Origin of the sequence: Bradyrhizobium sp. Ce-3, assembly GCF_022835695.1 — a bacterium.
Taxonomy (GTDB): domain Bacteria; phylum Pseudomonadota; class Alphaproteobacteria; order Rhizobiales; family Xanthobacteraceae; genus Bradyrhizobium.
Genome location: NZ_BQUV01000002.1, coordinates 888,314 through 945,984 on the forward strand (window position 1 = coordinate 888,314; position 57,671 = coordinate 945,984).

Sequence of the window (57,671 nt, forward strand, 5' to 3'; positions counted from 1 at the left end):
TGCGGCATCATCGCGATGAAGGGATATTTGACGCTGAGGCGGCTGAGGTCCGCGATCCGCACCGAGGTGCCGCCGAACATGCCGTCGAGCTTCTGGATGTCCTGGTGCGGCAGCTTCAGGAAGCCGTCGATCAGACCGAGCTCGTCCATCACCTGCAAGGTCGAGGGATGCACGGTGTCGCCGCGGAAGTCGCGGAAGAAGTCGGCGTGCTTCTCCAGCACCACGACATCGACGCCCGCGCGCCCGAGCAGATAGCCGAGCATCATGCCGGCCGGCCCGCCACCGACCACGCAGCAGCGCACCTTCATCTGACGCGTCGTCGGTCCTGCCGGATTGCCTGCATCCATGATGCCGCCCTCGCCGCTGCTTCGCCCCTCAGGCTCCGACTGTAACGCAGACCGGACGACAAGGATGCAAACTATCGCCTGAACGTCTTGATTTCCGACACGCTGCCGTCGCGATAGGTCAGCTCGACCGAGACCGATTTGGTCTGCGGCGCGAGCTTCAGATATGGCTGCGCGTCGGACGGGATCGCACTCGGATCGCGCTGATTGCAGGGCGGCATCTTCAACACCTTGTCGGGCACAGCGGTGTCGATGCCGATCCGCACCTCGCGGATCGCGCAGCGATACGACATCAGATGCGTATAGTAGACCAGCAGCCCGTTGAACTCGCGGAACGACAGCCAGCTCGTCGCGGTCATGTCGAGGATCTTGCGCTGGTCGCGGATCAGCGCAGCGTCCGGATCGAACTTGATCGGGAACGGCCCCTGCATCTCGCCCTGGCTATCGACATAGCGCAGCTGGATGGTGGCCGCCGGCGCGTCGGCCGGCAGTTCGATCGACGGATTGGGCATCCGCTTGCGCGTGCGCGGATCGAGCGTGTCCATGAATCCGGTCTCGCGGAAATCGCCGCTGTCGCCGATCCGCCAGGATATGCCGAGCGTCGGATCGGCGATCGAGAACACGACGGTCCAGCCGCCATTGTGCCGCGAGAAGCTCGCGATCGGCGCGTTGATCGAATCCTCCTTCGGCAGCTTCGGCACCGAGACCGGCGGCAGCGCCGCAACCTGCTGCGCCGGCGCGGATGGCCTGGCCGCCTCGGCCTGCCCTTTGGCGATCCCGTTCAGGAAGACGTCGTCGACCATCTGGTCGAAATAAACCGGGATCTGCTTGTGCTTCACGGTGTCCGCCATCTCGCTGACCAGGCGCCGCGTGCGCTGCGCGACCTGCACAAGGTTTTCGCCGGGCTGCAGCAGCTCCTTGGCAAAGGTCCGCGTGAACACCGAATTGGGATTGGCATCGTCGTTCGAGAGCCGGTCGAGTGCGGTCTGGCGCGGCCCCGCCGAAAACACCGAGAACACGCCCTCGGGCAGCTGCGTCATCGGTGCCAGGCCGCCGCCGCCGGCAACCGCGCGCGTGCCGGCGCGTTCGAACGGATTGTTGCGGCAGGCGTCGAACACCAGGATCGAGGTACGCGCCTTCTTGTTCTGCAGCCGCTCGATGATGCGGTCGGCGAGAACCGAGGCGTCGCGCACCAGCTCCTCCTGCCCTTCGGTCGCTGCCGGCACGTCGGTCGGCAGCAGGAAGTTCTGGCCTGCGATCTCGAAGCCGTGACCGGCATAGAAGAAGAACGCGGTATCGCCGGGTTCCACGGCGCGATCGAACGCGAGCAGCGTCTCGGAGAACGCCTGCCGGTTCAGATTCTCGGCCACCATGACGTTGAAGCCGAGCTGCTTCAGCGTGTCGCCCATGGTGCGGGCATCGTTGACCGCCTTCTGCAGCTTGGGGACGTTCCTGTAATCATTGTTGCCGATCACCAGCGCGACGCGCTTTTCGGCCTGGGCGGGGGCCGCCGATGCGACGAATGCAACCGCCAACAGGGTCGCGGAAAGTCTCGAAAGCCAGCTCTTCATCCCAATTCCCGCCTGCACGATACGTGCGCCGCTCGTGCGACCGCCGCCTAATAGTCGGATCAGCCATTGGGCCGGTTCAAGGCCGACGCCGGGCGGGCGTCGCGACCGGCCGCCTCTGGCGCCCTCCGGGCCACCATGGGGCGTCCCATCCGCCTTAGGTCAAGTTTCTTTTTACGGCCCGCGTGATAGATTCCGGCTTCCATCCGGCGCGAGCTCTCCGCACGTCGCAAGGGCTTTCCAGGGGCTTTCCCGTGTACACATGGTCCACTGAGCAGGTCGATCCCCGGGATCGCTTCGACTATTGGCGCGAGGTGCGCGCCAAGGGCCTGTTCGGCGTAACCGCGGAACTCGATCCCGAGCATCGCCGTGACTTCTTCGGCGAGTTTTCGCTGCGCCAGCTCGGCGATGCCGGACTGGTCGAGCTGCGCGCCTCGCCCTACCGCGTCGAGCGGCGCGCCGGCGACATCGCCGATGCGGCCAGCGACAGCATCTGCGTCTACCAGCAGCTCGGCGGCGGCGGCTGGTTCGGCGGCGCACGGCTCGATGAGTTCGCGGTGCGCGACGGGATGTTCGCGACCAGCTATTCCGACCTGCCCTATCGCACCGTCCCGCTGCACGATGACGGCTTTCATCTGCGCATCATCAAGATCCCGGTGGGGAACCTGGTGCCGCCGGGCGCCGAGCTCGGCGAACTCGTCGCAAGGCCCGTGCAGGATGAGGCCGCGCTGCGACCCTTGCTGGAGTCCTGCTTCCGCGACCTCGTCGAAGACAAGGATGCAACCGCGGCCGCCGATACGGCTCCGATGGTGCAGGCGCTTGCCCATATCGCGCTGATCGAGCGCGGTATCATGCGGCCAAAGAGCCGGCTCGCGCAGCAGGCGCTGCGCACCGCCCATTTGTCGCTGGCCCGCCGCCTGATCCGGCGCCACCTCTCGAACGCGGCGCTGACGCCGGCCCTGATTGCCGGCCTGCTCGGCATCTCGGTCCGTCACCTGCACATCCTGTTCGAGGAAACCGAGAACAGCTTCTCGGAGACCGTCACCGCGCTCCGGCTCGCGCAAAGCCGCCGCCTGCTCCGCGAGCGGCCCGGGCAGACCATCGCCGAGGTCGCCTTTGCCTGCGGCTTCGAGAGCCTCGCGACGTTCTACCGCCTGTTCAATGCGTCCGAATCGATGACACCGGGCGATTACCGGGCGCGCGTGGCCTGAGCGCCGATCCGGACCGGCCGGCACACCGGGCTGTTGCGGGTTGCTAAACCGCCTTGATACCCGTAATCGGGATTCCCGGCGTCGCCCGCCGCTCCCTTGTCGTCCTCGGAATCCGGATGTCGAAGAAGATGATCAAGCCCGGACCTGACCTGCTGACGCAGGTCAACCAGGCCTTTCTCGACTACGGCTATGGCGGTCTGTCGATGGTCGGGCTGGCCAAGGCCTGCGGCTTCACGCAGCGCGCGCTGTATTACTATTTCAGCAACAAGGAAGAGGCGTTTCGCGCGGTCATCGGCTGGCGCCACGTCGAGGACGTCGCACTTGCGCTGGAGGCCGGCCGGTCCGTGCGGGCCAAGGGTGGCGGCGCGCTGGATATCTTCGCGACCATCCTCGACGTCCGCTACGGCGAGACGCGGCGGCGCCTGACGCGCTCGCCGCACACCGTCGAACTCAATGCCGAGGCCTTCAAGCGCTGCCGCGACCTGATGATCAAATCCGCCATCTCATTCCAGGCTGACCTGGAGACACTGGTGATCGATTTGCAGAGCGCGCGGCTCCTGAAGCTCACTGGCGCGTTCACGCCGGCGCAGATCGCGCAGGCGCTCGCCGACGGCGCACGTGCCGTCAACCAGGCGCTGCCGCCGATCGCCCGCGACGACTTCGCGGCCCGCTACCGCCAGATGTGCGCGATGGTGCTGTACGGCTGTGCCGTGATGCCGAAGCGGAAGTAATCCGCGGGGCGGCGCGCGGCCGCCGCCGATCGGCAAAACTCCCCTGACTGTCGACCATCACCGACCGGCCGGACCATTTCGCCGGCCGTGGACAAGTTCTGGCGCATGTAACCTATTTCATATTTTACATGACTATGTGAAATATACGATATCGCATCGCAAAGCCCTTTGGAGAGGTCTCGAATGGCTGACATGGGACAAACGGACGACCCGGCCGATCGTGGCGCGATTGCGCGTTCTCTGAACCGAAGTGATCAGCCTGCGCGCATTGAGAAGATAATTTCCGGCGATTTCGCCAGAACCGCGCTGGCGCTTCGCCCCGGCTCGGCACAGCCAATTTCCTTACTGGCGAGGCGCGCTCTGATGCGGAGCGAAGGGTCATGCACGATGCGCGGTAAGCAGGAGGATCACAGCCCGGAGACGCCATCCACAGGCCCGGCGCGCGCTCCTGCCGCTGCTGCCATGGACCTGCACGTCGATCAGGCACACGCCCTGGAGCTCGTGCGTGCGAGCTCCGCGGCGCCAAGCAATCGCGGCTGGGCACCGTTGCTCGAAGCCTGCCTTGCCGACTTCAAGGAGGCGACCGAAGCCGGTGATACCGCGTGCATTCCTGCGCTGGTTAAGATCGTGGCCGACCTTGCGCTGATCGAGCGCGGCGCGATCCGGCCCGGCAGCCGCCGTGCCCAGCAGGCGCTGCGCGTCGGCCGGCTCAGCCTCGCGCGCCGTCTGATCACGCGCCATCTCGCGAAGCCGGCGTTGTCGCCCGGCATGGTCGCCGAGATGCTCGGCGTCTCGGTCCGCTACCTGCACGTTCTGTTCGAAGCGACCGGGGCGAGCTTTTCGCAGACCGTCACCGCCGAGCGCCTGAGCGAGAGCCGCAGGCTGCTCTGCGAGAAGCCGCCGCGGCCGATCGCCGATGTTGCCCTGTCCTGCGGGTTCGGCAGCCTGGCGACCTTCTACCGGATCTTCAGCGCATCCGAGGGCCTGACGCCCGGCGAGTACCGGGCCGCGGGGCACTAGCGCCTGGCCGCGGCCTCGCCGCGGCCCGAAGCGGTCCGCGCAGCATGGTGCCGGGCGGCCACACCTGAAACGCATTTTTTCAGCAGCCGCGTTTTGGATCGACGGTATGCGCGGACTGAGAAGACACCGCACGACCGTTGCGCCAGAAACAACCAGTTACAAAGGCATGTGGGGGCATGGTCATGACGGACGGCGGCAGGCCGGGGATATGGCGCGGCGCGCTGCTGGGATCGGCGTCGTTGATCGCGCTGAGCTCCACGGCCGAGGCCGCGGTCTACTGCACGGGCGTCGGCACCGCCAACGTGGTCTGTGACGCCGCCCATCCGTCGGACGGCGGGCTCAACACCAGTTTCAGCGGCGATCTCACCGTGAACGTCAACGCCGGCGCCGGGATCAACTCCCGCGGCGCGGTCGTAAGCGCCGGCGGCAGCATCACGTTCAATCACAACGATCCCGGCGGTATCACATCTTCCCTGTACGATGGCATCCAGCTCCTCGGCGGCCAAGCCCCGATCACCTACACCGGATCGGCCGACGTCACCGCCAATTGGTATGGGATCCACGTCTCGGCCAGCGGTCCGGTCTCGATCACGCAGACCGCCGGCACAATCACGGCCGGCACCGGAATCGATGTCGTGAGCGCCGGACCAGGGGGGAGCGTCAACATCAACACAGTTGGCAGCCAAATCACGGCTCGAGGCGGCATCGGCATCTACGTCCTGACCGGCGGCAGCCAATCCGACGTCACGATCGCGACAGGCGCAGTGAGCGGCGACACAACCCAAACAGGCGGCGGGATTTACGTCCGCATGGGACAGAACATCCAAAATGCGCGCAATCTTTCCGTCACGACCAACGGCGCGGTTGTCGGCGGAATGTATCTCCAGACCGGCGGCATCGGGACCGTCGACCTCACCACCAATGCGAGCGTCACGGGCGGCATCGTCCTCCAGGCCAACAATTCCGCCAACACCAACGCGTTCACGGTGAAGCTCAATCAGGATGTCAGCGGCTCCGTCAGTCTGCAGAACTACGGTACCGGCACCACCACCGTGCGGACGCACGGCATCACGGGCGGGACGCTTTCCGTGTCCACCGGCGCCGGCGGTACCAACAACAGCCTCGTCGTGGACGGCAATATTGCCAAGGGAAATGGCCCCGACTTCGTCTATTACGGCGCCCTGGCGTCCGTCGGCTTTTCCGGCGCCGGCACCAACACCGCGACCTTCAATGGCAATATTTCCGGAACCTTCGACACCAGGACCTTCACCTCCCCTTCGGCCGGTGGCAGCGTCGCCGGCCTTTCCGCCGGATTGGGAAGCACTTCCAGCAACGGCTCGGCGGCGCTGAACGTCAACGGATCGATCACGGTCACCGGCATGACGCCGTCCGGCAAAGTCGCAAATGTGACCGGAGCGTCCCTGGGAGCCTCCGGCGTGGTCCCGGTCGACTTCAATCTGCACGGCGCAGTGACGGCAACGTCGATCAGCGACACCGCGTCGAACGTCGTCGGCATCAGCGTCGGACAATACAATCTGGCCGCGGCGCGGCTGACCGTCGACGGTGCCGTGACGGCCACCGCGATCGGCGCCGGCAGCACGGCCACCGGAATCAGCGCCTCGAGCACCAGCTTCGCTCCGACCAACGTCAATACTGGCACCATGACCGTTCGCGCCAATGGCGACGTCACCGCCACCTCCGACGGCGCCGCGACCGGCGTCATGCTGACCCGCGGCGACACCAGACGCGCTGCCGACATCGCCGGGCTCGGCGGCATCGACCTCATCACCAAGGGGACCGTGAGCGCCACCTCGGCGAGCGCGGCGGCGATCGGCATCAGCGGCGTTATGGTCAATGGGGCCGACAATTCCGCGACGCTGGCGCTGCGCGCCGAAGGCGACGTGATTGCGAACGGCAAGGCCGCCGGCAGCTACGGCATCCTCGCCCAACGCGACGGTCTCGGCGACATCAGGATCGATGCGCTGGCCGGCGTGCAGAGCACCGGCATCGGCATCTCGGCCTCGCGTTCGACCCCCGGCAACATCTTCATCACGACAGGCACCTTCGTCACCGGCACCACCGGCATCGTGACGTCGGGCGGCACCACCACGCTCGTCGCCAACGGCACCATCACCGGCACCGGCGGCACCGCCGTGCAGTTCGGCGGCACCAACGATTTGCTGCAAGTGCAGTCCGGCGCCGTGTTCAACGGCAACATCGTCGGCAGCGGGACCAGTATCGTGCAGTTCGGCGGCACGACCGCGGGGAGCTTCGACCTGTCGAAACTCGGCACCGGCTTCGCCAATTTTGGAGTTCTTGCCGGCTCGAACTGGAGCTTCACCGGCAACAATTCGAGCTTTGCCGGGACGGTGAACGTCGACAGCACGTTCATCCTCAACGGCGCGATGCCGAACGCCAGCGTCACCGTCGGCCCGAACGGCACGCTCGGCGGCAACGGCACCATCGGCAACACGGTGATCAGCGGCACGCTGTCGCCCGGCAATTCGCCGGGGACGATCACGATGGCGAGCTTGACGATGACGGCGGCCGCGACCTATCTGGTGCAGGTCACCAACACGATCGGCGACAAGGTGAACGTGACCGGTGCCGCCAACGTCGCCGGCAGCGTCGTCGTCGATCCGCTCGAACGGATCACGAAGAAGACCACCTACACCATCGTCAATGCGGGAACGCTGAGCGGCACCTTCGGCTCGGCGAGCCTGCTGCTCGCCAACAACCTGGCCCGCAATCCGGTGCTGAGCTATGTCGGCAACGATGTGCTGCTGTCGCTCGATCCCGGCCTGCTCTCGCCGATCCTGCCGGCCAATTCCAGCGTCAATCACAGGAACGTCGCGGGCGCGATCGACAACAGCCTGCTCGGCGGCGCCAACCTTTCCAACGCGTTCAGCGCGATCTTCAAGCAGTCGAGCGACAATCTCCTCAACGGCCTGACCCAGCTTTCCGGCGAGACCGCCGCCGGATCGCAGCAGACCACGTTCAATGCCATGAACCAGTTCATGGGCACGATGCTCGATCCGTTCGTCGACGGCCGCGGCGCGATGGCGCTGCCGGCCGGCACCACGGCCTACGCCGACGACAATTCGCTGGCCTATGCCGCCCGGCAATCGACCAGCGATGCCTATGCCGCGATCTATCGCAAGGCGCCGGTCGCCGAAAGCTATGATCCACGCTGGAGCGTGTGGGCAGCAGCCTATGGTGGGTCGCAGACCACAGACGGCAACGCTGCGCTCGGCTCGAACAACACCACCAGCCAGGTGTTCGGCACCGCCATTGGGGCCGACTATCGCTTCTCGCCGAACACGATTGCCGGCTTCGCGCTCGCCGGCGGCGGCACCAATTTCGGCGTCGCCAACAGCGGCGGCGGCCGCTCCGACCTGTTCCAGGCCGGCGCCTTCATCAGGCACAAGATCGGCGCGGCGTATCTCGCCGGCGCGCTGGCCTATGGCTGGCAGGATGTCACGACGGACCGCACCGTGACGGTCGGTGGCCTCGACCGCCTGCGCGCCGAGTTCAACGCCAACGCCTGGTCGGGCCGCGCTGAAGGCGGCTATCGCCTCATTGCGCCGTGGATCGGCGGCGTCGGCCTGACACCCTATGCCGCCGCCCAGTTCACGACATTCCAGCTGCCGGGTTACGCCGAACAGGCCATCGTCGGCGCCAACACCTTTGCGCTGGCCTACAACGCCAGGAGCGTCACCGACAGCCGCGGCGAGCTCGGCCTGCGCGCCGACAAATCCTTTGCGCTGTCAGATGCGGTGCTGACGCTGCGCGGCCGCGCCGCCTGGGCCCATGATTTCAATCCGGACCGCAGCATCGCCGCGACGTTCCAGACCCTGCCCGGCGCGAGCTTCGTTGTCAGCGGCGCGGCGCAGGCCTCCGACTCCGCCCTCACCACCGCCTCGGCCGAACTGAAATGGACCGCCGGCTGGTCGATGCTCGCAAGCTTCGAGGGCGAATTCTCGAGCGTGACCCGCTCCTACGCCGGCAAGGGCGTGGTCCGTCATGCCTGGTAGGGTCCGTCCCGCGGCGGGGGCGGCGCTCAGAATCTGAGCGAAGAGCGGCTCGAACGCCCCCTTGCCCAGGCCTCGCCGTCAGATGCCGGGACAGCGCTTCATTTGACCGCCAAATGACGGAAATGACGGTTATTTTGGCGAAAACATTAAGCTTTTTCGGCCATTCAGCCGGTTCCAAGATTGACTTTACCGGGTTCGCCCCTATGTTGCGGGCAACGCGGCCCTCGGATCGAAACGCGATTCGTCAGGTTTGCCGTCCGTCAGCGTTAGTCAGAGCCCCCGAGCTTTATAGAAAAGCGAGCCGTTTCGGGGCCGAACGCGACAGCCTTTTACCTGCGATGCCGAACGGCGGTTTCGACCAGAGGCTCAATGTCTTTTTCCAATCTAGGCCTGTCCGATAAGGTCCTCGCCGCAGTTGCGGCCACCGGTTACACCACCCCCACTCCCATCCAGGAACAGGCAATCCCGCACGTCCTCGCCCGGCGCGACGTCCTCGGCATTGCCCAGACCGGCACCGGCAAGACCGCTGCCTTCGTTCTCCCGATGCTCACCCTGCTCGAGAAGGGCCGCGCCCGGGCACGGATGCCGCGCACCCTGATCCTCGAGCCGACCCGCGAGTTGGCCGCGCAGGTGAAGGAGCAGTTCGACAAATACGGCGCCGGCCAGAAGCTCAACGTCGCCCTCCTGATCGGCGGCGTCTCGTTCGGCGACCAGGACTCCAAGCTGATGCGCGGCGTCGACGTCCTGATCGCAACGCCCGGCCGCCTGCTCGACCACACCGAACGCGGCGGACTCCTGCTCACCGGCGTCGAGTTGCTGGTGATCGACGAAGCCGACCGCATGCTCGATATGGGCTTCATTCCCGACATCGAACGCATCTGCAAGCTCGTCCCGTTCACGCGGCAGACCCTGTTCTTCACCGCGACGATGCCGCCGGAAATCAGCCGCATCACCGAGGCATTCCTGCACAATCCGGCCCGGATCGAAGTTTCCAAGCCCGCGACCACCGCCGTCACCGTGACCCAATTGCAGGTCCCGGCCGGTCGCGAAGCGCACGACAAGCGCGAGATTCTGCGCCGCCTGCTGCGCGACGCCAAGGATCTCAACAACGCGATTATCTTCTGCAATCGCAAGCGCGAAGTCGCCGTCCTTCACAAGTCACTCCAGAAGCACGGCTTCAGTGTCGGCGCCCTGCACGGCGATATGGATCAATCCGCGCGCACAGCCGCGCTGGATCAATTCCGCAAGGGTGAGATTCCGCTGCTCGTTGCCTCCGACGTCGCGGCCCGCGGCCTCGACATTCCCGCGGTGAGCCACGTCTTCAATTTCGATGTGCCGCACCATCCCGATGACTACGTCCACCGCATCGGCCGCACCGGCCGCGCCGGTCGTACCGGGACTGCGATCTCGATCGTCACCTCGCTCGACAACAAATCGATGGCCGCGATCGAGAAGCTGATCGGCCAGCCGATCCCGCGCGCCGAGGGCGACTACACCGTTCAAAGCGAAGCCTCAGACGAGGACGGCGCGCCGCGCCGCGCGCGTGGCCGCGAGGGTTCGCGCGATGGTGCCCGCGGCGGCCGCAAGCCGCGACGTGAGCGCGAGCCCCGTCACGGTGAGCGCGAAGCACGTCACGGTGAGCGCGAAGCACGTCACGGTGAGCGCGAGGCGCGTCACGGTGAACGCGAGGCGCGCCACGACCAGGAGCCCCGCCAGGAGCGCGCCGCCAGGCCGGAGCGCGAGCCGCGCCAGGGCCGCAATCCGGCCCCGAAGGCCGCCCCGTCGCACGTGCCCTCGATCGGGCGTGCCGAGCCGCGGCGGCCGCAGCGCGAGGCGGACCACGAGCCCGCCGATCACTCGCATTTGCCCGCCTTCCTGCTGCGACCCGTGCGCGCACGCGCATAAGGACCCGCCCTGAAGCCGCCGCGCCTGCGGCGGTTATCCGGTCCAGCTGCACCGCCGCAAGCGACCGACGCACGCGCTGATGCTTCGCGTTTGAAGCAAATCAGCGCGGATTTCGCAGCGCGACGGCGAGCAAGCGAAGAACTTCCGAAAGCCGCATCGATCCGCGAACGGAATCGGGCCCGCTCGGCGTCAGCCGCGGCGAAATCTCCGTAGTTCCACTGTTTACCTTGCCTTCATTCTCGTCCCGTACCCTCGCGCCAATAATTTAGTCATTGCTGCCGGGCATGACCGGCATCGCGTGCATTGAGGACGTGACAGTGGTCAAGCTGCTGGACGAACACGAACGTACGTTGGCGTTTGCCGAAGTCGCGCTTGGTCAGATCCGCTCGCTTCGCCAGACCGCCGTCCCCCGCAACTATGAGATCTGGTACGTCTACGCGACCGGATACAACGCACCGCTCAACAAGGTCATCAACGAGACGCTGGCACGCAGCGGCAAGCTCTCGGAATCCGATCTCGAGCAGATCTACGAAACCTATCTCTCGCACATCAAGACGTCGGACCGCATCGACAAGGTCGGCGCGCGCGTCATCGGCGAGATCGACGCCGTGATGCGGCTGATCACCGATGCGCTCGGCGTGTCCACGACCTACGACGCGAGCCTGGTCGGCGCCAGCAACAAGCTCGCCAGCGCCACCACCCACGAACACATCAAGACCATCGTCGAGGGGCTGGCCAAATCGACCCGCGAGATGCGCGAGACCAACCAGGCCTTGGAGAACCGGCTCGCACTGTCGAAGTCGGAGATCAGCGATTTGCAGCACAGCCTCGAGGCGATCCGCGCCGAGAGCCTGACCGATCCGCTGACCGGCCTCGGCAACCGCAAATATTTCGACCGCTCGATCGACATGGCGGTGCAGACTGCGCTCGCCAGCGGCGAGCCGCTGTCGATGCTGATGTTCGACATCGATCACTTCAAGTCGTTCAACGATTCCTACGGTCACCTCACCGGCGACCAAGTGCTGCGGCTGGTGGCGCAATCGCTGAAGCAGACCATCAAGGGCCAGGACATCACCGCCCGCTACGGCGGCGAGGAATTCGCTGTCGTGCTGCCCAACACCGCGCTGCGCCAGGCGCTGACGGTCGCCGACCACATCCGCCGCGCCGTGATGGCCAAGGAGCTGAAGAAGAAGTCGACCGGCGAGATCCTCGGCCGGGTCACGATCTCGGTGGGCGTCTCCATGCTGAAGCCGGCCGACGACACCGATTCGCTGATCGAGCGCGCCGACGCCTGCCTCTATGCCGCCAAGCGCTCCGGCCGCAACCGCGTGATCTGCGAAGCCGATCCGGAATACAGCGCCGAGACCCAGACCCGGGTGGCGTGAACCCTCACGTCACGAGGATCGCTTCCTTGCCGATCGCTTCTTCTTGGCCGACGGCTTCTTCGCAGCCGCCTTCCTCACCGCGGCCTTCTTGGCCGCTGCCTTCTTGGCAATAGCGTTCTTCGCTGGCGCCTTCGTCTTCCTCGGCCGCTTGCGCAGCGCGGCGCGCTGGGCGGCGCCGAGCGCCAGGCGGGCCCAGACCGCAAGCTCCTCGGCATCGTCGAACAGCCGCGCCGGCAGCTGCCAGTACGAGTTCACCGTGACGGTCCTCTCCCGCGTCGTGTACTGGAACGGCTTGCAGCCTTCCGCCTCGAACTGCGCGATGGTCTCCTCATCGGCGCGGAAGTAGAGCCCGGCCCGCAACGCGAGCGCGAAATTGGTGCCGTCAGCCGAGATGCCGTAGCCGGAGAACATCCGCCGCAGCGTGACCGGGCCGAAATCGGCGAACAGATCCGTCAGGAATTCGCGGTCCATGTGCCCACCCTCGTTCCGGCACGACCGGACACGCCCGCCGCAGCCTCTAGGCTGCGCAGTATGCTCGACGAACACGTCGAGACGCAACGATGGTGGGTATCTGACCCAGACGCGCGAGCGCTCGCCCGCCAGGGGCGGCAGCGATCAGACCGTGGCCGGCTTGAGTTGCACCGATTCGCCGCAACCGCAGGCGGAGACCTGGTTCGGGTTGTTGAACACGAACTGGGCCTGCATCCTGTCGGCCACGTAGTCCATCTCGGTGCCGAGCAGGAACAGCACGGCCTTCGGATCGACCAGGATCTTGACGCCCTTGTCCTCGACCACTTCGTCGGTCGGGCGGATCTCGTGGGCGTATTCGACGGTGTAGGATTGTCCGGCGCAGCCGCCGTTCTTGATGCCGACGCGCAGCCCGACGATCTCGGAATCGGCGCGCTTGGTCAGTTCGGTGATCCGCTCCGCCGCCGCATCGGTCAGTCTCATGACCTGCGGGCGCGGCCGCTTCGGCTTGGCTGGGGTCGGTGAAGCTTGCGTCATGTCACTCATGTGGTCAGTCCCAGCGGCAAATCAATTGCCCGTCTCGAGCCTAAGTCGAATCCCCTAACGCATCACCACATATTGAGGACGAGGCGCGCCTCGTCCGACATCCGGTCCGGCGTCCAGGCCGGATCCCAGACCAGATTGACGTTGACGACGCCGACGCCGGGAACGCTGGCAACCGCATTCTCCACCATCTGCGGCAACTCGCCGGCAGCCGGGCAGTTCGGCGTGGTCAGCGTCATCAGGATGTCGACCGAGCGATCATCCTTGAGATCGACCTTGTAGATCAGGCCAAGCTCGTAGATGTCGGCCGGGATTTCCGGGTCGAACACCGTCTTCAGCGCCGCGACGATCTCGCCGCTCATGCGCTCGGTCTCCTCCGCCGGCAGTGCCGAGGTGGTTTCCATGGAGGCCGTCTTGACTTCGGCTGTATCGGTCATGCGAACAATTCCCGCGCCTTGATCAGCGCCTGCGCCAGATGGTCGACTTCTTCCCTTGTATTATACATCCCGAAGGATGCGCGGCAGGTGGCCGTCACGTTGAACCGCTCTAAAAGCGGCATCACGCAATGGGTGCCGGCGCGCACCGCGATGCCTTGACGGTCGATCACGGTCGCCACGTCGTGCGGATGCGCGCCCTTCATCTCGAAGGAGATCACCGGGCCCTTGTTGCGGGCGGTTCCGATCAAGCGGAGCGAATTGATCTCGCGCAGGCGATCCTGCGCATAAGTGAGCAGGTCGTGCTCATGCGCGGCGATGCGCTCCTTGCCGATCGAATTGACGTAGTCGATGGCAGCCCCAAGCCCGATCGCCTCGACGATCGGCGGCGTCCCGGCCTCGAACTTGTGCGGCGGATCGCCATAGGTGACCCAGTCCTTGGCCACCTCACGGATCATCTCGCCGCCGCCGTTGAAAGGCCGCATCGCGACCAGATGCTCGTGCTTGGCATAGAGCGCGCCGATCCCGGTCGGCCCGTACACCTTGTGACCAGTGAAGGCATAGAAATCGCAATCGAGGTCCTGGACATCGACCGGCAGATGCACCGCGCCCTGCGCGCCGTCGACCAGCACCGGAATGCCGCGGGCATGCGCCAGGCGGATCACCTCCTTGACGGGAACCAGCGTGCCGAGCGCGTTCGACATCTGGGTGATCGCGACGATCTTGGTACGCGGGGTCAGGAGCTTCTCGAACTCCTCGATCAGGAAGTTGCCTTCATCATCGACCGGCGCCCACTTGATCACGGCACCCTGGCGCTCCCTGAGGAAATGCCACGGCACGATGTTGGAGTGGTGCTCCATGATCGAGAGGACGATCTCGTCACCCTCCTTGATGTTCTCTCCGCCCCAGGACGATGCGACGAGGTTGATCGCCTCGGTGACGTTGCGGGTGAAGACGATCTCTTCGTTGCGGCGCGCATTGATGAACTGCGCGACCTTGCCGCGGGCGCCCTCATAGGCTTCGGTCGCAGCGTTGGCGAGATAATGCAGGCCGCGATGCACGTTGGCGTATTCGGACTTGTAGGCCTCGGTCATGCGGTCGAGCACCGCATTCGGCTTCTGCGCCGAGGCCGCGTTGTCGAGATAGACCAGCGGCTTGCCGTAGATCTGCATGGCGAGCGCCGGGAAATCCTGCCGCACCAGCGCGACGTCGTAAGAACCGTTGGCGACCGCCTTGTGCATGCTCACGCCCTCGCCTGTAGCCAGCGCTGGGCGGTGGCAATTGCGACCTCGCGCAGCGGATCGCTGGCGATGCTCTCGATCGCCTCACCGACGAAGGCCTGGATCAGCAGCGCCTGCGCTTCCTTCTCGGGCAGTCCGCGGGCGCGCATGTAGAACAGCAGGCTCTCGTCGAGCGCGCCGGTGGTCGCACCGTGACCGCAGGTGACGTCGTCGGCGAAGATTTCCAGCTCCGGCTTGTTGTCGGCTTCCGCATCGTCGGACAACAGCAGCGCCCGGGTCATCATCTTGGCGTCGGTCTTCTGGGCGTCCGGACGAACGATGATGCGGCCCTGGAACACGGAATGGGCGCGGTCGTCGACGACGGCGCGGAAGATCTCGCGGCTCGCGCAATGCGGCACCGCGTGATCCATGAACAGCGTGGTGTCGGCGTGCTGCTTGCCGTTGATCAGGTTGACGCCATTGGTCTCGACCTTCGAGCCTTCGCCGCTGCAGGTCACCGTCAGCTGATAGCGGCTGACATGGCCGCCGGAGGTCAGGCCGAAGGTGTTGAAATGGGCGTGCGCGCCAAGCGACACGGTCGCCGAGGAAATGTTGAAAGCATCGACGCTGTCTTCGACCAGACGGACATGATCGAGCCGCGCATTGTCGCCGATCGCGACAATCAGCCCGTCATGGGTCTGGTAAGCCTTGGCGTCCTCGCCGGCGAGATAGCTCTCGACCAGGGTCGCGCCGGTATCGCGGCCGAGCCGCAGCAGCGAACGGGTGAACATCGAGGCCGGCGCCGTGCCGGACGCGACGTGGACGATGTGCAGCGGTTCCGTCAGCACGGTGCCGTCGGCGATCTCGATGACGACGCCATCGGTCGCCATCGCGCCGTTCAGCGCGATCATCGGATTGGAGACGTCGGTAGCAATGACCTGCGCCGACAGCGCGCTATCGCCGGCGTCAAGCACCTCGCGCAGCGGGCGGATGCTCAGCCCCTTGTCGAGCTTGCCGAGATCGGACAGATCAGGGGCAAAGGCGCCATCGACCAGCACCAGGCGGCGCACGCCGTCGATCGCGCGCAGCTTGACGGCAGCGGCGGCGCGCCCCAGCGCTGCGGCGTCCGGCGCAGGCGCCAGCGGCAGCACTTCGCGCATCAGCGCCCGCAGGTCGGTGTATTTCCAGTCCTCGATCCGGCGGTGCGGCAGGCCAAGGCGCTCATAGGCCTCGAACGCCTCGCGGCGCTGCTCGGCGATCTTGCCCTTGCCCGGCAGACGGTCGCGCGCGACGGCGAATGCATCGCCCAGCGCGCGCCCGGTCTCGGTCTTTGCAACAACGTTCATCTGAGAACCCGTATCTGTCAGGCAGCGTCTTCGAACTGCGCGTAACCGGACTCTTCCAGCTCCAGCGCCAGTTCCTTGCCGCCGCTCTTCACCACCCGGCCCTTCGACATCACGTGCACGACGTCGGGCACGATGTAGTTGAGCAGCCGCTGATAGTGGGTGATCACGACCATCGCGCGCTCCGGCGAGCGCAGCGCGTTGACGCCGTCGGCCGCGATCCGCAGCGCGTCGATGTCGAGGCCGGAATCCATTTCGTCGAGGATGCAGACGGCCGGCTCGAACAGCGCCATCTGCAGGATCTCGTTGCGCTTCTTCTCACCGCCGGAGAAGCCGACATTGACGCCGCGCTTCAGCATGTCCTGCGGGATGTTGAGCGACTTGGCGACCTCACGAACCTTCTTGAGGAAGGCCGGCGACGAGATCTCGTCCTCGCCGCGCGCCTTGCGCTGGGCGTTGAGCGCCGCATGCAGGAAGTTCCAGGTGGTGACGCCGGGAATCTCGACCGGGTACTGGAACGCCAGGAACACGCCCTTGGCGGCGCGCTCGTTGGGCGCCATCTCCAGCAGGTCCTCGCCCTTGAACAGGATCTGGCCGCCGGTGACTTCATAGCCAGGCTTGCCGGCGATGACGTGGGACAGCGTCGACTTGCCGGAGCCGTTCGGCCCCATGATCGCGTGCACCTCGCCCGGGTTCACCGTGAGCGACAGCCCGTGGAGGATCTCGCGCTCCTCGACACGAACCTGCAGATCTTTCACTTCAAGCAGAGACATCTGATTTTTCCTGAGCATCATCCCGGGGCGCGGCGGCCGCGCCCTCAAACGGGATGGATTAGCCAACCGAACCTTCAAGGCTGATCGAGATCAGCTTCTGCGCTTCCACCGCGAACTCCATCGGCAGTTGCTGCAGCACGTCCTTCACGAAGCCGTTGACGACGAGGCCGACGGCTTCTTCCTGCGAGAGCCCGCGCTGGATGCAGTAGAACAGCACGTCCTCGGAAATCTTCGACGTCGTCGCTTCATGTTCGAACGTCGCCGAGGAGTTCTTGGCCTCGACATAGGGCACGGTGTGCGCGCCGCATTTGTCGCCGATCAGGAGCGAGTCGCAGGCGGTGTAGTTGCGCGCGCCGGTCGCCTTGCGATGGGCGCTGACCAGGCCGCGATAGGTATTCTGCGATCTGCCGGCGGCGATGCCCTTGGAGATGATCCGGCTCGACGTGTTCTTGCCGAGGTGGATCATCTTGGTGCCGCTATCGACTTGCTGGAAGCCGTTCGAGATCGCGATCGAATAGAATTCCCCACTGGAATTGTCGCCGCGCAGGATGCAGCTCGGATATTTCCAGGTGATCGCCGAACCGGTCTCGACCTGGGTCCAGGAGATCTTGGAATTCCGGCCGCGGCAGTCGCCACGCTTGGTGACGAAATTGTAGATGCCGCCCTTGCCCTCGGAATTGCCGGGGTACCAGTTCTGCACCGTCGAATATTTGATCTCGGCGTCATCGAGCGTGACGAGCTCGACCACCGCGGCGTGCAACTGGTTCTCGTCGCGCTGCGGCGCGGTGCAGCCTTCGAGGTAGGAGACGTAGGAGCCCTTGTCGGCGATGATCAGCGTGCGCTCGAACTGGCCGGTGTTGCGCTCGTTGATGCGGAAATAGGTCGACAGCTCCATCGGGCAGCGCACGCCCGGCGGCACGTAGACGAACGAGCCGTCGGAGAACACCGCCGAGTTCAGCGTCGCAAAATAGTTGTCCGAGGTCGGCACCACGGTGCCGAGATATTTCTGCACCAGCTCGGGATGCTCGCGGATCGCCTCGGAGATCGGCATGAAGATCACGCCGGCCGCCTTCAGCTCCTTCTGGAAGGTGGTCGCGACCGAGACCGAATCGAACACGGCGTCGACCGCGATCTTGCGGCTCGGTGTCTGCGGGCCGCCGGGCGGCGGCTCGACGCCCTCGAGGATCGCAACCTCGCGCAGGGGAATGCCGAGCTTCTCGTAGGTCTTGAGGATTTCCGGATCGATCTCGTCGATCGAGGACAGCGTCTTCTTCGGCTTCGGCGCCGCGTAGTAGTAGATGTCCTGATAGTCGATCTTCGGATAGTCGACGCGCGCCCAGGTCGGCTCGGTCATGGTCAGCCAGCGGCGATACGCCTCCAGGCGCCATTCCAGCATCCAGGCCGGCTCGTTCTTCTTTGCCGAGATGAAGCGGACGGTATCTTCCGACAGTCCCTTCGGGGCCTTGTCGGACTCGATCTGCGTCTCAAACCCATATCGATACTGGTCGACGTCGATGCGCCGGACGCGCTCGACCGTCTCTTGTACAGCAGGCATTCAATCCTCCGCTCGCGGTTTCAAGGACCGCGGTGGATCTTCAAGTTCCGAAAATCTCTTACGATGCTTTGAAGACGAAATCCGCTTAGAACAGTTCAAGCTGTGTTTCGTCGTTCCCCCTTAACTAAGGTATCGGCGAGCTTTCGCCAAGCCTTGAGGGCCAAATCCACGTCTGTCTCCGTGGTAGACCAGCCAAGACTGAGCCGCACCGCTCCCTGGGACACGTCTGAACGGTATCCCATTGCCTCCAAGACGTGGGACGGCTGGACCTTGCCCGATGAGCAGGCGGAACCGGAGGACACAGCGACCCCCGCCAGGTCGAATCCGATGACCGCCGTTTCGGCCTTCATACCCGGCGCCGCGAACAAGACGGTATTTGGCAACCGTTTCACGTCGTCAGAGAACACCAACACATCGGGTGTCTGCCGCAGCCCATGCTCGAGCCGGTCGCGCAGCCCCCTGACGCGGGCGGCATCGGCCTTCAGCGCCGCCATCGCGACCTTCGCGGCCGCACCAAAGCCTGCGATGCCCGCGACGTTCTCGGTCCCTGCCCGCCGCCCGAGCTCCTGCCCGCCGCCGCGCAGGGACGCCTCAAGCCCTTCGACGCCTTCGGCCAGCACCAGCGCACCCGCACCCTTGGGCCCGCCGACCTTGTGCGCCGACAGCGTCATGAGGTCGGCCTGCGTCGACGACAGATCGAACGGGATCTTGCCGAACGCCTGGATTGCATCGACATGCAGCAGGCCATGGGCCGCGTGAACGATCGCGGCGACGTCGGCCACCGGCTGAATCGCGCCGGTCTCGTTGTTCGCCAGCATCACCGAGACCAGCGCAGGCGGACCATCCGCCAGCAGCGCACGCAGATGGTCGAGATCGATCACGCCGGCGCGCGTGACATGGATCGCCGACGACGCGTCGGCCGCGAACCGGCCGCCTGCGAGTACGGACGCATGTTCGATCGCCGACACCAACAGCCGCTGCACCGGCGCGCCCGCTGCGCGGCGCAGCCCCGGCGTCAAGGCGAGCGCATTGGCTTCGGTGCCGCCGGAGAGAAACACGACGTCCTGCGGCCGGCCGCCGACCGCCTTCGCCACCGCATTGCGGGCATCCTCGACCAGCCGGCGCGCCCGCCGGCCCTCGCTGTGCACCGAGGACGGGTTGCCGCTCAGTTCCCACGCAGCCGTCATCGCCGCCTTCGCCTCCTGGCGGAGCGGCGTGGTGGCATTCCAGTCGAGATAGACGCGATCGGCCATCGAGCTTGTCCGCCGCAATCACCGTGCTTGCGGTCCTTCGCTTGCGACATAACGACAGTCGGGCATCGAGACCAGATCAGAGTTGGCGGCGCGCGGGATTTTTCACGCGCACCCGAGCCCTCGCCTGTGTTGCCAGGCAAGACATCCACCTGTGCGCGCCGCGCGTGCGATAGCAATATGACAAAGCAAAACTTCAGGTAGCCGACGAGCAATTCGGCGGGTTGATCCGGATCGCCGCCGACGCGCAGGCGATGCGTTCGTCAGAGGGCCGATTAGCCTCTGCCAAGCGGCACAATTTCCTTGATTTTTGCCCCTTGCGTCATGCTAGAAGGCCCAACAGCGTGCCGCCCGGCGGTGCCTGCGCCGATTTCATCATGAGCCGCCCTGCTCGCGCCCGTCGCTGAAGATGGCTCCAACCGGTTGATTGATCGACGTCAATCAAGGGAACGCGTCAATCAAAGGAACACAATGCCTGAAGTGATTTTCACCGGCCCCGCTGGCCGTCTCGAAGGCCGCTATCACCCGGCCAAGCAGAAGAACGCGCCGATTGCGATGATCCTGCATCCGCATCCGCAGTTCCACGGCACGATGAATCATCAGATCGTCTACCAGTGCTACTACGCATTCGCGCATCGCGGTTTCTCGGTGCTGCGCTTCAACTTCCGTGGCGTCGGCCGCAGCCAGGGCTCTTTCGATCACGGCACCGGCGAATTGTCCGACGCGGCGAGCGCACTCGACTGGGCGCAGGCGATCAATCCGGAAGCGCGCGCCTGCTGGGTCGCCGGCTTCTCGTTCGGCGCCTGGATCGGCATGCAGCTTCTGATGCGCCGGCCCGAGGTCGAGGGCTTCATCTCGATCGCGCCGCCCGCCAATCTCTACGACTTCTCGTTCCTCGCGCCCTGCCCGTCGTCGGGCCTGATCGTGCATGGCGACAAGGATGCCGTGGTCCCGCCCAAGGACGTCAACACGCTGGTCGAGAAGCTGAAGACGCAGAAGGGCATCGTGATCGACCAGCAGGTCATCCCCGGCGCCAACCATTTCTTCGACGGCAAGCTCGAGCCGCTGATGGAGACGGTGACCGGCTATCTCGACATGCGTCTCGCCAACGTGCGCTGAGGAAATCCTGTAGCCCGGATGGAGCGAAGCGAAATCCGGGACAGCTCTCACCGCGGATAAGGACCCCGGATTGCGCTTCGCTCCATCCGGGCTACGGATTTACTCCGGTGCGAACTTCAGCGCCGCAATCCCGATCAGCACCAACGCGATTCCGGCAACCTTCATCGGGTTCAACGCCTCGTTGAACAGCAGCACGCCCATCGCGAGCGTGCCGGCCGCGCCGATGCCGGTCCACACCGTGTAGGCGACACCGACGCCGAGCACCTGCAACGCACGCCCGAGCAGGAACACGAACGCGGCGAGCAGCAGCAGCGAGACCAGCGTCCAGCCGAGCCGCGTGTAGCCCTCGGCGTATTTCATCGAGATCGCCCAGCCGACATCCAGCAGGCCGGCGACGACGAGCGCGATCCAGGCAAGCGAGTGCGACATGGCTTACGCCGCAAGCTTCAGCATGTGTGCGCGATGGTTGACGAGGAATGCGTGCAGCAGCGCGGGATAATCAGCTGAAACCGCGCTGCGCACGCTCGGCCGCTGGGCCAGCGCACTGCGCCAGGCGCGCAGTTTTGGCGTATGCGTAAACACCGCGAGATCGGTCAGCTGGTCGAACAGGTCGAAGTAGCGGAAAACCGGCGCGAACACCGCATCGACCAGGCTGAACTTGTCGCCCGCGAAGTATGGACCGGCGCCGAGCGCCGCCTCGACGCGCGCGAATTTTGCCGCGACCGCCTGCCGCTTGCTCTCATGGGTCGCCGCATCGGTTGCGGTCTCGAGCCCCCAGAGGTCGCCGAGAATGGCCGAGCCGAACTCCATCCAGGCACGATGCTCGGCGCGCGTCAGCGCATTCTCCGGATGCAGCTTTGCGCCCGCTTGCGTCTCCTCGATGTACTCGCAGATCACATTGCTCTCGAACAACGCGACCTCCTTGCCATCGTCACGCGTCACCACCAGCACCGGTACCTTGCCGAGCGGCGAGATCTTCAGGAACCAGTCCGGCTTGTTGGCGAGATCGATGTCGATCCGCTCGAACGGCACGCCCTTCTCGCGCAGCGCGATGACCGCGCGTTGCACATAGGGACAGAGCTTGTGGCTGATCAGTTTCAGGGCGGCCATGACGAACCTCGCGTTCAATGCAACTGCATCGAATTAAATGCAGAGGCATGAACTGTCAAGGTAGATGCATTTGCATCTAAATCACGGTCGCGCGATGATGCCCCCGGTCATCGGGATCGGCACCCCCGTGGTGGCGGGATAGCTCAGCGGCAGGCCCTTGAGGCCGCGGGCGGCGAGGAAGCCGAACGCCTGGGCCTCGATCGCATCGGCCGCCCAGCCCAGCGCTTCGGCGGGCTCGACGGTTGCCGGCGCCAGGCGATCACGCAGCACCCGCAGCATCGTCAGGTTGGAGGCGCCGCCGCCGCAGATGATCCAGCTCTTCGGCCGCTTCGGCAGCAGCGGCACGATGCGGGCGATCGCCGCGGCGGTGAACGCGGTCAGGGTCGCGGCCCCATCGGCCGGCGCCACGGCACCAAGCTTGAGGCTGGCGAAGTCGTTGCGGTCGAGCGATTTCGGCGGCGGAGCCGAGAAGAACGGCAGCTTGAGCGCGTGCGCGATCCAGGCCTCGTCGGGCCTGCCCTGCGCGGCGAACCGTCCCTCGGTGTCGAACGGCTGATGCATGTGGCGGAACATGAAGTCGTCGAGCAGCGCATTGCCCGGCCCGGTGTCGCAGGCGATCAGCGTATCCGTGCCGTCGATATAGGTGATGTTGGAGACGCCGCCGATATTGACCACGACGATCGGCCCCTCGCGGTTGAGCGATTGTGCCAGCGCACGGTGGTAGACCGGCACGAACGGTGCGCCCTGCCCGCCGGCCTCGACGTCGGCGGCGCGGAAATCGTGCATCACCGGAATGTGGATCACCTTGGCCAGCGCCTGGGCATCGCCGATCTGCACCGTCAGCTTCCGCTCCGGGCGGTGCAGCACGGTCTGGCCATGGAACCCGACGATGTCGATCTCCTGGGCGGAGATCCGGTGCTGCGCCGTGAAATTGGCGACCGCCTCGGCATGGGCCGAGGTGACGGCCTGCTCGGCCTGCCGCAAGATCCCCGGCCGGGCGTCGCGCCGCGTCAGATGAACCGCCTCGGTCAGCGCCTGGCGCAGCAGGCTGCGCTCGCCTTCCGTGTAAGGTCGATAGCCCGACGGTCCGAAGGCCTTGATCTGGCGGCCGTCGGTCTCGATCAATGCCACGTCGACCCCGTCGAGCGAGGTACCGCTCATCAGACCGAGTGCCGTTAACATCATGCTGGAAGCGCCCCAGCCGGGAACCCCCGGCTTGTCTCAAACAAGTACATCCTATAATGCCACTGCGCGTCCGCTCGCGGCAGCCTCGAGCCTCAAGGTTCCGCAAATAGATGCAAAAACCGTAAAACAAGAATGATCTGGCCAGCCGACAAATGACTGCATTTAAATCGGATTTCCTGAACACTCTACAGGAACGCGGCTTCGTCCACCAGTGCTCCGATTTCGAGGGGCTCGACGCGCTTGCCGCGAAGGGCGAGGCCACCGCCTATGTCGGCTATGACTGCACCGCGCCGTCGCTGCACATCGGCAACTTCCTCACCATGATGATGCTGTACTGGCTGCAGCAGAGCGGCAACAAGCCGATCACGCTGATGGGCGGCGGCACCACGATGGTGGGCGACCCCTCCGGCAAGGACGAGACGCGCGCGATGCGCACGGTCGCGGAGATCGAAGCCAACAAGGCCTCGATCCGCGGCGTGTTCGCCAAGGTGCTGCGCTATGGCGACGGGCACTCCGACGCCATCATGCTCGACAACGCCGAGTGGCTGACCAAGCTGAACTGGATCGAGATGCTGCGCGACATCGGCCGGCACTTCTCGGTCAACCGCATGCTGACGATGGACTCGGTGCGGCTCCGGCTCGAGCGCGAGCAGGAGATGAGCTTCATCGAGTTCAACTACATGGTCTGCCAGGCCTACGACTTCGTAGAGCTGTCGCGCCGCACCGGCTGCCGGCTGCAGATGGGCGGTTCCGACCAGTGGGGCAACATCGTCAACGGCGTCGATCTCGGCCGCCGCATGGGCACGCCGCAACTGTTCGCGCTGACCACGCCGCTGCTCACCACCGCCTCCGGCGACAAGATGGGCAAGACCGCGAAGGGCGCGGTGTGGCTCAACGCCGACCAGTTCTCGCCGTACGATTTTTGGCAATACTGGCGCAACGTCGAGGACGCCGACGTCGTCAAGTTCCTCAAGCTGTTCACCATCCTGCCGATCAGCGAGATCAGCAAGCTCGCCGCGCTCGGCGGCAGCGAGATCAACGAAGCCAAGAAGGTGCTCGCGACCGAGGCGACCGCCCTGCTCCATGGCCGCGATGCCGCCAACGAGGCGGCAGAGACCGCGCGCCGCACCTTCGAGGAAGGCGCGCTGGCCGAAACCTTGCCGACGGTGGAAATTCCGCGCGGCGAATTTGAAGCCGGGGTCGGCGTGCTGGCCGCCTTCGTCAAGGCCGAGCTCGTCGCCTCCAACGGCGAGGCGCGCCGGCAGATCAAGGGCGGCGGACTGCGCGTCAACGATGCCGCCGTCACCGACGAGAAGATGCTGCTGACACCGGCCAACCTGACGCCGGAAGGCGTGGTCAAGCTGTCGCTCGGCAAGAAGCGCCACGTCCTGCTGAAGCCTGCATAGGCGCATTCGCATTTGTCGGTTGTGGGGAGCGCCCAAAGCGCGCTCCCTGCTTTGCACATGGACCAGGCCACGTCTCCGAACCACACGCTGGCAACGCCGGAAAAACAGTCGCGCGTCGCGCTGAACGTGCTCGCGCTCTGCTTCGTGCTGTCGGTGCTCGGCCGCGGCCTCAGTGACAGCTTCACGGTGTTCCTGAAACCGATCTCGGAGAATTTCGGCTGGGACCGTGCCTCCGTCGTGTCGGTCTACTCGCTGACCTGGCTCGCCAGCGGCCTCACCGCGCCCCTGGTCGGACGCCTGTTTGACCGCTCCGGTCCGCGCCTGGTCTATGCGCTCGGCCTGTCGCTGCTCGGCTGCGCGTTCCTGATCGCCTCGCGCGCGCAAGCGCTCTGGCAGTTCCAGCTCAGCGTCGGCCTCTGCGTCGGTTTCGGCACCGCGCTGATCGGCAATGTCTCGAACTCGATCCTGCTCGGCCGCTGGTTCGGCCCAAAGCTGCCGACGGCGATGGCCGTGATGTATTCGGCGACCGGCGCCGGCCTGCTCCTGGTGCTGCCGCTGTCGCAGGTGCTGATCGACCGGATCGGCTGGCGCGAGGCCTATCAGGTGTTCGGCGTCAGTGCGCTCTGCCTGCTGGTTCCGCTCGTCTTGCTGCCGTGGCGTCTGCTCGCCGGCGGATCGCCACACATCGTCAGGAAGGCAGAGGCCAGCCTGGCCGAAGAAGGCTGGACGTTGCTTGCCGCGATGCGCCACCACGCCTTCTGGGCATTGTTCTCCACGTTCTTCTTCACGGCGGTCGCGATGTATGCGCTGACCGCGCAGATCGTCGCCTATCTGATCGACGTCGGCTTCCCGCCGCTGCAGGCCGCCACCGCCTGGGGCTTCTCCGGTGTCGCGCTGTTCGTCGGCATGCTCGGCGTGTCCACGCTCGACGGCATCATCGGCCGTAGGCCTAGCGTGCTGTTCAGCTACGGCGTCTCGATCCTCGGCATCATCCTGCTCTGGCTGTTGCAATGGTATCCGAACTACTGGCTGCTGACCGGCTTCATCGTCTGCTTCGGCAGCATGATCGGCTCGCGCGGCCCCTTGATCACCGCGACCGCGCTGAAGATCTTCCGCGGCGAGCGCGTCGGCACGATCTACGGCACCATCATGATCGGCAGCGGCCTCGGCTCCGGCCTCGGCTCATGGGGCGGCGGTCTGCTGCATGACTGGACCCACAGTTACAATCCGCTGATCGCCTTCGCGCTGGTCAACGTGGTGCTCGGCATGATTCCGTTCCTGGTGGTGCCGGCGCTGCGGCGCTAGCTGGGGCGCATTGAGGCGGGATTTGTCCAGGTTCGGGTTGCGCTGACGCGAGCAGCTCCCCCTAAAATTGCACACTCCGCTGCGGTGCAGTACCATACGCCAAAACAGGCTGTGCAATGTCCCGACTGGTCGACCGGATCTACGAATGCGCCTTTGTACCCGACCTGTGGCCGGAGATTTTGGCGAAATTGGTGCACATCGACGGCGGGATGTCCGGCTGGTTATGTATCTCAAACGGAAACGTCGTCCGATGGGCCGCTTCAAGTCAGGAGGCCCGAGGTGATTTAAGGCCCTTGATGGAGAGCGGATGGATTCCGCGATCGGAACGCTTCAACCGACTGCTGCGGGCGAAACACGCCGGCTTCATACCGGACAGCATTCTCTATACGCCCGAAGAAATGCGCAATGATCCAGCATACCGGGACATGTTGTACCCCCGCGGCATGGGGTGGGCCTCGGCGACGGCGATAGCGCTGCCAACGGGCGATGACATGGTGATCGCGCTGGAACGAGCCTATGATCAGGGATCGGCGTCGCCCGCAGTGCTTGAATCTCTCAACGAGTTGCACGCTCACTTGGCCAGGGCCTCGTTTGTCGCGGCCCGCATGCGATTGGAGCAAGCCCGGGTCGCGACCCAGACGCTCGCTCTTCTCGGTATTCCTGCACTGGTTTTCGCGGACGGCGGAAAAGCCGTCGCTGCGAACCACTTGATCGAAATGCTGAGCGGCTTCGTTCTCTGGCGGGCGAATGATCGGGTCTCGTTGATGGACGCCGCGGCCGACGCCCTGTTGTGCGACGCCATGGCCAAGGTGGATCGGGATGACACCCCGAGTGTGCGGTCATTTCCCGTCCGCAATAGGGACTCCGCGATGATTGCGCATGTCGTCCCGATCCGCGGTTCGGCGCGAGACATATTTTCCCGCTGCGTCGCCATGTTAATGCTGACACCCGTGACAAGGCCGGAAGCCCCGTCGGTCGACCTCATACGATCCCTTTTTGATTTGACCCCTTCCGAGGCGCGCGTCGCTCGCGGCTTGGCCGCCGGCCAAACGGTGAATGACATAGCGGCGGAAAGCGGCACATCCACGAATACCGTTCGCACACATGTCAAGGTCGTGCTGACGAAGACCGGTTATAGCCGGCAGGCGGACGTGGTCGCGTTGCTGAATGGACTCCGGCCGCCCGGCTTCACGAACGACGCTTGATATCCGCGCGACTGGTCGGACGCTCCTTCGCCGGCGATTGGCAAGATTCTTCGTGACGAACAAATGCAAGTGCTCTCACTTGCGCTTCCCTCAAGGCCAACGGGAAGATCATAGCGAACATCAGCAAAAATGATCGCCGTCTCACCAATCTTGGTGAGGCGAACCTGTCGCTGCGCGCCGTAAATGGCGGCTTCAAGTTTCGAGGTCCCAATTTGCAGCCGCCTTCAGGTCATTGGCCGGCTCGACGAAGAGCCGATATTTTGATGGAGATTTTTCATGCCCGTATTCTACGGCACCAGCAGCCAAGATGTTGAATTCGCGACAGACAACTTCGATTCCCTCTATGGGGGGCAAGGCGACGATATCCTTGCAAGCAGCATCATCGGCTTCGACTATTGGGACGGCGGCGAAGGCAATGATGCTCTGCAGGCGATTTGGGACAGCTCAGCCTGGGGCAATTTCTATGGAGGCGATGGCAACGACTTCATCCAGGGAGGCAACAGCGTTGCCGTACAACAAGAGTACGGTGGGAGCGGCGACGACCTCGTTATGGACGACACCGCCGGCTTGACGACACAGAGTCACTACATTGATGGCGGCGCCGGGAGTGACGGCCTCTACGGTTCAAACGGAAGCGATACGATCTTCGGCGGCGAAGGCAGTGACGACGGGCGGAGTATCACGGTCGAACTCCACGGGGCGGCGGCTTCAGGACTGTACGGCGCCGCCGGAAACGACGTCCTGTTCGGCGGCGATGGCGACGACCTGCTGTTCGGCGGCGATGGCGACGACATGACGTATGGCGGCAGCGGCAACGATACGTCGTATGGCGGCAACGGCAACGATACGATGGTTGGAGATGACGGCGCCGACCTGCTGGAAGGCGACGCCGGCGACGACTGGATCTACATGGGCGGCGGCGACGGCGGCAACGCCTACGGCGGAACCGGAAACGACGTCATCATCGCCACCCAGGGCCGCGTGGTCGAGAACGGCGACGACGGCAACGACGTCATGTACGGCGCCAAGGGCAACGACTATTTCTATGGCGGCAATGGCGACGATACCATGTATGGCGGCGATGGCGTCGACGTGCTGCTCGGTGGCGCCGGCAACGACTATTTCGACGGCGGTACCGGCGTGAACTACTATTTCGGCGGCGGCGGCAACAATACGTTTGTCTCCAACGACGTGCCGAGTGTCCAGGTGATTCAGGACTTCAACGCAGCCACCGATACGGTGCAGTTCAACGGATCCGGCTTCACGTCGTTTGCGGATGTGCTGTCGCACTCCTTCCAGAACGGCGCCTACTTCGTCGTCCAGGTCGACGGCGACACCGCGGTCTGGCTGAACGGTGCTACGGCAAGCACGGTCACGGCGGCCAATTTCAGCATCGTCTCGTAGCTTCTTCAAAGCCATTCGGCGACGGCGATTCCTCCCGGCGTCGCCGCTCGTACAAACCAGCACGGCTCCCAGTCCTGTGGTCGCCTCCCGTTTTGGCCGGCCCGACAAGAGCAAATTGAAGGACACATTTCATGCCGGTTTACTACGGTGATAGCTCGAACAATGTCGCAGGGGAGTCCGCTGGTTACGACTCACTCTACGGCGGCCAGGGTGACGACGTGCTGGGAAGCAGCATCGCCGGTTTCGACTACTGGGACGGCGGCGAAGGTAACGACTTCCTGTACGCGGTATGGTCCAGCCCGGCTTGGGGCAACTTCTACGGCGGCGACGGCAATGACTTCATCCGGGGCGGCAACACCCCCATTACCCAGCAGGAATATGGCGGCGCCGGCGACGACTGGATCCAGGACGATGCAGGCGGCCTGGCAACGCAGGCCCATATTCTCGACGGTGGTGCCGGCAGCGATCGTCTGGAAGGCTCCAACGGCAACGATACGATCTACGGCGGCGATGGGAACGATAGTGGCGCCAATATCGTGGTCTGGGACATCGAAACCGCGGCGCCGGGTCTGTACGGCAACGGCGGCGACGACGTGATCGCAGGCGGCGCCGGCGATGACCTCATATTCGGCGGCGATGGCAACGACCAGACGTATGGCGGCGACGGCAATGACACGTCGTACGGCGGCAACGGCAACGACACGATGGTCGGCAATGACGGCACCGATCTGATCGAAGGCGATGCCGGCGACGACTGGATCTACATGAGTTCCGGCGATCTCAGCAACGGCTATGGCGGAGCGGGCAACGACGTCCTGATCGCGACCCAGGGTTCCGTGGTCGAGAACGGCGACGACGGCAATGACGTCATGTACGGCGCCAAGGGCAACGATTATTTCTACGGCGGCAATGGCGACGACACCATGTATGGCGGTGACGGCGTCGACGTTCTGCTCGGCGGCGCCGGCAATGACTATTTCGACGGCGGCACCGGCGTGAATTATTACTTCGGCGGCGGCGGCAACAATACGTTCGTCTCGAGCAACTCCCCGGCCGTTGAGGTGGTGCAGGACTGGAATGCGGGCACGGATACCGTGCAGCTCAACGGCTCGGGCTTCGGTTCATTCGCCGATGTGCTGTCGCACTCGTACCAGAACGGCGCCTACTTCGTGATCCAGGTCAACGCCGATACGGCCGTGTGGCTGAACGGCGCGACCGCAGCCACGGTCACGGCGGCGAATTTCTCGATCGTGAGCTAGCCAATTCTCAAGGTGCGCCTTGCGGAGAAACCTGCGATGCAGTCACTCCGGCTGGAGCTTGTCGTTGTCCCGTAGCTGATCACCTTCACAGACCGGAGCGCTGCAGCGTCCGAATGAATGCGACTTCGACGTTGCCCGTGCTTGCGGCGCCGCCTCATCCCGTTCCTGGTGGTGCCGGCGCTGCGGCGCTGATGAACGTTAGCAGCCTCGTCGCCCCCAGAGACGCGACCTGAAAGTCTGGGATATCGCCTCGTGCCCCATCTCCGACATCATCCCTCCGGCACTCCGGCCACGCGCATGCCCTCGCAAAGACGCTCTTGTCCCGCGAGATAAATAGGATTGTCGCTTATCTTGGCGGCGCGCAAGCGGCGGATCGTAAAGCTTGGGTTGAGCGCAAATCCCGCTTTCGCGGCTGTTCGCGCCTCATCCAGCGTACCGAGCAAGCCCAAGGCAGCGGCGAGCGAAAAATGGGCGAGAGCATGAGTGCGGTTGGCCTCGATGCTTCGTCGCAGCCAACTGACGGCTTCGGCGTCCGCACCGATATGTAGTTTTGCCACGCCCACAAAACGCATCAACCGGTTGGCAACGAGATCGCGAGGGGACAGACGGAGCGCCTCGAGTACGTGGCCTTCAGTCTCGGTAGGGCAACCCATATAGAATTTGGCTAAACCAATAGCGCCATGAGCATAAGCCAAATTGCGATCAAGTGCTAATGCCTGCTCGCACTCGGTAATCCCTTGCGAGGCGCGGTTTGTGCTGATGTAGACGAGTGCCAGTGTCAGGCGAGCCGCAGCAATGTTGGGAGCTAGTGAGCGTGCCTTGATCGCGTTCGCTTCGGCTGCCGAAAGAAGCGCGGCTCGTTCGTCCGTTAGCAGGTCGGCTCCCATTGTCAGATCGACGTTTGCCATGCCGATCAACGCCCAAATCGCTGCGACCCCGTGGGGGTCGATCGCCAAAGCACGCTCAAAAAAGCCGCGCGCCCGAGTCGCGTGCTCGAGGGTCGGCCCCTTGTAGAAGCAGGCAGTACCCTGAAAGAACAGGTCTATTGCGTCGGGATGCCGCAACCGCTCCGCTTTTCGTGCCTCGGCTACAAAGAGTTGGACACCAAACGAGTTGGCGAGCCTCGATACGATTTCGTCCTGCATATCGAAAAGATCGGCGACAGGTTTTTCGAAGCGCTCGGCCCAAAGATGTTTGCGGCTTTCGGCATCGATGAGCTGCACGTTCACGCGAAGCCGCTTGCCGCTGAGCTGCATGGAACCTGCAAGCACGTACCGGACGTTCAACTCGCGACCGACTTGCCGTACGTCGATTGCTTTGCCCTTGTACGAGAACGCGCTGTTCCGGGCGATTACGAACAAGCCACCGACGCGCGACAAGTCTGTTGTTAAGTTCTCGGTTACACCATCGATGAAATAGTCCTGTTCGGGATCGCCGCTGAGGTTGGCGAATGGCAGCACAACGATGGAAAGACGAGGCGGCGAAAGGGCGCTCGATTCCGTGTGGTCAGACCGTGTCGTTGGGCCGGGCTCATCCCAGATCACTGCATATATCCGGACCGGGCGGGTGATGTTTTTGAGGTTCTGATCGCCCAAATCGACGAACTCAACGCCGACCTTGCCTCGCACTTGATCGTAGGCAGAAGACGAGATGCAGATGCCGCCAGGGTCTGCGATGCCCTCGAGCCGCGCCGCGATGTTGACGCCGTCCCCGAATATGTCATGGGCCTCGACGATTACGTCGCCGATGTTAACTCCCACGCGGAAGGCAACGCACCTTTCTTCCTTCTCTTGGATTGTTAGTTCCTTGATGCGGGTCTGAAACTGGACGGCGGCTCGGACAGCCTCAACTGAGCTTTTAAACTCCGCCAAGAACCCATCGCCAGTGTTCTTCACGATACGGCCGCCGTGCTCAGCGATTGCTGGCACAACAGCGTCCGCAAGGAGCGCGGTCAATATGGCGTGTGTCGCCTCCTCGTCATCGTGCATGAGCCGCGAATAGCCAGCCACATCGGCGGCCAATATCGCCGACAACCTGCGCTCGACAGGGAATGGCCGCTCCTGCACCATGGCTCTCAACCCAACCGATGAAATATTGTACGACGGATCAGGAGATCGGGCCACACTGCTAATGTCGCCTGATGGCCCGTAGCCGACATCGCGAACCCCGTCCCTTTGGTCCGCTTCTGACGATAATGCAGACTGTCGCCAGACGGCGGATTATGGGTGCACGCCCTAATTATTCGTCGTCGGCAGGTCGTTGGGGCCGTACTGCTTGAACTCGAAGATCTTGCGAGTCAGGCCGGGCGCCAGCGCCGAGATCGGGTTGACGCGCAGCACCGGCTGGCTCGGCGTTCCCACCACTTCATAGGTCACGCCGATCAGGCCTTCATTGCTTCCGGCGCCGAGGAAGATCCCGAAGAACGGGATCTGGCCGAACATGTTGTTCAGCCCGTACATCGGAATGAAGGTGCCGTTCATCCGCACCTGATTGCCGAGATAGTCGATGCTGCCTTCGATGGTGGCGCCGATGGTCGGTCCCTTGACCACGCCGTTGCGGATCGAAAGCTGGCCGCTCTGCCGCGTGAACTCGGCGCGCAGCGCGTCGAAGCCGATGCCGTTCTGGGTGCTGACCGGCCCGCCGGCGACGGCGCGGTCGAGCTGGGTTTCGCCCTTCACCGAGAAGCCGGTGATGTTGATGAGCCCTTCCCGCGGGCTCGGTTCGGGGATCGGCGGCTCCATCGCCAGCGTGAGCTGACCGCCGAGCACCTTCGAATAGGTGTCGATGAAACGCAGGAACGCGCCGGCATCACTGGTCTGCAGATAGATCACCTCGCGGCCCTGCTGGCGTCCGCGCATGTCGACCGTGACGGGGGTGTCGCGGCCGACCTTGCCGCTCAGCGTGAACGCCTTGAAGTACCCGTTGCGGCGCGACACCTTGGCATCGACGCTGCGCAGCGCCTCGCCGTTGAAGCCCGCCACCGCGCCGAGCTTCACATCGACATCGAAATCGGTGGTCTTGGCTTTGCTCTTGGGATCGCTGTCGCGGCCGGAGATCGCCGATTTCAGGAAGCCGCGGCCGTCGAACACGTCGCCGCGCATCGTTACCTTGATCACGCCGTCGGGACCGCGATCGGCCCGCAGCGATGTCTTGTCGCCTTCGGACGGCGCATAGGTCGGGAAGTTCGCGTTCATCAGGTCGCCGTTCTGGTCGACCTCGAGCGCGCCCTTGATCGAGACGCCGGCGCCGTCGATCGAGATGTCCTCGAACCGCGTCGACTGCCCCTTCGGCACCACGTTGAAGGTCGCCTTGCTGGCCCTGCCCTGCGCCTTGACCCAGCCGGGCAGGATGTTGTCGAGCTTGAGCTGGGTCAGGTCGGCCTCGACGCCCATCTTGGTGGTCGGATTGTCGCCGCTGCCGATCTTGCCGTTCAGCTTGATCGGGATCGCGCCCGACACCGCGGGACCGAGATCAAGCCCGAGGCGCGCGCGGCTCGCATCATCCAGCGTCGCCTGCAGCTTGACGTCGGCGTCGCCGTCGGCCGGCTTGCGGTAGTCGAGCGAGGCCGCCTGGCCGTTGATCTTGACGTCGCCCTTGACCTGGAAGCCGGCGTTGCTGGCGATCACCTTCAGCGTGTTGGCCTCGAGCTTCTGGTTCATCACCAGCTTGTCGACGGCAACGCCGGAGATGTCGGCGGTCACCGCATATTGTGTATCGGCCTTGGTCAGCCCACCTGTCACCGGCATGCCGAGATTGATCGTCGCCGTGACGTTGCCCTTGCTGGCATTGGGATCGATCGGCGGACCGGAGAGATCACTGAGCCGGTCGGACGCGAGGATTTCGGCGGCGGCAGGCACCGGGCAGTCGACCCGGAACTTGACCTTCGACGGCGACGGCTTCGGCGCCATGTCCGGCACTTCGAAGGTGAAATCCGACAGCGTGATCTTGCGGCCCGCCGGCGTGTCGGCGATGCCCTGGTTGATGGTCACGGTCGCAGTGCGGCCGGTCACCCTGGCCTTCAGATCCGCATCATGCACCGCGGGCATCTTGTCCACCGGACGCACGGTGACGCCTGAAGCGACGATGTTGACCGAGAGACCGTCATCCGGGATCGGCGGCCCCTTGCGCGACAGATTATGCACCGGCGAATTGACCCCGACGTCGATGCGCTGGAGCGTACCGCGGTCGATCCGCTCGAGCACCCATTCGCGCACCTCAGGCACGATGATGATCGGCCAGATCCGCTTCAACGCGGAGGCCGACATCGGGGTGCCGGCGAAGCCGAGCTGCAGCCGCGGCTCGCCGGAATAGTCGATGCTGCCGGTGCCGGCGACGCCGATCTCGCCGTTCGAGATGTCGGCCTGGGTCAGCAGCACGCGCTTCTTCTCGGTGTCGAACCGGAAACCGATATTGATGCGATTGAAGATCAGCGGCGGCTCGTTCTTGTCGTCGCCCCCGGCCAGCACGATGGTCCCGCCGGACAGGCCGGCCTGCCAGTCGGTGACATTATCGTTTGGCGGCTCGAGATGCCCGAGCAGCGTGATGCGGTTGGCACCCGAGACGATCTTGATCGGCGCCAGCAGCACCCGCCGCCCGGAATCCCACTCGACGCTCATCTCGGCCGAATCGACCGGCATCGGATAGTCGGGCGTGTCGGTGTCGATGATGTTGCCGGCGCCGACATTGATCTTGCCGCGGAAATAGGTCGGCAGGCCGTCGCGGCCGAGCTCGCCCTTCAGCTCGCCCGACATCGGCAGGTCGGCCGTGTAGGTGAGATCCTTGGTCCGCATCGCCAGCAGGATGTTCCGGGTGGAAACCTTGTCGGCCTTGATGTCGACCGAGCGCACACCGTTCTGCTGCGGTCCGACCAGGACACGGACCGACCAGGGCTTGGCGCCCTCCTCGCCGAAGCTGAGCGCAACGCCGCCGCCGCTCGGGCGCCGCAGGCTCAGGCTGATATTCTCAAAACTCCATTTGTTGCCGCGCTGCTGGTCGTCGACGACGAGATTGCCGTTCTTCAGGCCGATCTCGTTGAGGTTCTGCCCGTCGAGCCCGGTCATGCTGAGGCTGTCGAGCCAGTCGAGACCGGCGAGCAGCCCGCTCTGCGCCGAATCGGGCGGGGCCGCCGAGGGCTCGGAGGCAACCGGCGGCGCGGCAACCGGCGGCGGTGCCGCGGTCCCCGGACGCGGGAAGGTCGGCGGCAGCCCGGCCTCGCGCTTGGAGGCCACGCCGGTGGCGAGCGGCTTGGCGGTGTCGCCCGCGGACACCGTCACGTTGCCGTCGGGCGTGATGCGCACCGACAATTCGGCATCGACCAGATTGAGGCTCTCCGCCCGCAGCTGGCCCATCAGCAGCGCCGTCCCGGACAGCCGCACCTCAGCCTTCGGCGCGCTGGCGACGACCGCATGGTCGCGGTCGCGGACGATGATGTCGCGGATGCGCACCGCGATCCTGATGCGGCCGGCGCGCTCGATCTGCGTTCCGCCGACCTCGACGGTGTTGCCGTGGCCGATATTCTCCTCGATCGCCGCGGCAAGCCACGGCGTCGCCAGATCGAGATTGATCGGACCGGCACCGAGCCGCCACCACAGCGCGCCGAAGCAGGTCGCGAACATCACGACCAGCACCACGAGAACCAGGCCGATGCGACGGATCCAGCGCTCGCCGTTCAGCCAGCGCTGCATGCCGGAGCAGAAATCGGTGAAGCGATGCAGGTTGCTGTTGGAACGCGACAGCAATTGCCGCGCACGGTTGCCCGCCGCCTCATCCTGCTCGTCCCACGCGGCGTCGTCTTCCCATTGCGAGAAGTCGGTCCCGGCGCGCGGATTTGGACCCTGCGGCGACGTGTTCCTTGCCATTGCCTCTCGGTGCTGACGGCGAAGCTGATCGCCGCCATCGGGGCGCCCGTCGATTCGTATCGAGCGCTCCTGTGCCGGCATCGCCGCCTATCCTCGCCTAATCATGTTACTCGCCGATGGCCCCCGGAGCGGACCAAATCCACCAATCAAAAGCCAATTCAGCAAGCAGACGGGTAACGCGTCGAATTCCTTGTCACCATACTCCGTGGCCATCAAACTTGCCCAGCCGCCGGTGCGAATCCGGCCGCTGCGAATAAGACCCGCAATACCCCAATGGTTGAGCTTCGGAAAGCGACGAAAGGAAGGCGTATGTCCAAGAAAACGCGCAAGAAATCCTCCAACACAACCGGAAAGCGGGTCGCAACAAAGGTTGCGCGCGCCGCAAGCGCAAGCACTGGGAAGTCCGCGACCAAAACCCGCACAACGGTTGCGAAGAAGGCAGCGGCCAAAACCGCAAAGACCAAGTCCGCAAAGCCCAAGTCCGCAGCGGCTGTTCAAGCCAAAGCCTCGCACAAGGCCGCATCGAAACCGTTAAGGCCGAAGCCGGCCGCGACCGTGACCAAATCGTCCGCCGTCACACTTGCCGAAGGCGCCGCGGCACCGCGCTTCAACCTGCCGCGCGACGGCGGAAGCAGCGTGTCCCTGGCCGATTTTGCCGGCAAGAAGCTGGTGCTGTTCTTCTATCCCCGCGCCGACACCCCTGGCTGCACGAGGGAGGCGATCGATTTCACCCGGCTAAAAGGCGAGTTCGCAGCCAGCGGGACCGACGTGGTCGGCATATCCGCCGATACGGTTAAGGCGCAGGAGTCATTTCGAAACAAACACCAGCTGTCGGTGCCGCTGATCTCGGATCCGGCCCATGAGATGCTGGAAGCGTATGGCGTCTGGGGCGAAAAATCCTTGTATGGCAGGACCTTCATGGGAATTATTCGCACCACGGTTCTGGTCGATTCCAGTGGAAAAGTCGCCCGGATCTGGCGCCATGTGAAGGTCGACGGCCATGCCGAAGCGGTATTGGAGGCCGCCCGCTCGCTCTGACCGGAGGGGTTCCGTTTCCTGAAAATTAACCATGGCGAGCTCAAATCGCCCCCGCAAATTAGCCGTACGGAGCTTGGTCCGACCGGCCGCGGGAGTACCGATGTCGAGCCGGTCCGGTCATCACCACCACAAGCACCACCATCAGCAGGACCATGGCCGGGCGCCGGCGCGCCGCCCGGCTCCCCATCCCGCCGCCCCGGCAGCGGCGGCCTCCGGCGAAGGCTACACCATCGTCCATGCCGGCAAGCAGGTGCGGTTCGGGCCGGTGGTGTTCTGGATCGCGGTCGGCACCGTGGTGCTGCTCGGTATGTGGTCGGCGGCGACCGCGACCTACTTCGCGTTCCGCGACGACGTGCTGACCCGGCTGATCGCGCGGCAGGCCGAGATGCAATACGCCTATGAGGACCGCATCTCGGAGCTGCGCGCCAAGGTCGACCGCGCCACCAGCCGCCAGCTGCTCGATCAGGAACAGTTCGACCAGAAGCTCGACCAGATCACGAAGCGGCAGTCGACGCTGGAATCGCGCGCCACCGCGCTCGGCGCCATGCCTGATGTTACGACCACCGGATCGATCAAGCCGCAGGGCCGCGCCGAGGCCGCGCCCGCCTCCGGCCCGCTGAAGCCCTCGCCGATCAGCGACACCGTGATCTTCGTGGCGCCGCCGGATCGCGAGGCACGGCTGGAATCGCGCGCACCGCTGATTGCCAAGGCGCAGCCGAACCAGTTCGCCAAGGCCCAGGGCGTCGACAACGTGCTGGTGCGCCTGCAGACCTCGCTTGACCAGGTCGAGCGGCGCCAGATCGCTGCGCTCTCCTCGGTCGAGGACAGCATCGATTCCAAGGTGCGCCGGATGCGCGGCGTGATCTCCGATCTCGGCCTCAACATGGCGCAGCTCGAAGCCGCGGTGCCGCGCTCCGGCATGGGCGGACCGTTCGTTCCCGTGAAGCTCTCTGCCGATGCCGGCGCATTCGAGCGCCAGCTCTACCGCATCAACATCAACCGCGCGCAGATGCAGCGGCTGAACCAGACGCTGGCGCTGGTGCCCTATCGCAAGCCCGTGGTCGGCGAGGTCGAGTTCACCAGCGGCTTCGGCGTGCGCTCTGATCCGTTCCTCGGCCGACCGGCGATGCATACCGGCCTCGACTTCCGCGCCGCGCAGGGCGATCCGGTGCGCGTCACCGCCAACGGCAAGGTGGTTTCGGCGGGCTGGGCCGGCGGCTACGGCCGCATGGTCGAAGTCGATCACGGCAATGGCCTCTCCACCCGCTACGGCCATCTCTCCGAGATCGGCGTCAAGGTCGGCGAATACGTCAAGATCGGCCAGGTGATCGGCGCCGTCGGTTCGACCGGCCGTTCCACCGGTCCGCATCTGCACTATGAGACCCGCATCGACGGCGAAGCGGTCGATCCGCAGAAATTCCTCCGCGCCGGTGTCCGGCTCAGCGCGGGCTAATCCCAAAATCGCTCCGCGTGTTTGAAACCGGCGCTGGCCCAGGCCCACGCCGGTTTTGTTGTGCCGGATCAGCGGCGGCCACCACCGCCCATGCCGCCGGGCGGCCCGCCACCACCGAATCCGCCGCCGGGCCCGAATGGGCCACCGCCGCCACCAGGGCCGAATGGTCCGCCGGGCGAGCCGAAGCCGCCCGGACCTGGGCCGGTCGTTCCACCACTCAGGGGATCGGGCGCAGGACCGCCACCACCTGACGGCCCGCCGCCGGGCGCACCAGACGGCCCGCCAGGGCTGCCACTTGGGCCGCTACCACCGGGACCGCCGCCACCGGGCGCGCCGCGCCCGCCCGGTCCACCGGGTCCGTGTCCCGGTCCGGAACCGCCGGAGCCGCGGCCCGGCGTGCCGGGGTTGCGAACCGACGAACCCGGGAAATGGCCGACCGACTGCACCGATTCGACGCGCAGCTCGCGCGCGCCCGACAGCTGCGCATTGACGACCACGCGCGTATCGGCCGCCGGCGAGAACCGTGAATGGTCGCGCGCGACGAAGCCGGAGCCGAGCTGCAGATCATTGCCGACCCGCCGCACATAGGCCTCGATCAACAGCCGCTTGGCGCCGGCAAGATCGGAGAAATCGTCGGCGCGGCTGCGCGACACCTGCATCACGTCCTGCGCGACATGGCCCTCGGCCAGCACCCGTTGACCGACCAGCGCGGTGTCGACGCCGGCGAGCTTGAGCTCGCCAATCCGCAAGCTACCTGCGCGGTCGCGCTCGAGCGGACCTGCGACGCGCGACGCGCTGTCATGGCGCTCCTGCACCAAGCTCGCGACCACGACACCATCGGTGCGGCGCAGCCCGAACACGGCGACCTGCGCGCCGACCTTCAACCAGCTCTCGCGGCCGCTCCAGGCGACTTTCTGACCGAGCACCATCAGCTCGCCCGCTTTGATCTGCTCGACCGGCCCGGTCACTTCGCTCGCCACGTCGATCCGCTTGGTCGACAGCGTGCCGCCGGCATCGCGCTCTGCCACCACGCGCGCGAGCTGGCCGATCCGCAACGCCTTGGCGCTCGCCGCCTCGCCGTCGATCCGCACCGGCACGTCGGCCGCATAGGCGACGCGCTCGCCGTTGACATAGATCGAGCCGAACCGCTGGATCACGCCGACGATGCCGGTGCCGCCGATGCCTTGGTCGGAGCCGGTGATCCCGGTGCCGCCGATGCCCTGATCGTTGCCGCGCTTTTTGACCTGTGCGCCCGCAAGCGAGGTTCCGGCGAGCCAGAAGCCGATCAGCAGCGCGCGCCGGGAAATGACAGGCGAGCGTTTCATGCCGCACCGCCTTCGTCCGCATCGTCATCAACCGGGCCGTCGGGGCCCTCGCGATAGATGTAGATGCCGAAATTCCAGCGGTAGTCGCCGCCCTTGTCCTTGGCCAGCGCGCGGTTGGCCTCGCGATTGGCGACCTTCAGCGCTTCCATCGCGAGCTCACGCGAGCGGCCTTCGAGCCGCTTGGCGAGCTTCGCCGACAGCCCGTCATAGTGCACCGCGCGTTCGAGGAAGCGCGGCGTCGCCGACGACACGTTCATCTCGGCAGCCGCGACATGGTCATGCAGATTGCGGCCGAGATAGTGCCATTTGCGATCGTCGTCGCCATGCGGGACGAAGGCCTCCTCGACCAGCATGATCTCGTCGCGATCGTTGATGGTGACGAGCTTGCGGTCGAGCCATTCGTCGAGCACCGCGCGCGGCCGCACGTCCTTGGTGATCGATTCGACCAGCGTCTCGAACGACGGCGCGCCGCCATCGGCGGTGCGCGGCAGCGGCAGCGGATCGCCCTTGGCGTCGGTGAACTCAGGCGCGGCGAGCCAGCGCGCGATGATCGCGCTGGTGCGCGACAGCGTCGCCGGCACCGCGTTGACCGGCGCGCCCGCGCCGCGCAGCCGCGCCACCTCCTTGCGGTGGATGCCGGTCAACAGGCTGACGCGGCTGTCGGTCTGCTCCTTGCCCTCGAGCGCGAAGTCGTGCTCGGCCACGTTGACGTAAAGCTCGCGCAGCAGCTGGGTCAGCGCCGGAAACGTCATGCCGCCGCGGATGCAAAGCCGCACCAGCGGACGCAGCATGCGCGCCAGCGGCGAATGCAGCTTCGCTGCGGCGATCGGCGCGGACGATCCCGGCTTCGACTTCGGGGCCTTGGCATTCATGCCTAACTTTTAGCCGTCTGCTGCGTGGGACACAATCCCACCCCGCTTGACGTGTGACATTTTCCCACTTATGGGAAACAAAGTCACCTCCGGACACAGTCCGCGCTTGCGGCGGTCTCGCGGTGCCTGGCACTGCCGCCATCGACACGGACCGCTCCATGACGTCTGCCCGATTCGACCTTGCAATTGCGGAAGCCTGCCGGATCGCCCAGGTTCCCTACGAGGAGTTCGTCGCGACGGTGATGGCGGGCGGCTATTCCTGCCTGCCCGGCGTAGTGCCCGGCTCGCCGCGCCGCTTCGACGAAACCGACATGCTGGCGCTGTACATCTATGGCCGCCTGCTCGCCTTCGGCTTCGGCGGCCTGCGCGCCGGCGAATATGCCAGCCGCGCGCATGCCGGTCTCGCCGCCGAGCCGCGCGCGCAATCGATCTCGATCGCGCTGACCTCCGACGGCGGCAAGCGCGTCGTGATCGAGCAGGATCTGCAACGGCCCACAGCCGCGATGCTGCCCGAGCGCATTCATTTCGACATCGCCGCCATCCGCCGCCAGTTGCAGCAGCCGACCGAACGCAGCACCGCCGAGCCGGCCTGACGCACCGTTACCCCTGAATCTGCTGGCCAACACGCGCAGTCGCGGCGCGATCGCGGCGTCATGCGTTCCGATGCTTCCCGCAAAAAAGTTATCCACCGCCATACGTGGGACATAATCCCACATTCTAGTCCGGCGTCATTGACGTGTGAAATTTTCCCACGTATCCAGAATTCATCCAGCAGGGAATCCGACGCAATGTCTCCTCGTTCGGCCCGTCACCCCCATTCGCCACGCCAATCCGGTTCGTCTTGCGAACCCGGTTCGTCTCGCGAACCCGGTCGGTTCGCCGCCACCGCACTCCGTTTCACGCCGCAGGCGCCGTTCTGCTTTACGCCGCAGGCGCCCTGCGGCCCGATCGAGCCGGTGTTTCCGGCGCTGCTGCGCTCGCTGGTGTTCGCCACCGCGCTGGCGCTGCCGTTCATCGTCGCCCTGTTCGTTGCATGATCCGGATCGAACCGCCCATGATCGTCGCTAACGAGCCGGCCCGGCGTCCGTCGGTGCTGCACATCTTCAAGGTCTACTACCCCGATCTGTTCGGCGGCACGCTGACGGTCATCCGCGACATCTGCGCTTCCCTGAAGGACACCTTCAACGCCGCCGTGCTGGTCTGCTCGCGCTCCGGCGGCGAACGGCAGATCGTGGTCAATGACGTCGCCGTCGAGCGCGTGCATTCGTTCGGCGACGTGCTGTCGCTGCCGGCGGCGCCGACCTATCCGTGGCGGCTGTGGCGCCGCATCGCCGAGCACGATCTGCTGGCGCTGCACGCCCCCTTCCCGCTCGCCGACCTGGTGTTCGCCTTCGGGCTCGGCCGCAGCCGTCCGCTGGTCGTGCACTGGCACGCCGACATCGTCTCGCACGCCGCGCTGCGCTTCCTGGTCGAGCCGATGATGCGGCGAACGCTGCGCCGGGCCGCGGCGATCATCGTCTCCGATCCGGTGCTGATCGAAACCACGCCGCTGCTGCAGGAATTCTCCGACAAGTGCCACGCCGTTCCATTTGGTGTGGATGTCGCGAAATATGACCGGCCCGCCGCCCAGGCCGACGACGTCAACGCACGCGGCCGCCTGGTGCTCGCCTGCGGACGCCTCGTTCCGTACAAGGGCTTCGACGTGCTGGTGCGTGCCGCGCACGCCCGCAATTTCGAGGTCTGGATCGTCGGCGAGGGCCGCGAGCGCGACAATCTCGAGCAGCTGATCCGCGACTACGGCCTGCAGGACCGCGTCCGGCTGCTCGGCTCGGTGTCGGAAAGCGAACGCGTCAAGCTGATGCGCATCGCCGACGTCTTCGTGATGCCGTCGGTGACCAATGCGGAGACCTTCGGGCTGGTGCAGCTCGAGGCGATGGCGGCGAGCCGTCCGATCGTCAACACCGCGCTCGACACCGGCGTTCCCCATGTCGCCCGCGACGGCCTCGAAGCCATCACGGTGCCGCCCGGCGACGCAGCCGCGCTCGCCGACGCCATCGAAACCCTGATCAACGATCCGGAGCGGCGGCGCCGCATGGGTCAGGCCGCGCGCCATCGCGCGACGGCGAAATACTCGACAACAGCCTTCAAGGAGGGAGTGGAGACGGTGTACCGCAAGGTCGTCGCCGAACAGGCCGCCACAAAGGATGCAAGCTCGTCAGCCCCAGGCTTGCATCCCCAAATGGCCGGTCCCGTCGGTGCGATCAGGATCGCCGCCGCGCTGGCATGGTCCGACATGCGGCATCGTTATGTCCGCTCCCTCCTTGGACCCTTCTGGATGTCGATCCAGATGGCGATCATGGTGGCCGTGCTCGGCTCCGTCATCGGCCATCTCTCCAACTCCGGTGCAATGGCGCGGTTGCCGATGCTGGCGGCGAGCCTCACCGCCTGGACCTTCCTCAACAGCGTCGTGCTCGACGCCACCACCGCGCTGCAGGGCTCGGCCAGCCTGATCAAGGATCGGGCGCTGCCGCCGGTGATCTTCCTGCTGCAATGTACCTTCCGGCAGGCGCTGTTCGCGGCCCACAATGCGGTCGTGCCGCTGCTGCTCTGGCTCGCGCTGACGCCGCGGGATTTCGCCGGCGCCATGGTCGCGCTGCCCGGCCTCGTGCTGTTCGTCGCCTGCACGATGGCGCTGAGCCTCGTGCTCGGTGCGCTGGCGACCCGCTACCGCGACATCAAGCCGGTCATCGAATCCTCGCTGACGCTGGCCTTCCTGGCTTCGCCGATCATCTGGACATCAGAGATGGTCGACCGCGGCTCGACCGTGATGCGGCTCAATCCGCTGACGCATCTGTTCGCGATCTGGCGCGACCCGCTGGCGACCGGTCACGTCGCGATGGGCAGCCTGGTCTATGTGCTGGCTTGCCTCGCCGCGCTCGCCGTCGCTGCGACCATCACCATCGCCCATCTGCGCAAAGCGGCATTCTGGATCTAGGGCATGGTAAGCATTCACCTTCGCGACGTCTGCCTGGATTATCCGCTGTACGGCGCCTACGATTTCTCGCTGAAGCGCCGCCTGCTCGGCCGCCTGTTCCGCCAGGCCAGCGAGATGCGCACCATCCGCGCGGTCGACAACATCTCGATCGAGGCGAAAGCCGGCGTTCGGATCGGCCTCGCCGGCCCGAACGGCTCCGGCAAGTCCACATTGCTGCGGCTGATCGCCGGCGTGTTCCCGGCCACCAGCGGCCAGGTCGAGATCACAGGCAACATCGTGCCGCTGCTCGGCCTAGGCGCCGGCGTCAATCTCGATTTCGTCGCCGCCGACAATATCAACCTGCTGCTGCGGATCTCCGGCCGCAAGCCGACACAGGCGATCCTGGACGATATCTGGGCGTTCACGGAGTTGGAGGAGCGCATGCAGCGGCTGCCGCTGCGCATGTTCTCTTCGGGCATGTTGATGCGGGTGCTGTTCGCGACCGCGACCGCGTTTCCCGCCGACATCCTGCTGCTCGACGAATGGCTCAGCGTGGTCGACGAGAATTTCTCCGCCAAGGCCGAGCAGCGGCTGCGCAAGATGGTCGAGAGCGCGGCGATCGTGGTCATCGCCTCGCACGACCAAGGGCTGCTGCGCCGGACCTGCAACAGCATCATCAATCTCGATCACGGCCGCATCGCCAGCAGCGTTGCGCTCGATCCGCCCGTCCCGCATCACCTCGAGCTCAGAGAAATCAGCGCATGACAAAGATCCTGGTCGTCAGCGAGGCGCTCGGCGAACCCAACCACAAGCGCGGCATCTTCCATTTCACGCGTGAACTGATCCGCTCGCTGGCCGGCGACGGTCACGAGCTGACGCTGCTGGTCGAGACCACGCGCCGCTATCGCAAGCTGCGCCAGCGCCAGCAGCGCACCAGGCTGCTGCCCGACGGGTCTCGGCTGATCGAGCTGCTCGCGCTCTATCGTTTCCTCGACGAGACCAACATGGATTCGCCGGTAATGCGCGGCGGGCTGCGCCGCACCGTCGACTGGTTCAGACACAAGCTCAACGCTGCAACCTCCCGGGAATTCATCGTCGCGTTCCTGCGTTCGATTCGCTTGTTGCCGACTCGCGTGCAGCTGATCGAGAACCGCACCGCTGGCCTCGAATATATTCCGACCGATCTCCGACACCTCGAGCTGTTCGATAAATTCCTGCTCGAGCCCGGCTTCTACACCTATCAGGACACCTCGGCGCTGACCCGTCTGCCGCCGCCGCGGGTCGACGCTCGCGGCTACGACATCATCCTCGTCGACACCCCGACCAGGGTCGCGATCCAGCGCCACCCGGGCGCAAAGGTGATTTGCGTGGTGCACGATCTGCTGCCGATCACCGATCTCAAGCTGGACGACATCGCCACCCGCCTGTTCCTGTCGCGCCTGTTCACCAGCGTGCAGCAGGCCGATGAGCTCGCCTTCGTCTCGAACTACAGCATGAACCGCTTCCGCGCTCTGCTCCCGCAATATGCCCACATTCCGGCGCGGGTGGTCTACCCGCGAACTCGTTTCGACGTGGCGGAGGCACCGCTTGCGCCGGTACCAACGGCTGTTCCGGCGCGGCCGAGCTTCGTCGTCATCGTCTCGAACGAGCCCCGCAAAAACCTCGCGGCCGTGATCCGCGCCTTCCGCAAGCTGCCGGAGGCCGATCTCGTCGTGATCGGCTATGCCGGCAACGCCAATCAGGCGCGCAACCTGCCGAAGAACGTTCGCTTCTCCGGCTATGTCGATGAGCACGACAAGGCGGCGCTGATCGCGGGAGCGCATGGCCTGATCATGCCGAGCCTCGCTGAGGGGTTCGGCGTCCCGATCATTGAGGCATTTGCGGCCAATACCCCCGTGCTGTGCTCCGATATTGCCGTGTTCCGTGAGGTCGCTGGCGAGCTTGCCGACTATTTCGATCCTTTCTCGACCGGGTCGATCTGCGCCTCCATCACCCGCGTGCTGGCGCAGCAGGCGCAATGGCGCAACCGGATCCGCGAGTGCCGGACCGAGCTCGCCGAACGCTTCGGCCACCACACCCAGGCGCGCGACCTGCTGGCCCATCGGTCTGCCCCCGATGTTGCGACTGCCGCCGCAGCGCTCACCGCAGCGATGACGACCTTCAACGGCGCGACCGCGCACGGTGTGTGACCGGCCATGAGCACCGATTCCGACGCCATCAGCCTCACTATCGAACCGCCCGCACGATGGCGCGACCGCGTTCGCACCTGGTCCGGTACGGCCGCCTATGCCCGCGCGACCGACATCCTGATCGCACTCGCCGCGGCCTCGCTGCCCTGGTCGACCACCGCCCTCGCGGTCTTCATGCTGCTGTGGCTCGTCGCCGTGATCCCGACCATCGACTGGGAGCAGTTCGTTCTCGACCTCGCACAGCCGGCCTTTGCATTGCCGGTCGCGCTGGTCGCGCTCGCGATCATCGGCCTGACGTGGTCGGAGACGAGTTGGGCCGAACGCCTGCAGGGCCTCAAGCCGCTCAGCAAGCTGCTGCTGCTGCCGTTCCTGCTCGGCTATTTCCAGCGTTCGCAGCGCGGGCTCTTTGTGTTCTCGGCCTTCCTGGCGTCGTGCACGCTGGTGATGATGCTGTCCTGGATCGTGCTGGCGCTGCCGCAGCTCAAGCTCGCGCACACCGCCTCCGCCGGCGTGCCGGTCAAGAACTACCTCGACCAGAGCCAGGAGTTCGCGCTGTGCGCCTTCGCGCTGGCGCTGCCCGCATTGACCGCGCTGCGGGCCCGGCAGTGGCGCATCGCAGCCGGCATCATCGCGCTGATCCTGCTGTTCGTCGTCAACATGTTCTACGTCGTCTCGGCGCGGACCGTGCTGGTCACCATGCCGGTCTTGCTGGTCCTGTTCGCCTCGCTGCATCTGTCCCGCCGCGCCACACGGCTGCTGTTCGCGGCTGTCGCGCTGGCGAGCCTGCTGGTGTGGACGACGTCACCCTATCTGCGTCACCGCATTGCCGACATCGGCGTCGAGTATCGCGCGCACGATACGTCCGGGATCGCATCCACCGCGCAGCGCCTGACCTATTGGCGGAAGTCGGTGAAATTCATCGCCGAGGCGCCGATGCTCGGGCATGGCACCGGCGCGATCAGGCAGATGTTCACGCGCGATGCAGCCGGAAAAACCGGCCTGGAAGCCGAGGTGATCAACAACCCGCACAACCAGACCCTCAATGTCGGGGTCCAGTGGGGACTGATCGGCATCCTGCTGATGTACGCGATGTGGATCAGCCACATCAGCCTGTTCGCCGGCCGCGATCTCGTGAGCTGGATCGGGCTCGTCATCGTCGTGCAGAACGTCACGAGCTCGCTGCTCAACTCGCATCTCGCCGATTTTCACGAAGGCTGGATGTACGTGATCGGCGTCGGCGTCGCCGGCGGCATGACCCTCCGCGCCCGCCGGCCGGAGAAGCTGCTCAAGGGCAGCGGCACGGCAACTTCGCGTGTTCAAGCCGCCGGCTTTAGCGCTTCCAGTCAAAAATGACGCCATAAGCGGTCCAATCGGACCTTTTCCGCCCGCCGGCTCTCGTTAGTGTTTCGGCAACAAAAAAGCGAGCGGGACAGAACTCACCCTGAGCGAACGGCAGAGCCGCGTCACGCACTCGGGCATCATGCCCACGAGTGCTTCGCGGCGCCCGTCCAACATAGCAATGCAGCGCCGTCTCCGACGGCCCCGCGTGCTGTTCGCGTGGAACTTTCCAACCCCCTCCGACCAAGGCGAATAGTGGAAAAAGGGAGGGTCATGATGAGCGAACTCGAGCGCCGCACCATACGCAAGATCACATGGCGGCTGATTCCGTTCTTGATGCTGTGTTACCTGGTTGCGTTTCTGGATCGCACCAACGTCGCCTTTGCGCATGTGTCCATGGTTGCCGATCTCAAGATGTCCGATGCGGCCTTCGGGTTGGGCGCTGGAGTCTTTTTCATCGGCTACTTTCTGGTGGAGGTCCCCTCCAACATCCTGCTGCAGCGCTTCGGCGCGCGGCGTTGCATCGCACGCATCATGATCTCATGGGGCATCGTGTCGGGGGCTTTCGCCTTCATTCCGCAGATCGCGGCTGTGACCGGAACGTCGAACGAACGGGTCTTCCTCGTGCTTCGCTTCCTGCTCGGCCTGGCGGAGGCCGGGTTCTATCCCGGCATCATCTTTTACCTCACGATGTGGTTTCCCAAGGTCTATCGCGCGCGGATAGTCGGCTTTTTCATGGTCGGGATTCCATTGTCAGCGTTCATCGGTGCGCCGCTGTCGGGCTTCCTCCTCAACATCGAAAGCCATGGCCTGGCGGGATGGCAATGGCTGTTCATTTACGAAGCGTTGCCATCAATCATTCTGGGACTTGCGACGCTGATCGTTTTGCCCGACTTCCCCAACGGCGTGAGGTGGCTCGCAGACGACGAACGGAACTGGATCATCGATCATCTGCGTAACGAGGCGGCCGCAACTGAGCACACGGCCGGCCATGGCGGTTTCCTGAAGGCGATGCTCAATCCGCTGAGCCTGCAGCTTTCGTTCGTGTACTTCCTCAGCCAGGCTGCCGGCTATTCTGCCGGCCTGTTCCTGCCCGGCATTGTCGCCAAGTTCGGCTACGACAACACGACGACCGGTTGGCTGCTGTCGATCCCGCCTGTCGCCGGCATCTTCGGCATGCTGGCCGTGGCTCGCAGCTCGGATCGCCGCCGCGAGCGCAAGCTTCATCTGGCGCTCTGCTTCGCCCTCGTTGGTATCGGCTTGACGGGCGCAGGTCTGGCCGCCGGCCATATCGCCGTATTGCTGATCTTCGTCTCGGTCTTTGCGATCGGAAGTTCGGCCCTGACGCCGGTGTTCTGGACGATCCCGCCAACCTTGCTCAAGCCCGGCGTTCTGGCGGCCGGAATTGCAGCGGTTAATTCCCTGGGCGCATTGGGCGGCTTCGTCGGGCCGACCGTGTTCGGCTATGTGAAGGAAGCGACGGGATCCGCGCCCTACGGACTGATGATCGGCGGCGCGGCCGCTTTCGTCAGCGCGTTGCTGGTCCTGATGTTCAGGGTCCGGCAGGAGGCGCCGGCCGCCGCTCCGTCTCAGGTCGCCGCGGTCACAGGATAGAACACCGATCCGCGCCGGTCGAAGCCAAATTTGCCCGGCGCGGAGCCGCTTATGGTGCTCCTGCCATCTTGTATGCCAATTGCCGAAGCGAAAAAGGCGATGGACAACCACATTTCAGGAAGCTCTACATCGCTTGAACGCGTCAAGCACAGCGTTACTCAGTTGGCTCGCTGCTCGAGCCTGCTCGCGGCCTATGCGCAGCTTGACGATGAACGGCAACGCGATCTGATCGGATATGTCAGATACCTTGTGGAGCACCAATGCAAAGCGGGTGAACGGAGATATCGTCCCTGATTTCCTGCCTGGTCGAATCGAGTTGCCGACTCGCCGGGGCTGCTGCTCACCACAGCATTCCATCGGAATCACTGAATCGGCTCGCTCACGTCGAGATTCATTGATGCCGATAGCACTTCCCGACTTCGATCAGCGCATTTACTTACCGCAACGTATCATTGCCATCGTCGAGGCGTTGGCCGAAGAGCAAATTGGCGCAGAGCAAGCCCTTGAGGGAAGCGGTCTTACGCCAGGCGATCTCGAGAAGGTCGCTTTGCGAATCTCCTACCGTCAGGTCATCGCCGTGTTTCGCAATGCCCTGCGATGCTCCCGAAATCCGTCTATCGCGCTGAATGCAGGTCAGCGCATGCATATCACCGCTTACGGCATGTATGGCTATGCGCTGCAAAGCAGCCGAAGCCGCCGGGACGCCATCGAATTCTCCCGCAAGTACAGCCTTTGGCGGATCGCGTGACCCACGCAATGGCCCACGACGCGTGTGCACGCTTGCTTGGGGACATTGATGAAGCCAGTGACTGCGCGGGCGCCGTTCGCCAAAATCTGCTGCGGTCGCCTGGCCAATTCCCGAGCCTTGAGGCGATGTCGGACTCGCTGTCCCTCAGTCCGCGCCGGTTGCGCCGCAGGCTCGATGCGGAGCAGACCTCCTACCGCGACATCGTCGCCGAGGTCCGCAAGATTCTCGCGATCAAGTATTTGCGCGAAACGCGCCTGACCCATGAAGAGATCGCAAGCCGCCTCGGCTATAGCGACGGCGCCAACTTCCGCCGGGCATTCATACGATGGACCGGAAAGAACCCGTCACAATTCCAGGGCAGAACCGAAACGGCATGACCACGCTGTTCCGCTCGTGCGCTGGCGTCTCTGGAATGCTGGATCACCAGCTTTCGCGGGGTGATGACACCGACTTGCTCAGGACCGTGCCACACACTCAGTGTCGTCCTGGCGAAAGCCAGGACGACAGCACCGGCAACGGCGTCATGACCACACCTATCTCGTCGCCTCGTGGCCGACCTCGCCGGTGATGACGTCGCCGAACAGCTCCCACGCCTCGCCGTTGAACCGCATCAGCTGCATCTGCTCGATCGGGAAGTAGTCGTCCGGCGAGGTGTTGACCATGACGCCCGGCAGCATCAGGTCGGAGTGGAAGTTCTTCAGGTTGGCGGCCTGCTTCATGACATTCTCGCGGGTGAGATTGTCGCCGCACTGCTTCAAGACCTGCACCATCGCCTCGGCCTGCACGTAGCCATAGAGGTTGTTGGCGTTGCCCTTGTCGCCGTCGGGATAATACTTGTCCATGAATGACCGCCAGCTCAGGACGGCCGGATCCTTGTCCCAGGTCGGATCGGTCGGGTCCTTCAGATAGGCCGTCGAGATGATGCCCTTGGAATATTCCAGTCCCGCCGGCTTCAGCACGGAGGCGACCGAGGTCGCGGTGTTGGCGAGGAAGAATTTCGGCTTCCAGCCGAGCTCGCCCACTTTGCGGATCGCCTGCGCCGAGCCCTTCGGCGCCGCCCAGGAGAAGAAGATGTCGGAACCGGAATCGTGCAGCGCGACGATCTGCGAATCGATCGAGGGATCCGACACCTCATAGGACTTGTCGGCGACGATCATGTTCACCTTGTCGCCGAGCCCGTCCTTCAAGCCCTTGAACTGGTCCTTGCCGGCGTCGTCGTTCTGCCAGAACACCGCGATCTTGCTGTCGGGGAATTTGTCGCGGATGTATTTCGCATAGATCCGCCCCTCGCTCTGGTAGTTGGGCTGAAAGCCCATCGTCCAGGGGAAGTTCTTGGGATCGCCGAACTTGGTGCCGCCGGAGGCGACGAACAATTGCGGCACCTTCTTGGCATTCATGTATTTCATGATTGCCGAATTCGACGGCGTGCCGAGCGGCTGGAAGATCAGCAGCACCTCGTCGCTCTCGACCAGCTTGCGCGCCTGCTCGATCGCCTTCGGCGGCGAATAGGCATCGTCGTAACTGATGAAGTTGACCTTGCGGCCGTTGATGCCACCCTGCTCGTTGATCATCTTGAAGAACGCGGCCTCGGTCTTGCCGATCACGCCGTAGGAAGATGCCGGGCCGCTATACGGCATGATGTTGCCGATCTTGATTTCGCCATCACTCGCGCCGGGATCGTATTTCTTCTGCGCGAGGGCCGAAGTCGTGATCAATGCGGCACTTGCGAAGGCCACAATCGCGCCAATATATCCGAGACGAGCCCGCATCGTTTTCTCCCGATTTTTGTCGTTGGTTTTGGCGGCAAGTCTCGCAAGAGACGCATGTGCTGGCAAGCGCTGGGTTTTTCCGTTGGGCGAAACGGCATTGTTGCCTGGCGCTATTTGTGATTGAAGGTCGATCTGGGGATCACGAGTCGAGGCGTTCTGATTGCGTAAACCGGACATTCGTACCGGTCCGCGGCATCCGCATATTGCGGCCGCGGGCTATGAGATCACGCGCCGCCTCAGCGAGACTGCGCTGGCGAAGCGTGGCCTGCACAAGGCCAATGGCGAGCTGGCGCAGCGCACGATCGCCTCGATCCGCGACAGGCTGCAGCGCGGCGAGACCGTCTATATCGCGGGTCTCGCCTGCCCCGGCACCCACAACACCGGCGTCGCGCTGGTCGAGGTCACCCAGAAGGACGGGCCGCGCCTGATCGTCAACAACGAGGAAGAGCGCTTCTCCGGCAACAAGCACACCAACGAGTTCCCGCAACACGCGCTCGACGACATGCGCAAGGTGTTGCAGCGGATGGGCCGCGACGTCGGCGACATCGCGGCCTTCGTCACGACGTGGGACTATCCGGCGCTGATGGCGATGCTGATCCGCACCTCGCTCGAGGAGGCGCCAGCCAGCATCAAATTGTTGCGGGCGCCGATCGCACCCGCGATCAACCTGCGTCAGATGGACCAGGTACGGCGCATCTCGCGCCGGCTCGGCAGGATGTACGGGCTCGGCGAACAGCTGCCGCTGATCTGCATGCCGCATCACGACAATCACGCCTGGTACTCGTTCACCGCATCGCCGTTCGCAGGTCAGCGCGAGCGTGTCGCGATCGCGGTGCTCGACGGCACCGGCGACGTCGGCTCGATCTCGCTCTATGTCGTCGAGAACGGCGAGATGAAGCAGCTCTATTGCAATGAGAGCCTGTTTGACTCGCTCGGCGCCTTCTACACCGTGATCTCGTCGAGCCAGGGCGGCTGGACCTGGCTCTCCAGCGAGGGCCGCTACATGGGCGCCGCCGCCTGGGGCGACATGAACCGCGCCACCAATCGCTATTATCAGCGCCTGAAGGCGGTGCTGCAGCTCGGGCCCAACGGCAGCGTGCAGCTCAATCGCGCGATGGCCAATTGGTACGCCGACCCCGCCGACAATCCCTATCATCAGCCACTGATCGACATCCTCGGCCCGCCGCTGCGGCCCGACCAGCTGTGGAATCCCGACGCCGTGCTGCGCGTCGAGGACATCAATCACCGCCCCGACACCAAGGACCGCGTCGACAAGGCCGCCGCCACGCAACTGGTGTTCGAGGACGCGATGATCCATGTCATCGATCATCTCCTGCGCATCACTGGCACCGACCGCCTGGTGCTGACCGGCGGCGTGGCGCTGAACGCGCTCGGCAACATGCGGCTGCTCGAGCATTTCGACGAAGCCTGGTTCGAACGCGCGCAGCAGCGCAAGACGCGGCTGCATATGTGGGTGCCGCCGGTGCCCGGCGATCCCGGCGTGCCGATCGGCGCCGCCTGGCTGTTCGCGCATATGGCGGGCGCGCCGCGCGGCGCGCCGCTGTCGCACGCATTCTATTGCGGCCTGCCGCCCTCGAACGCCGACATTACCGCCGCGCTGCGCGCCGACGACGTCGCCTCGACCGAGATCGGCAATGTCTCGACTTCAGAAGGGCGCGATGCGATTGCCGACCTGATGGCCAGCATGGTGGCGCAAGGCGGCGTGATCGCGATCTATCAGGGCGCGGCGGAAACCGGCCCGCGTGCGCTCGGCCATCGCTCGATCCTCGCCAATCCCCGCGATCCCGAGGTGCGTGAGCGGCTCAACGAGCGTGTCAAATATCGCGAGGCGATCCGGCCGCTGGCGCCGATGGCGACGCTAGAGGCGGCACGCGACTATTTCGAGTTGGAAGACGGCGCCTCTGACGCCGACTACAACGCCTACAACTACATGGTGCTCACGGCACATTCGAAGCCGGAAGCGCGCGAGAAGATTCCCGCCGTGGTGCACGCCGACGGCACCGGCCGGATCCAGATCGTGCGCGAGGCCGACGATCCCCTCATTTATGCTTATCTGAAGGCGCTCGGCCGCCATATCGGCGTCGAGATGTCGGTCAACACGTCGTTCAACGTCGCCGGCCCGATCGCGCAGACGCCGGCGCAGGCGATGGACACCCTGCGCCGCTCCAGGGGGCTCGATGCCGTGGTGCTGGTCGCCGACGACGGCACGACTTATGCCGCCTGGCACGGCGGCGAGCGTGACAGCGGCCGCTTCACCGGCTGGTATGCGGCGTGGAAGCAGGCGCGCGGCTGAGCCAAGTCAAGACGCGGCCGTCGATCAGGAGCAGCGCACTGGCGATCACGAGCGCGCCGATCACCTCGCGCGGCGCGACCGGCTCGCCAAGCACGAAGAAGCCGAGCAGCATCGCGGTGACCGGAAGCAGCAGTGTCACCAGCATCACATTGGTCGCTCCGGAGCGCTGCAGAATCTGAAAGAACACGATATAGGCCAGCGCCGTCGACAACGCCGCGAGTCCGAGCACGGCGAGCCATGTCGTTGCGTGCGGCATCGGCAACAGCCAGGGTCGTTCGGCCACACCGGCGACGACAGCCATCATCACGCTGGAGGCCATCATCTGGAACGTCGCCGTGCCCAGCGGCGGCACACGCTGCGGCAGCCGCCGTCCGACCAGCGCCGCGAGGCCGTAGCTGAAGGCGCCGGCGAGGCACAGCAGAATGCCGATGCCTTGCCTGCTCTCGAAGCCGAGCGCATCGCCATGCAGGATCGCGACCCCGATCAGCCCGACCACCACGCCGGCGACGCGGCGCGCCTGCAACCGCTCCTCGCCGGCCACCGCCATCACGACCACCGCAAAGAGCGGCGTCGTCGCATTGAGGATCGAGGCCAGCCCGCTCGGAATATAGGTCTGGCCGAACACGATCAGCGAGAACGGCAGCGCGTTATTGAACAGCCCCATCGCGGCGAACGGCGCCCAGCCGGACAGGCCGCGCGGGAATTCGATCTTCCGGGCCCGCAGCAGCGGCAGCAGGATGAGCGCGCCGAGCACGACGCGCAGCAGCACAAGGGTCAGCGGCGGCAATTCGCGCAGGATGACGCCGTTGAAGAAGAACGAGCCGCCCCACAGCACCGACAGAAAGAGCAGCAGCCCCCAGTCGCGGCGATCGATCCTGTTGTCGGCGGAAGGCATGGCGGGCACTCATCTGCGCTGGCGCAGATGCCTAGCCGGGCGCGGCGGCGATGGCCACCCGATTTCCGTGAGTGGCGGCGCGGCGCCGCTATTTCGGCCGCGAGACGATCTCGATCATCTGGCCTTCGTCGCCATCGGGCGCATGCGCCCTGGCCTTCTCGTAGGCAGCGAGCGCGGCGCGGCTCACCGGCACGCCGGGCAGCAGCGTCTCGGCGAGCCGCACCGCATAGTCGGCATCCTTGTGGCGTAGCGCCGATGTGAAGGAGGCGCCGGAGAAGTTGCGGTCGACCATCCGCTTGCTGTGGCGGATCACCTGTGGGCTTGCGATCGCGCCGGTCCCCAGCGCCTCGGCCACCAATTTCATGTCGAGACCAGCCTGTTCGGCGATCGCGACGCCCTCGGCGAGGCTTGCGATCTGCACCGCGCCGATCAGGTTGTTGATCAGCTTGAACACGGTGCCGGTGCCGACCGCGCCGAAATGACGGATCGTGCTGCCGATCGGCGCGAGGAACGGCTGCGCCCGCTCGCGATCGGCCGGATCAGCCCCCACCAGCAGCGTCAGCTTGCCGGCGGCCGCGGCCTCCGGCAGGCCGGTGACGGGACAATCGATGTAGATCAGGCCGCGGCTGCGCAACTCGTGCGCCATCTCCAGCGTGTGCTGATACGAGACCGTGGAGCATTCGATCGCGAGCGTGCCGGCCTTCATGGTGGCGGCAGCGCCGTCCCGGGTCAGCCAGACCGCGCGCGACGCCTCGTCGTCGGCGACCATGGTCACGACGGCATCGGCATCGATCGCGGCATCCTCCGGCGAGGTCGCCCACAATGCGCCGCGCGCGATCAAATCCTCGGCCTTGGCCTTGCTCCGGTTCCACACCGCGACCGTGAAGCCGGCATCGAGGTAACGGCCCGCCATGCCGTGGCCCATGCGTCCCAATCCGATGAAAGCGACGCGCGTCATGGGCTAATCCACATCCTCGACGGAGCCTGGCCCGGTGCCGAACGCACGCTGCGCCAGGGTCGCCGCCATGAATTCATCGAGATCGCCGTCGAGCACCCCCGACGTGTCTGAGGTCTGCACACCGGTGCGCAGGTCCTTCACCATCTGATAGGGCTGCAAGACGTAAGAGCGGATCTGGTGACCCCAGCCGATGTCGGTCTTGGCGGCCTGATCGGCGGCGGCCTGCTCCTCGCGCTTCTTCAGCTCGATCTCATAGAGCCGCGCGCGCAGCATGTCCCAGGCCTGCGCCCGGTTCTTGTGCTGGGAGCGGCCGGCCTGGCAGACCACCGCGATGCCGGTCGGGATATGCGTCAGGCGCACCGCCGACTCGGTCTTGTTGACGTGCTGACCGCCGGCGCCGCCCGACCGCATCGTGTCGGTGCGGACATCGGACTCCTTGATCTCGATCTTGATCGAGTCGTCGATCACGGGGAAAATCTGCACCGACGAAAACGAGGTGTGCCGCCGCGCGTTGGAATCGAACGGCGAGATACGGACCAGGCGATGCACGCCGGCCTCGGTCTTCAGCCAGCCATAGGCATTGTGGCCGGAGATCTGGATGGTGGCCGACTTGATGCCGGCCTCTTCGCCCTGCGACTCTTCGAGGAACTCGATCTTGAAGCCGTGCTTCTCCGCCCAGCGCGTGTACATGCGCAGCAGCATCTGCGCCCAGTCCTGGCTCTCGGTGCCGCCGGCACCGGCATGGACCTCGAGATAGGAATCGAACTTGTCGGCCTCGCCCGAGAGCAGCGCTTCGAGCTCGCGCCGGGCGACCTCCTTCTTGAGGTCCTTGAGCGCCTTCTCGGCCTCCGTGACCACGCCCGCATCGTTCTCGGCCTCGCCGAGCTCGATCATGCCGACCTGATCCTCGAGCTCGCGCTCGACCTTGCCGATTCCAGAGAGCGCGTCCTCCAAGGAGGTGCGCTCCTGCATCAGCCGCTGGGCCTTCTGGGGATCGTTCCAGAGATTGGAGTCTTCTGCGAGCTTGTTCAGCTCAGCGAGGCGTGCCGTCGATTGATCGACGTCAAAGATGCCTCCTCAGCAGCCCGACTGACTGCTTGATCTCTTCAACAAGGCGTTCGATTTCCGCGCGCATGGTCTTTCAGGTGTTGGCTAAAAACGCTCCGGGGGATGTAGCGACCGGCACGGCAAAGCGCAATCGGCTTGGCCGCCCTATCCCGGCGATTTGGACGGGCCGGCCGCCCGAGCATTTCCGTTCCTTTGGACCGGAACGGCACTCTAGATTTTTGTTTTGACGCGTTTTCTTCACGCGAACCGGGATCCACTTCGCTTGAAAACGCTCTAGTACAGCCCCCCGGTTCCCGGCCGCATGAAGAAGCCGCCATCCGGCTGCCCACCGCTCTGCGACGGCTGCGGACCGGGCGCAGGGCCGCGGCCGTCGGCGTCGGCAACGCCGATCACCGAGTAATTGTCCGGCGGCGCGGTGCCCGGCTTGAAGGCTTCGAGGATGGTGTTGCCGCTGTCGCCCGGGCCGGCACGCATGCCGGTCTTGGCATCGACGCGGATCAGCTTGATGCCGGCCGGAACCTTGAACGGCGTCGGCGGCTTGTCGGCGAGCGCAAGCTTGAGGAAGTCGCGGGCAATCGGCGCCGCCACGTGACCGCCGGTGGCGGCGCGGCCGAGATTGCGCGGCTTGTCGTAGCCCATATAGACGCCGACCGCGAGATCCGGCGAGAAGCCGACGAACCAGACATCCTTCTCGTCGTTGGTGGTGCCGGTCTTGCCGGCGATCGGCTTGCCTACCTCCTTCACCACGGTCGCGGTGCCGCGCTGAACCACGCCTTCCATCATCTCGGTGATCTGGTAGGCGGTCATCGGATCGAGCACCTGCTCGCGGCGGTCGACGAGCTGCGGCTCCGGCTGGCTCTTCCAGCCCCCGGGCGCGTCACAGCCGCGGCATTCGCGGGTGTCGTGCTTGAAGATGGTGTGGCCGTAGCGGTCCTGGATGCGGTCGATCAGCGTCGGCTTCACCCGGCGGCCGCCATTGGCGAACATCGAATACGCCGTGACCATGCGCATCACGGTGGTTTCACCGGCACCCAATGCGTAGGACAGATAGTTCGGCAATTCGTCATAGACGCCGAAGCGTTTTGCGTACTCGCCGACCAGCGGCATGCCGATGTCCTGCGCGAGGCGCACGGTCACGGTGTTGAGCGAGCGCTGCAACGCGTTGCGCAGCGTGGTCGGACCATAATATTTGCCGGTCGAATAGTTCTCCGGACGCCACACGCCGGCGCCCTGCCCTTGATCGATCTCGATCGGCGCATCGATCACGGTGGTCGACGGTGTATAGCCGTTATCCAGCGCCGACGAGTACACGATCGGCTTGAACGACGAACCCGGCTGCCGGTAGGCCTGCGTCGCGCGGTTGAACTGGCTCTGGTCGAACGAGAAGCCGCCGACCATCGCGAGCACGCGGCCGGTCCACGGATCCATCGCCACCATGGCGCCGGAGACTTCGGGCAATTGCCGCAGCCGGTACTGGCCCT

At 65.0% G+C, this 57,671-nt stretch carries 46 protein-coding genes (2 of these 46 running past the window's edge); 24 read left to right on the plus strand and 22 right to left on the minus strand.

What is annotated here, in order from left to right:
* Together BRSPCE3_RS10655 and BRSPCE3_RS10660 are read right to left on the minus strand one after the other, a co-directional pair.
* On the minus strand, nucleotides 1–347 hold the start of the coding sequence (locus BRSPCE3_RS10655) for an FAD-dependent oxidoreductase (RefSeq protein WP_244065731.1). It extends 898 nt beyond the left edge of the window; only the first 347 of its 1,245 coding nucleotides appear in the window; its start codon is at nucleotides 345–347; its stop codon lies off the left edge, out of view.
* A 71-nt stretch (nucleotides 348–418) separates the two neighbouring features.
* Nucleotides 419–1,915, minus strand: coding sequence for a caspase family protein (locus BRSPCE3_RS10660; RefSeq protein WP_244065732.1), 1,497 nt, complete (start codon nucleotides 1,913–1,915; stop codon nucleotides 419–421).
* Between the two features lie 251 nt (nucleotides 1,916–2,166).
* Here BRSPCE3_RS10660 and BRSPCE3_RS10665 point away from each other — a divergent pair, with 251 nt between their 5' ends.
* From BRSPCE3_RS10665 to BRSPCE3_RS10690, 6 genes are all read left to right on the plus strand, one after another.
* Complete coding sequence (locus BRSPCE3_RS10665) at nucleotides 2,167–3,123, plus strand: helix-turn-helix transcriptional regulator (protein ID WP_244065733.1); 957 nt, start codon at nucleotides 2,167–2,169, stop codon at nucleotides 3,121–3,123.
* 116 nt (nucleotides 3,124–3,239) lie between these two features.
* A complete protein-coding gene (locus BRSPCE3_RS10670) occupies nucleotides 3,240–3,854 on the plus strand; it encodes a TetR/AcrR family transcriptional regulator (protein ID WP_244065734.1) in 615 nt (204 codons plus the stop codon).
* Between the two features lie 183 nt (nucleotides 3,855–4,037).
* Nucleotides 4,038–4,874 carry a helix-turn-helix transcriptional regulator gene (locus BRSPCE3_RS10675; protein ID WP_244065735.1) on the plus strand — a complete coding sequence of 279 codons (837 nt, stop codon included), beginning with the start codon at nucleotides 4,038–4,040 and terminating at the stop codon, nucleotides 4,872–4,874.
* Nucleotides 4,875–5,050: 176 nt separating this feature from the next.
* Entirely contained in the window at nucleotides 5,051–8,908 is a 3,858-nt protein-coding gene (locus BRSPCE3_RS10680; protein ID WP_244065736.1) for an autotransporter domain-containing protein, read from the plus strand.
* Nucleotides 8,909–9,277: 369 nt separating this feature from the next.
* A complete protein-coding gene (locus tag BRSPCE3_RS10685; protein ID WP_244065737.1) occupies nucleotides 9,278–10,813 on the plus strand; it encodes a DEAD/DEAH box helicase in 1,536 nt (511 codons plus the stop codon).
* Nucleotides 10,814–11,130: 317 nt separating this feature from the next.
* Nucleotides 11,131–12,198, plus strand: coding sequence for a GGDEF domain-containing protein (locus BRSPCE3_RS10690; RefSeq protein ID WP_244065738.1), 1,068 nt, complete (start codon nucleotides 11,131–11,133; stop codon nucleotides 12,196–12,198).
* Between the two features lie 9 nt (nucleotides 12,199–12,207).
* On the opposite strand, the gene BRSPCE3_RS10695 is transcribed toward BRSPCE3_RS10690, so the two are convergent.
* The 8 genes from BRSPCE3_RS10695 to BRSPCE3_RS10730 all read right to left on the minus strand — a co-directional run bounded on the left by BRSPCE3_RS10695 (nucleotide 12,208) and on the right by BRSPCE3_RS10730 (nucleotide 19,787).
* Entirely contained in the window at nucleotides 12,208–12,669 is a 462-nt protein-coding gene (locus BRSPCE3_RS10695) for a TfoX/Sxy family protein (RefSeq protein ID WP_244065739.1), read from the minus strand.
* A gap of 144 nt (nucleotides 12,670–12,813) precedes the next feature.
* Nucleotides 12,814–13,203 (minus strand): iron-sulfur cluster assembly accessory protein, encoded by a 390-nt coding sequence (locus tag BRSPCE3_RS10700; protein WP_018271449.1) that lies wholly within the window; start codon nucleotides 13,201–13,203, stop codon nucleotides 12,814–12,816.
* Between the two features lie 71 nt (nucleotides 13,204–13,274).
* Nucleotides 13,275–13,646, minus strand: coding sequence for an SUF system Fe-S cluster assembly protein (locus BRSPCE3_RS10705; RefSeq protein WP_166294943.1), 372 nt, complete (start codon nucleotides 13,644–13,646; stop codon nucleotides 13,275–13,277).
* Nucleotides 13,643–14,890 (minus strand): cysteine desulfurase, encoded by a 1,248-nt coding sequence (locus BRSPCE3_RS10710; protein WP_244065740.1) that lies wholly within the window; start codon nucleotides 14,888–14,890, stop codon nucleotides 13,643–13,645. Before BRSPCE3_RS10710 ends, BRSPCE3_RS10705 begins: the two co-directional genes overlap by 4 nt.
* Nucleotides 14,887–16,209 (minus strand): Fe-S cluster assembly protein SufD, encoded by a 1,323-nt coding sequence (sufD, locus tag BRSPCE3_RS10715; RefSeq protein ID WP_244065741.1) that lies wholly within the window; start codon nucleotides 16,207–16,209, stop codon nucleotides 14,887–14,889. Before sufD ends, BRSPCE3_RS10710 begins: the two co-directional genes overlap by 4 nt.
* Nucleotides 16,210–16,226: 17 nt before the next feature.
* Nucleotides 16,227–16,979 (minus strand): Fe-S cluster assembly ATPase SufC, encoded by a 753-nt coding sequence (gene sufC, locus BRSPCE3_RS10720; RefSeq protein WP_244065742.1) that lies wholly within the window; start codon nucleotides 16,977–16,979, stop codon nucleotides 16,227–16,229.
* A 58-nt stretch (nucleotides 16,980–17,037) separates the two neighbouring features.
* Nucleotides 17,038–18,534, minus strand: coding sequence for a Fe-S cluster assembly protein SufB (gene sufB, locus BRSPCE3_RS10725; RefSeq protein WP_244065743.1), 1,497 nt, complete (start codon nucleotides 18,532–18,534; stop codon nucleotides 17,038–17,040).
* A gap of 95 nt (nucleotides 18,535–18,629) precedes the next feature.
* Nucleotides 18,630–19,787, minus strand: a complete 1,158-nt coding sequence (locus tag BRSPCE3_RS10730; RefSeq protein WP_244065744.1) for a cysteine desulfurase family protein — start codon at nucleotides 19,785–19,787, stop codon at nucleotides 18,630–18,632.
* Between the two features lie 468 nt (nucleotides 19,788–20,255).
* Here BRSPCE3_RS10730 and BRSPCE3_RS10735 point away from each other — a divergent pair, with 468 nt between their 5' ends.
* Nucleotides 20,256–20,903, plus strand: coding sequence for an alpha/beta hydrolase (locus BRSPCE3_RS10735; protein ID WP_016843213.1), 648 nt, complete (start codon nucleotides 20,256–20,258; stop codon nucleotides 20,901–20,903).
* A gap of 99 nt (nucleotides 20,904–21,002) precedes the next feature.
* Here BRSPCE3_RS10735 and BRSPCE3_RS10740 read toward each other — a convergent pair whose 3' ends face one another.
* From BRSPCE3_RS10740 to BRSPCE3_RS10750, 3 genes are all read right to left on the minus strand, one after another.
* Nucleotides 21,003–21,332 carry a multidrug efflux SMR transporter gene (locus tag BRSPCE3_RS10740; protein ID WP_244065745.1) on the minus strand — a complete coding sequence of 110 codons (330 nt, stop codon included), beginning with the start codon at nucleotides 21,330–21,332 and terminating at the stop codon, nucleotides 21,003–21,005.
* Between the two features lie 3 nt (nucleotides 21,333–21,335).
* Nucleotides 21,336–22,013 carry a glutathione S-transferase family protein gene (locus tag BRSPCE3_RS10745; protein ID WP_244065746.1) on the minus strand — a complete coding sequence of 226 codons (678 nt, stop codon included), beginning with the start codon at nucleotides 22,011–22,013 and terminating at the stop codon, nucleotides 21,336–21,338.
* A gap of 81 nt (nucleotides 22,014–22,094) precedes the next feature.
* Nucleotides 22,095–23,198: an anhydro-N-acetylmuramic acid kinase gene (locus BRSPCE3_RS10750; protein WP_244065747.1), complete on the minus strand. Its 1,104-nt coding sequence runs from the start codon at nucleotides 23,196–23,198 to the stop codon at nucleotides 22,095–22,097.
* A gap of 152 nt (nucleotides 23,199–23,350) precedes the next feature.
* On the opposite strand from BRSPCE3_RS10750, the gene tyrS reads away from it, so the two are divergent.
* The 5 genes from tyrS (at nucleotide 23,351) to BRSPCE3_RS10775 (ending at nucleotide 29,777) form a co-directional block, all read left to right on the plus strand.
* Entirely contained in the window at nucleotides 23,351–24,604 is a 1,254-nt protein-coding gene (gene tyrS / locus BRSPCE3_RS10755) for a tyrosine--tRNA ligase (RefSeq protein WP_244065748.1), read from the plus strand.
* 57 nt (nucleotides 24,605–24,661) lie between these two features.
* Nucleotides 24,662–25,909, plus strand: a complete 1,248-nt coding sequence (locus tag BRSPCE3_RS10760; protein WP_244065749.1) for an MFS transporter — start codon at nucleotides 24,662–24,664, stop codon at nucleotides 25,907–25,909.
* Between the two features lie 116 nt (nucleotides 25,910–26,025).
* Nucleotides 26,026–27,114 (plus strand): helix-turn-helix transcriptional regulator, encoded by a 1,089-nt coding sequence (locus tag BRSPCE3_RS10765; protein ID WP_244065750.1) that lies wholly within the window; start codon nucleotides 26,026–26,028, stop codon nucleotides 27,112–27,114.
* 276 nt (nucleotides 27,115–27,390) lie between these two features.
* Nucleotides 27,391–28,518: a calcium-binding protein gene (locus tag BRSPCE3_RS10770; RefSeq protein ID WP_244065751.1), complete on the plus strand. Its 1,128-nt coding sequence runs from the start codon at nucleotides 27,391–27,393 to the stop codon at nucleotides 28,516–28,518.
* Between the two features lie 131 nt (nucleotides 28,519–28,649).
* Nucleotides 28,650–29,777: a calcium-binding protein gene (locus BRSPCE3_RS10775; RefSeq protein WP_244065752.1), complete on the plus strand. Its 1,128-nt coding sequence runs from the start codon at nucleotides 28,650–28,652 to the stop codon at nucleotides 29,775–29,777.
* A gap of 269 nt (nucleotides 29,778–30,046) precedes the next feature.
* Here the strand turns inward: BRSPCE3_RS10775 and BRSPCE3_RS10780 are convergent, their stop codons facing one another.
* Nucleotides 30,047–31,846, minus strand: coding sequence for an adenylate/guanylate cyclase domain-containing protein (locus tag BRSPCE3_RS10780; protein WP_244065753.1), 1,800 nt, complete (start codon nucleotides 31,844–31,846; stop codon nucleotides 30,047–30,049).
* Between the two features lie 165 nt (nucleotides 31,847–32,011).
* Nucleotides 32,012–35,716, minus strand: coding sequence for a DUF3971 domain-containing protein (locus BRSPCE3_RS10785; protein ID WP_244065754.1), 3,705 nt, complete (start codon nucleotides 35,714–35,716; stop codon nucleotides 32,012–32,014).
* Nucleotides 35,717–35,944: 228 nt separating this feature from the next.
* On the opposite strand from BRSPCE3_RS10785, the gene BRSPCE3_RS10790 reads away from it, so the two are divergent.
* Entirely contained in the window at nucleotides 35,945–36,673 is a 729-nt protein-coding gene (locus BRSPCE3_RS10790; protein ID WP_244065755.1) for a peroxiredoxin, read from the plus strand.
* Nucleotides 36,674–36,773: 100 nt separating this feature from the next.
* Nucleotides 36,774–38,126 carry a M23 family metallopeptidase gene (locus BRSPCE3_RS10795; RefSeq protein ID WP_244065756.1) on the plus strand — a complete coding sequence of 451 codons (1,353 nt, stop codon included), beginning with the start codon at nucleotides 36,774–36,776 and terminating at the stop codon, nucleotides 38,124–38,126.
* Nucleotides 38,127–38,194: 68 nt separating this feature from the next.
* On the opposite strand, the gene BRSPCE3_RS10800 is transcribed toward BRSPCE3_RS10795, so the two are convergent.
* Nucleotides 38,195–39,451 carry a DUF5666 domain-containing protein gene (locus BRSPCE3_RS10800; protein WP_244065757.1) on the minus strand — a complete coding sequence of 419 codons (1,257 nt, stop codon included), beginning with the start codon at nucleotides 39,449–39,451 and terminating at the stop codon, nucleotides 38,195–38,197.
* Nucleotides 39,448–40,323 (minus strand): DUF6502 family protein, encoded by an 876-nt coding sequence (locus BRSPCE3_RS10805; RefSeq protein ID WP_244065758.1) that lies wholly within the window; start codon nucleotides 40,321–40,323, stop codon nucleotides 39,448–39,450. The genes BRSPCE3_RS10800 and BRSPCE3_RS10805 overlap by 4 nt, the downstream gene beginning before the upstream one ends.
* A gap of 158 nt (nucleotides 40,324–40,481) precedes the next feature.
* Here BRSPCE3_RS10805 and BRSPCE3_RS10810 point away from each other — a divergent pair, with 158 nt between their 5' ends.
* The 9 genes from BRSPCE3_RS10810 to BRSPCE3_RS10850 all read left to right on the plus strand — a co-directional run bounded on the left by BRSPCE3_RS10810 (nucleotide 40,482) and on the right by BRSPCE3_RS10850 (nucleotide 49,563).
* Entirely contained in the window at nucleotides 40,482–40,916 is a 435-nt protein-coding gene (locus BRSPCE3_RS10810; RefSeq protein WP_244065759.1) for a hypothetical protein, read from the plus strand.
* 195 nt (nucleotides 40,917–41,111) lie between these two features.
* The gene (locus BRSPCE3_RS10815; RefSeq protein ID WP_244065760.1) at nucleotides 41,112–41,360 is read left to right on the plus strand and encodes a hypothetical protein; all 249 of its coding nucleotides are present in this window, start codon (nucleotides 41,112–41,114) and stop codon (nucleotides 41,358–41,360) included.
* Between the two features lie 17 nt (nucleotides 41,361–41,377).
* On the plus strand, nucleotides 41,378–43,318 hold the full coding sequence (locus tag BRSPCE3_RS10820; protein WP_244065761.1) for a glycosyltransferase: 1,941 nt from the start codon (nucleotides 41,378–41,380) through the stop codon (nucleotides 43,316–43,318).
* A gap of 3 nt (nucleotides 43,319–43,321) precedes the next feature.
* Nucleotides 43,322–44,062, plus strand: coding sequence for an ABC transporter ATP-binding protein (locus BRSPCE3_RS10825; protein WP_244065762.1), 741 nt, complete (start codon nucleotides 43,322–43,324; stop codon nucleotides 44,060–44,062).
* Nucleotides 44,059–45,486, plus strand: a complete 1,428-nt coding sequence (locus tag BRSPCE3_RS10830; RefSeq protein WP_244065763.1) for a glycosyltransferase family 1 protein — start codon at nucleotides 44,059–44,061, stop codon at nucleotides 45,484–45,486. Before BRSPCE3_RS10825 ends, BRSPCE3_RS10830 begins: the two co-directional genes overlap by 4 nt.
* A gap of 6 nt (nucleotides 45,487–45,492) precedes the next feature.
* Entirely contained in the window at nucleotides 45,493–46,839 is a 1,347-nt protein-coding gene (locus tag BRSPCE3_RS10835; protein WP_244065764.1) for an O-antigen ligase, read from the plus strand.
* Between the two features lie 261 nt (nucleotides 46,840–47,100).
* Complete coding sequence (locus BRSPCE3_RS10840; protein WP_244065765.1) at nucleotides 47,101–48,438, plus strand: MFS transporter; 1,338 nt, start codon at nucleotides 47,101–47,103, stop codon at nucleotides 48,436–48,438.
* 397 nt (nucleotides 48,439–48,835) lie between these two features.
* Nucleotides 48,836–49,186: an AraC family transcriptional regulator ligand-binding domain-containing protein gene (locus tag BRSPCE3_RS10845; protein ID WP_244065766.1), complete on the plus strand. Its 351-nt coding sequence runs from the start codon at nucleotides 48,836–48,838 to the stop codon at nucleotides 49,184–49,186.
* Between the two features lie 8 nt (nucleotides 49,187–49,194).
* Nucleotides 49,195–49,563, plus strand: a complete 369-nt coding sequence (locus BRSPCE3_RS10850) for an AraC family transcriptional regulator (RefSeq protein ID WP_244065767.1) — start codon at nucleotides 49,195–49,197, stop codon at nucleotides 49,561–49,563.
* Nucleotides 49,564–49,719: 156 nt separating this feature from the next.
* Here BRSPCE3_RS10850 and BRSPCE3_RS10855 read toward each other — a convergent pair whose 3' ends face one another.
* On the minus strand, nucleotides 49,720–50,955 hold the full coding sequence (locus BRSPCE3_RS10855; protein WP_244065768.1) for an ABC transporter substrate-binding protein: 1,236 nt from the start codon (nucleotides 50,953–50,955) through the stop codon (nucleotides 49,720–49,722).
* A 160-nt stretch (nucleotides 50,956–51,115) separates the two neighbouring features.
* Between BRSPCE3_RS10855 and BRSPCE3_RS10860 the strand changes: the two genes are divergently transcribed.
* On the plus strand, nucleotides 51,116–53,269 hold the full coding sequence (locus BRSPCE3_RS10860; RefSeq protein ID WP_244065769.1) for a carbamoyltransferase C-terminal domain-containing protein: 2,154 nt from the start codon (nucleotides 51,116–51,118) through the stop codon (nucleotides 53,267–53,269).
* Here the strand turns inward: BRSPCE3_RS10860 and BRSPCE3_RS10865 are convergent.
* The 4 genes from BRSPCE3_RS10865 to BRSPCE3_RS10880 form a co-directional block, all read right to left on the minus strand.
* Nucleotides 53,229–54,164: a DMT family transporter gene (locus BRSPCE3_RS10865; RefSeq protein ID WP_244065770.1), complete on the minus strand. Its 936-nt coding sequence runs from the start codon at nucleotides 54,162–54,164 to the stop codon at nucleotides 53,229–53,231. The genes BRSPCE3_RS10860 and BRSPCE3_RS10865 overlap by 41 nt on opposite strands.
* Nucleotides 54,165–54,252: 88 nt before the next feature.
* Entirely contained in the window at nucleotides 54,253–55,122 is an 870-nt protein-coding gene (locus BRSPCE3_RS10870) for an NAD(P)-dependent oxidoreductase (protein WP_244065771.1), read from the minus strand.
* A gap of 3 nt (nucleotides 55,123–55,125) precedes the next feature.
* Nucleotides 55,126–56,257 (minus strand): peptide chain release factor 2 gene (gene prfB / locus BRSPCE3_RS10875; RefSeq protein WP_163160053.1). Its coding sequence is split into 2 segments (ribosomal slippage): nucleotides 55,126–56,187 and nucleotides 56,189–56,257, totalling 1,131 coding nucleotides; the frame shifts between segments, so codons are not numbered across the junction.
* 206 nt (nucleotides 56,258–56,463) lie between these two features.
* Nucleotides 56,464–57,671, minus strand: the 3' portion of a protein-coding gene (locus BRSPCE3_RS10880) for a penicillin-binding protein 1A (RefSeq protein WP_244065772.1). Its footprint extends 1,294 nt past the window's final position; only the last 1,208 of its 2,502 coding nucleotides appear in the window; its start codon lies off the right edge, out of view; the stop codon is at nucleotides 56,464–56,466.

Bases quoted from the DNA above. Each gene is read 5' to 3' on its own strand.
- BRSPCE3_RS10660 (WP_244065732.1), bottom strand. From the start codon at position 1,915: ATGAAGAGCTGGCTTTCGAGACTTTCCGCGACCCTGTTGGCGGTTGCA.
- BRSPCE3_RS10670 (WP_244065734.1), top strand. From the start codon at position 3,240: ATGTCGAAGAAGATGATCAAGCCCGGACCTGACCTGCTGACGCAGGTC.
- BRSPCE3_RS10675 (WP_244065735.1), top strand. From the start codon at position 4,038: ATGGCTGACATGGGACAAACGGACGACCCGGCCGATCGTGGCGCGATT.
- BRSPCE3_RS10680 (WP_244065736.1), top strand. From the start codon at position 5,051: ATGGTCATGACGGACGGCGGCAGGCCGGGGATATGGCGCGGCGCGCTG.
- BRSPCE3_RS10685 (WP_244065737.1), top strand. From the start codon at position 9,278: ATGTCTTTTTCCAATCTAGGCCTGTCCGATAAGGTCCTCGCCGCAGTT.
- BRSPCE3_RS10695 (WP_244065739.1), bottom strand. From the start codon at position 12,669: ATGGACCGCGAATTCCTGACGGATCTGTTCGCCGATTTCGGCCCGGTC.
- BRSPCE3_RS10700 (WP_018271449.1), bottom strand. From the start codon at position 13,203: ATGACGCAAGCTTCACCGACCCCAGCCAAGCCGAAGCGGCCGCGCCCG.
- BRSPCE3_RS10705 (WP_166294943.1), bottom strand. From the start codon at position 13,646: ATGACCGATACAGCCGAAGTCAAGACGGCCTCCATGGAAACCACCTCG.
- sufD (WP_244065741.1), bottom strand. From the start codon at position 16,209: ATGAACGTTGTTGCAAAGACCGAGACCGGGCGCGCGCTGGGCGATGCA.
- sufC (WP_244065742.1), bottom strand. From the start codon at position 16,979: ATGTCTCTGCTTGAAGTGAAAGATCTGCAGGTTCGTGTCGAGGAGCGC.
- sufB (WP_244065743.1), bottom strand. From the start codon at position 18,534: ATGCCTGCTGTACAAGAGACGGTCGAGCGCGTCCGGCGCATCGACGTC.
- BRSPCE3_RS10730 (WP_244065744.1), bottom strand. From the start codon at position 19,787: ATGGCCGATCGCGTCTATCTCGACTGGAATGCCACCACGCCGCTCCGC.
- BRSPCE3_RS10735 (WP_016843213.1), top strand. From the start codon at position 20,256: ATGCCTGAAGTGATTTTCACCGGCCCCGCTGGCCGTCTCGAAGGCCGC.
- BRSPCE3_RS10740 (WP_244065745.1), bottom strand. From the start codon at position 21,332: ATGTCGCACTCGCTTGCCTGGATCGCGCTCGTCGTCGCCGGCCTGCTG.
- BRSPCE3_RS10745 (WP_244065746.1), bottom strand. From the start codon at position 22,013: ATGGCCGCCCTGAAACTGATCAGCCACAAGCTCTGTCCCTATGTGCAA.
- BRSPCE3_RS10750 (WP_244065747.1), bottom strand. From the start codon at position 23,198: ATGATGTTAACGGCACTCGGTCTGATGAGCGGTACCTCGCTCGACGGG.
- tyrS (WP_244065748.1), top strand. From the start codon at position 23,351: ATGACTGCATTTAAATCGGATTTCCTGAACACTCTACAGGAACGCGGC.
- BRSPCE3_RS10760 (WP_244065749.1), top strand. From the start codon at position 24,662: ATGGACCAGGCCACGTCTCCGAACCACACGCTGGCAACGCCGGAAAAA.
- BRSPCE3_RS10765 (WP_244065750.1), top strand. From the start codon at position 26,026: ATGTCCCGACTGGTCGACCGGATCTACGAATGCGCCTTTGTACCCGAC.
- BRSPCE3_RS10770 (WP_244065751.1), top strand. From the start codon at position 27,391: ATGCCCGTATTCTACGGCACCAGCAGCCAAGATGTTGAATTCGCGACA.
- BRSPCE3_RS10775 (WP_244065752.1), top strand. From the start codon at position 28,650: ATGCCGGTTTACTACGGTGATAGCTCGAACAATGTCGCAGGGGAGTCC.
- BRSPCE3_RS10780 (WP_244065753.1), bottom strand. From the start codon at position 31,846: ATGGTGCAGGAGCGGCCATTCCCTGTCGAGCGCAGGTTGTCGGCGATA.
- BRSPCE3_RS10785 (WP_244065754.1), bottom strand. From the start codon at position 35,716: ATGCCGGCACAGGAGCGCTCGATACGAATCGACGGGCGCCCCGATGGC.
- BRSPCE3_RS10790 (WP_244065755.1), top strand. From the start codon at position 35,945: ATGTCCAAGAAAACGCGCAAGAAATCCTCCAACACAACCGGAAAGCGG.
- BRSPCE3_RS10795 (WP_244065756.1), top strand. From the start codon at position 36,774: ATGTCGAGCCGGTCCGGTCATCACCACCACAAGCACCACCATCAGCAG.
- BRSPCE3_RS10800 (WP_244065757.1), bottom strand. From the start codon at position 39,451: ATGAAACGCTCGCCTGTCATTTCCCGGCGCGCGCTGCTGATCGGCTTC.
- BRSPCE3_RS10805 (WP_244065758.1), bottom strand. From the start codon at position 40,323: ATGAATGCCAAGGCCCCGAAGTCGAAGCCGGGATCGTCCGCGCCGATC.
- BRSPCE3_RS10810 (WP_244065759.1), top strand. From the start codon at position 40,482: ATGACGTCTGCCCGATTCGACCTTGCAATTGCGGAAGCCTGCCGGATC.
- BRSPCE3_RS10815 (WP_244065760.1), top strand. From the start codon at position 41,112: ATGTCTCCTCGTTCGGCCCGTCACCCCCATTCGCCACGCCAATCCGGT.
- BRSPCE3_RS10820 (WP_244065761.1), top strand. From the start codon at position 41,378: ATGATCGTCGCTAACGAGCCGGCCCGGCGTCCGTCGGTGCTGCACATC.
- BRSPCE3_RS10825 (WP_244065762.1), top strand. From the start codon at position 43,322: ATGGTAAGCATTCACCTTCGCGACGTCTGCCTGGATTATCCGCTGTAC.
- BRSPCE3_RS10830 (WP_244065763.1), top strand. From the start codon at position 44,059: ATGACAAAGATCCTGGTCGTCAGCGAGGCGCTCGGCGAACCCAACCAC.
- BRSPCE3_RS10835 (WP_244065764.1), top strand. From the start codon at position 45,493: ATGAGCACCGATTCCGACGCCATCAGCCTCACTATCGAACCGCCCGCA.
- BRSPCE3_RS10840 (WP_244065765.1), top strand. From the start codon at position 47,101: ATGAGCGAACTCGAGCGCCGCACCATACGCAAGATCACATGGCGGCTG.
- BRSPCE3_RS10845 (WP_244065766.1), top strand. From the start codon at position 48,836: ATGCCGATAGCACTTCCCGACTTCGATCAGCGCATTTACTTACCGCAA.
- BRSPCE3_RS10850 (WP_244065767.1), top strand. From the start codon at position 49,195: ATGGCCCACGACGCGTGTGCACGCTTGCTTGGGGACATTGATGAAGCC.
- BRSPCE3_RS10855 (WP_244065768.1), bottom strand. From the start codon at position 50,955: ATGCGGGCTCGTCTCGGATATATTGGCGCGATTGTGGCCTTCGCAAGT.
- BRSPCE3_RS10865 (WP_244065770.1), bottom strand. From the start codon at position 54,164: ATGCCTTCCGCCGACAACAGGATCGATCGCCGCGACTGGGGGCTGCTG.
- BRSPCE3_RS10870 (WP_244065771.1), bottom strand. From the start codon at position 55,122: ATGACGCGCGTCGCTTTCATCGGATTGGGACGCATGGGCCACGGCATG.